The organism is Pradoshia sp. Z3_51 (genome assembly GCF_058215915.1).
The window spans coordinates 230,685-288,355 of sequence record NZ_JBZAJC010000004.1; the positions used below are offsets into that span (position 1 = coordinate 230,685).

50 protein-coding genes and 1 riboswitch (2 of these 51 cut by a window edge) are annotated in these 57,671 nt (G+C 34.3%); of the genes, 39 read left to right on the plus strand and 11 right to left on the minus strand.

The features are described from left to right. On the minus strand, nucleotides 1-38 hold the beginning of the coding sequence (locus AC4BHA_RS10480; protein ID WP_066105763.1) for a helix-turn-helix domain-containing protein. 880 nt of this gene lie to the left of the window's left edge; only the first 38 of its 918 coding nucleotides appear in the window; its start codon is at nucleotides 36-38; the stop codon falls past the left edge of the window. Nucleotides 39-236: 198 nt separating this feature from the next. Here AC4BHA_RS10480 and AC4BHA_RS10485 point away from each other — a divergent pair, with 198 nt between their 5' ends. Beyond that, a complete protein-coding gene (locus AC4BHA_RS10485) occupies nucleotides 237-719 on the plus strand; it encodes a hypothetical protein (RefSeq protein ID WP_490558524.1) in 483 nt (160 codons plus the stop codon). A 366-nt stretch (nucleotides 720-1,085) separates the two neighbouring features. On the opposite strand, the gene AC4BHA_RS10490 is transcribed toward AC4BHA_RS10485, so the two are convergent. The 6 genes from AC4BHA_RS10490 to AC4BHA_RS10515 all read right to left on the minus strand — a co-directional run bounded on the left by AC4BHA_RS10490 (nucleotide 1,086) and on the right by AC4BHA_RS10515 (nucleotide 9,012). Continuing rightward, entirely contained in the window at nucleotides 1,086-1,757 is a 672-nt protein-coding gene (locus AC4BHA_RS10490; RefSeq protein WP_490558525.1) for a TcaA second domain-containing protein, read from the minus strand. A gap of 968 nt (nucleotides 1,758-2,725) precedes the next feature. Next, nucleotides 2,726-3,298 (minus strand): DUF6944 family repetitive protein, encoded by a 573-nt coding sequence (locus tag AC4BHA_RS10495; RefSeq protein ID WP_490558526.1) that lies wholly within the window; start codon nucleotides 3,296-3,298, stop codon nucleotides 2,726-2,728. A gap of 117 nt (nucleotides 3,299-3,415) precedes the next feature. Then, nucleotides 3,416-5,053, minus strand: coding sequence for an N-acetylmuramoyl-L-alanine amidase family protein (locus AC4BHA_RS10500; RefSeq protein ID WP_490558527.1), 1,638 nt, complete (start codon nucleotides 5,051-5,053; stop codon nucleotides 3,416-3,418). Nucleotides 5,054-5,377: 324 nt separating this feature from the next. Further along, a complete protein-coding gene (locus AC4BHA_RS10505) occupies nucleotides 5,378-7,441 on the minus strand; it encodes an N-acetylmuramoyl-L-alanine amidase family protein (protein WP_490558528.1) in 2,064 nt (687 codons plus the stop codon). 458 nt (nucleotides 7,442-7,899) lie between these two features. Then, on the minus strand, nucleotides 7,900-8,226 hold the full coding sequence (locus AC4BHA_RS10510; protein WP_490558529.1) for a hypothetical protein: 327 nt from the start codon (nucleotides 8,224-8,226) through the stop codon (nucleotides 7,900-7,902). A gap of 36 nt (nucleotides 8,227-8,262) precedes the next feature. Further along, nucleotides 8,263-9,012, minus strand: coding sequence for an SGNH/GDSL hydrolase family protein (locus AC4BHA_RS10515; protein ID WP_490558530.1), 750 nt, complete (start codon nucleotides 9,010-9,012; stop codon nucleotides 8,263-8,265). A gap of 149 nt (nucleotides 9,013-9,161) precedes the next feature. Here AC4BHA_RS10515 and AC4BHA_RS10520 point away from each other — a divergent pair, with 149 nt between their 5' ends. From AC4BHA_RS10520 to AC4BHA_RS10600, 17 genes are all read left to right on the plus strand, one after another. Beyond that, the gene (locus tag AC4BHA_RS10520) at nucleotides 9,162-9,905 is read left to right on the plus strand and encodes a YveK family protein (protein ID WP_490558531.1); all 744 of its coding nucleotides are present in this window, start codon (nucleotides 9,162-9,164) and stop codon (nucleotides 9,903-9,905) included. Further along, the gene (locus AC4BHA_RS10525; protein WP_490552762.1) at nucleotides 9,895-10,593 is read left to right on the plus strand and encodes a CpsD/CapB family tyrosine-protein kinase; all 699 of its coding nucleotides are present in this window, start codon (nucleotides 9,895-9,897) and stop codon (nucleotides 10,591-10,593) included. Before AC4BHA_RS10520 ends, AC4BHA_RS10525 begins: the two co-directional genes overlap by 11 nt. A gap of 84 nt (nucleotides 10,594-10,677) precedes the next feature. Continuing rightward, the gene (locus AC4BHA_RS10530) at nucleotides 10,678-11,442 is read left to right on the plus strand and encodes a tyrosine-protein phosphatase (RefSeq protein WP_490558532.1); all 765 of its coding nucleotides are present in this window, start codon (nucleotides 10,678-10,680) and stop codon (nucleotides 11,440-11,442) included. Nucleotides 11,443-11,805: 363 nt separating this feature from the next. After that, the gene (galU, locus tag AC4BHA_RS10535) at nucleotides 11,806-12,681 is read left to right on the plus strand and encodes a UTP--glucose-1-phosphate uridylyltransferase GalU (protein ID WP_490558533.1); all 876 of its coding nucleotides are present in this window, start codon (nucleotides 11,806-11,808) and stop codon (nucleotides 12,679-12,681) included. A 56-nt stretch (nucleotides 12,682-12,737) separates the two neighbouring features. Next, on the plus strand, nucleotides 12,738-14,567 hold the full coding sequence (locus tag AC4BHA_RS10540) for a polysaccharide biosynthesis protein (RefSeq protein WP_490558534.1): 1,830 nt from the start codon (nucleotides 12,738-12,740) through the stop codon (nucleotides 14,565-14,567). A gap of 199 nt (nucleotides 14,568-14,766) precedes the next feature. After that, the gene (locus AC4BHA_RS10545) at nucleotides 14,767-15,993 is read left to right on the plus strand and encodes a DegT/DnrJ/EryC1/StrS family aminotransferase (RefSeq protein ID WP_490558535.1); all 1,227 of its coding nucleotides are present in this window, start codon (nucleotides 14,767-14,769) and stop codon (nucleotides 15,991-15,993) included. A gap of 25 nt (nucleotides 15,994-16,018) precedes the next feature. Next, nucleotides 16,019-16,537: a GNAT family N-acetyltransferase gene (locus AC4BHA_RS10550; protein ID WP_490558536.1), complete on the plus strand. Its 519-nt coding sequence runs from the start codon at nucleotides 16,019-16,021 to the stop codon at nucleotides 16,535-16,537. 36 nt (nucleotides 16,538-16,573) lie between these two features. After that, a complete protein-coding gene (locus AC4BHA_RS10555; RefSeq protein WP_490558537.1) occupies nucleotides 16,574-17,764 on the plus strand; it encodes an ATP-grasp domain-containing protein in 1,191 nt (396 codons plus the stop codon). 35 nt (nucleotides 17,765-17,799) lie between these two features. Then, entirely contained in the window at nucleotides 17,800-18,408 is a 609-nt protein-coding gene (locus AC4BHA_RS10560) for a sugar transferase (protein ID WP_490558538.1), read from the plus strand. A 19-nt stretch (nucleotides 18,409-18,427) separates the two neighbouring features. Continuing rightward, on the plus strand, nucleotides 18,428-19,555 hold the full coding sequence (locus AC4BHA_RS10565) for a glycosyltransferase family 4 protein (RefSeq protein ID WP_490558539.1): 1,128 nt from the start codon (nucleotides 18,428-18,430) through the stop codon (nucleotides 19,553-19,555). A 41-nt stretch (nucleotides 19,556-19,596) separates the two neighbouring features. Continuing rightward, nucleotides 19,597-20,664, plus strand: a complete 1,068-nt coding sequence (locus AC4BHA_RS10570; protein ID WP_490558540.1) for a glycosyltransferase — start codon at nucleotides 19,597-19,599, stop codon at nucleotides 20,662-20,664. Between the two features lie 110 nt (nucleotides 20,665-20,774). After that, nucleotides 20,775-21,242 carry a serine O-acetyltransferase gene (locus tag AC4BHA_RS10575; protein WP_490558541.1) on the plus strand — a complete coding sequence of 156 codons (468 nt, stop codon included), beginning with the start codon at nucleotides 20,775-20,777 and terminating at the stop codon, nucleotides 21,240-21,242. A 28-nt stretch (nucleotides 21,243-21,270) separates the two neighbouring features. Continuing rightward, the gene (locus AC4BHA_RS10580) at nucleotides 21,271-22,449 is read left to right on the plus strand and encodes a glycosyltransferase (protein WP_490558542.1); all 1,179 of its coding nucleotides are present in this window, start codon (nucleotides 21,271-21,273) and stop codon (nucleotides 22,447-22,449) included. Between the two features lie 36 nt (nucleotides 22,450-22,485). Next, on the plus strand, nucleotides 22,486-23,970 hold the full coding sequence (locus AC4BHA_RS10585; RefSeq protein WP_490558543.1) for a lipopolysaccharide biosynthesis protein: 1,485 nt from the start codon (nucleotides 22,486-22,488) through the stop codon (nucleotides 23,968-23,970). A gap of 134 nt (nucleotides 23,971-24,104) precedes the next feature. Then, on the plus strand, nucleotides 24,105-25,415 hold the full coding sequence (locus AC4BHA_RS10590; RefSeq protein ID WP_490558544.1) for a hypothetical protein: 1,311 nt from the start codon (nucleotides 24,105-24,107) through the stop codon (nucleotides 25,413-25,415). Between the two features lie 169 nt (nucleotides 25,416-25,584). Beyond that, nucleotides 25,585-26,961, plus strand: a complete 1,377-nt coding sequence (locus AC4BHA_RS10595) for a UDP-glucose dehydrogenase family protein (RefSeq protein WP_490558545.1) — start codon at nucleotides 25,585-25,587, stop codon at nucleotides 26,959-26,961. Continuing rightward, entirely contained in the window at nucleotides 26,936-27,976 is a 1,041-nt protein-coding gene (locus AC4BHA_RS10600; protein ID WP_490558546.1) for a GDP-mannose 4,6-dehydratase, read from the plus strand. Before AC4BHA_RS10595 ends, AC4BHA_RS10600 begins: the two co-directional genes overlap by 26 nt. Before the next feature lie 345 nt (nucleotides 27,977-28,321). On the opposite strand, the gene AC4BHA_RS10605 is transcribed toward AC4BHA_RS10600, so the two are convergent. Continuing rightward, a complete protein-coding gene (locus AC4BHA_RS10605) occupies nucleotides 28,322-29,098 on the minus strand; it encodes an SGNH/GDSL hydrolase family protein (RefSeq protein WP_490558547.1) in 777 nt (258 codons plus the stop codon). Nucleotides 29,099-29,287: 189 nt separating this feature from the next. On the opposite strand from AC4BHA_RS10605, the gene AC4BHA_RS10610 reads away from it, so the two are divergent. From AC4BHA_RS10610 to galE, 16 genes are all read left to right on the plus strand, one after another. Beyond that, on the plus strand, nucleotides 29,288-30,031 hold the full coding sequence (locus AC4BHA_RS10610) for a YveK family protein (RefSeq protein ID WP_490558548.1): 744 nt from the start codon (nucleotides 29,288-29,290) through the stop codon (nucleotides 30,029-30,031). Next, nucleotides 30,021-30,719 carry a CpsD/CapB family tyrosine-protein kinase gene (locus AC4BHA_RS10615; RefSeq protein ID WP_490558549.1) on the plus strand — a complete coding sequence of 233 codons (699 nt, stop codon included), beginning with the start codon at nucleotides 30,021-30,023 and terminating at the stop codon, nucleotides 30,717-30,719. Before AC4BHA_RS10610 ends, AC4BHA_RS10615 begins: the two co-directional genes overlap by 11 nt. An 86-nt stretch (nucleotides 30,720-30,805) precedes the next feature. Beyond that, nucleotides 30,806-31,570 (plus strand): tyrosine-protein phosphatase, encoded by a 765-nt coding sequence (locus AC4BHA_RS10620; RefSeq protein WP_490558550.1) that lies wholly within the window; start codon nucleotides 30,806-30,808, stop codon nucleotides 31,568-31,570. A 321-nt stretch (nucleotides 31,571-31,891) separates the two neighbouring features. Further along, on the plus strand, nucleotides 31,892-32,779 hold the full coding sequence (gene galU / locus AC4BHA_RS10625) for a UTP--glucose-1-phosphate uridylyltransferase GalU (protein WP_490558551.1): 888 nt from the start codon (nucleotides 31,892-31,894) through the stop codon (nucleotides 32,777-32,779). Then, nucleotides 32,780-33,448 (plus strand): sugar transferase, encoded by a 669-nt coding sequence (locus AC4BHA_RS10630; RefSeq protein ID WP_490558552.1) that lies wholly within the window; start codon nucleotides 32,780-32,782, stop codon nucleotides 33,446-33,448. Next, on the plus strand, nucleotides 33,448-34,389 hold the full coding sequence (gene fcl, locus AC4BHA_RS10635; protein WP_490558553.1) for a GDP-L-fucose synthase: 942 nt from the start codon (nucleotides 33,448-33,450) through the stop codon (nucleotides 34,387-34,389). The genes AC4BHA_RS10630 and fcl overlap by 1 nt, the downstream gene beginning before the upstream one ends. An 18-nt stretch (nucleotides 34,390-34,407) precedes the next feature. Continuing rightward, on the plus strand, nucleotides 34,408-35,487 hold the full coding sequence (gene gmd / locus AC4BHA_RS10640) for a GDP-mannose 4,6-dehydratase (protein WP_490558554.1): 1,080 nt from the start codon (nucleotides 34,408-34,410) through the stop codon (nucleotides 35,485-35,487). Between the two features lie 125 nt (nucleotides 35,488-35,612). After that, complete coding sequence (locus AC4BHA_RS10645; protein WP_490558555.1) at nucleotides 35,613-36,797, plus strand: glycosyltransferase; 1,185 nt, start codon at nucleotides 35,613-35,615, stop codon at nucleotides 36,795-36,797. A gap of 84 nt (nucleotides 36,798-36,881) precedes the next feature. After that, complete coding sequence (locus AC4BHA_RS10650; protein ID WP_490558556.1) at nucleotides 36,882-38,174, plus strand: lipopolysaccharide biosynthesis protein; 1,293 nt, start codon at nucleotides 36,882-36,884, stop codon at nucleotides 38,172-38,174. Nucleotides 38,175-38,251: 77 nt separating this feature from the next. Continuing rightward, nucleotides 38,252-39,199, plus strand: coding sequence for a glycosyltransferase family 92 protein (locus AC4BHA_RS10655; protein WP_490558557.1), 948 nt, complete (start codon nucleotides 38,252-38,254; stop codon nucleotides 39,197-39,199). 82 nt (nucleotides 39,200-39,281) lie between these two features. Then, nucleotides 39,282-40,466, plus strand: coding sequence for an O-antigen ligase family protein (locus AC4BHA_RS10660; protein ID WP_490558558.1), 1,185 nt, complete (start codon nucleotides 39,282-39,284; stop codon nucleotides 40,464-40,466). Nucleotides 40,467-40,649: 183 nt separating this feature from the next. Beyond that, nucleotides 40,650-41,912 (plus strand): WcaI family glycosyltransferase, encoded by a 1,263-nt coding sequence (locus AC4BHA_RS10665; protein ID WP_490558559.1) that lies wholly within the window; start codon nucleotides 40,650-40,652, stop codon nucleotides 41,910-41,912. 64 nt (nucleotides 41,913-41,976) lie between these two features. Then, nucleotides 41,977-43,365, plus strand: coding sequence for a sugar phosphate nucleotidyltransferase (locus tag AC4BHA_RS10670; RefSeq protein WP_490558560.1), 1,389 nt, complete (start codon nucleotides 41,977-41,979; stop codon nucleotides 43,363-43,365). Nucleotides 43,366-43,415: 50 nt separating this feature from the next. Next, on the plus strand, nucleotides 43,416-44,492 hold the full coding sequence (locus tag AC4BHA_RS10675) for a glycosyltransferase family protein (RefSeq protein ID WP_490558561.1): 1,077 nt from the start codon (nucleotides 43,416-43,418) through the stop codon (nucleotides 44,490-44,492). A 122-nt stretch (nucleotides 44,493-44,614) separates the two neighbouring features. After that, on the plus strand, nucleotides 44,615-45,934 hold the full coding sequence (locus AC4BHA_RS10680; RefSeq protein WP_490558562.1) for a UDP-glucose dehydrogenase family protein: 1,320 nt from the start codon (nucleotides 44,615-44,617) through the stop codon (nucleotides 45,932-45,934). A gap of 512 nt (nucleotides 45,935-46,446) precedes the next feature. Beyond that, nucleotides 46,447-47,436 carry a UDP-glucose 4-epimerase GalE gene (gene galE, locus AC4BHA_RS10685; protein WP_490558563.1) on the plus strand — a complete coding sequence of 330 codons (990 nt, stop codon included), beginning with the start codon at nucleotides 46,447-46,449 and terminating at the stop codon, nucleotides 47,434-47,436. Nucleotides 47,437-47,899: 463 nt separating this feature from the next. On the opposite strand, the gene AC4BHA_RS10690 is transcribed toward galE, so the two are convergent. Then, complete coding sequence (locus AC4BHA_RS10690) at nucleotides 47,900-48,031, minus strand: hypothetical protein (protein ID WP_490558564.1); 132 nt, start codon at nucleotides 48,029-48,031, stop codon at nucleotides 47,900-47,902. Between the two features lie 16 nt (nucleotides 48,032-48,047). After that, nucleotides 48,048-48,139, minus strand: a riboswitch (cyclic di-GMP riboswitch). Between the two features lie 410 nt (nucleotides 48,140-48,549). Here AC4BHA_RS10690 and galU (AC4BHA_RS10695) point away from each other — a divergent pair. Beyond that, nucleotides 48,550-49,428, plus strand: a complete 879-nt coding sequence (galU, locus tag AC4BHA_RS10695; RefSeq protein WP_490558565.1) for a UTP--glucose-1-phosphate uridylyltransferase GalU — start codon at nucleotides 48,550-48,552, stop codon at nucleotides 49,426-49,428. 382 nt (nucleotides 49,429-49,810) lie between these two features. Here the strand turns inward: galU (AC4BHA_RS10695) and AC4BHA_RS10700 are convergent, their stop codons facing one another. Further along, on the minus strand, nucleotides 49,811-50,131 hold the full coding sequence (locus AC4BHA_RS10700; protein ID WP_490558566.1) for a hypothetical protein: 321 nt from the start codon (nucleotides 50,129-50,131) through the stop codon (nucleotides 49,811-49,813). Nucleotides 50,132-50,583: 452 nt separating this feature from the next. On the opposite strand from AC4BHA_RS10700, the gene AC4BHA_RS10705 reads away from it, so the two are divergent. The 4 genes from AC4BHA_RS10705 to AC4BHA_RS10720 all read left to right on the plus strand — a co-directional run bounded on the left by AC4BHA_RS10705 (nucleotide 50,584) and on the right by AC4BHA_RS10720 (nucleotide 57,447). Further along, the gene (locus tag AC4BHA_RS10705; RefSeq protein WP_490558567.1) at nucleotides 50,584-50,748 is read left to right on the plus strand and encodes a YwzD family small protein; all 165 of its coding nucleotides are present in this window, start codon (nucleotides 50,584-50,586) and stop codon (nucleotides 50,746-50,748) included. A 530-nt stretch (nucleotides 50,749-51,278) separates the two neighbouring features. After that, nucleotides 51,279-52,178: a UTP--glucose-1-phosphate uridylyltransferase GalU gene (galU, locus tag AC4BHA_RS10710; RefSeq protein WP_490558568.1), complete on the plus strand. Its 900-nt coding sequence runs from the start codon at nucleotides 51,279-51,281 to the stop codon at nucleotides 52,176-52,178. Between the two features lie 66 nt (nucleotides 52,179-52,244). Continuing rightward, complete coding sequence (locus AC4BHA_RS10715; protein WP_490558569.1) at nucleotides 52,245-55,892, plus strand: CDP-glycerol glycerophosphotransferase family protein; 3,648 nt, start codon at nucleotides 52,245-52,247, stop codon at nucleotides 55,890-55,892. Between the two features lie 115 nt (nucleotides 55,893-56,007). Beyond that, nucleotides 56,008-57,447: a DUF6270 domain-containing protein gene (locus AC4BHA_RS10720; RefSeq protein WP_490558570.1), complete on the plus strand. Its 1,440-nt coding sequence runs from the start codon at nucleotides 56,008-56,010 to the stop codon at nucleotides 57,445-57,447. 53 nt (nucleotides 57,448-57,500) lie between these two features. Here AC4BHA_RS10720 and tagU read toward each other — a convergent pair whose 3' ends face one another. Continuing rightward, on the minus strand, nucleotides 57,501-57,671 hold the end of the coding sequence (gene tagU, locus AC4BHA_RS10725) for a polyisoprenyl-teichoic acid--peptidoglycan teichoic acid transferase TagU (RefSeq protein ID WP_490558571.1). The gene runs 765 nt beyond the window's last position; only the last 171 of its 936 coding nucleotides appear in the window; its start codon lies off the right edge, out of view; its stop codon occupies nucleotides 57,501-57,503.

Below are 57,671 nucleotides of genomic sequence, written 5' to 3' on the forward strand. Positions count from 1 at the left end.
AAATCTCTTATTCGCTGACCAATTGCGGAGAAATCCATTCATGGTATCCCCTTTCCGATAGTATTCCTATAGTTATATTTATATGTAAAAAAGTATGTATGTGCTTGTTATATTGAATAAATTGGATCTAAAGTCCCTGTATCGAATAAACCTTTAAAAGTAAATATATGGTTAAATGTAAGTATAAACATAAACCAATTATACTTATAAACTTATGAATGAAAAGGGGAATATGTATGAAAAAGAAAATTATGTTAATCGGTGCTAGTGTGTTAGGTATCAGTGCTTTGACAGCGACAATTACTATTTCTAAAACGGATCTTGCAGAGCTCCCAACGATGTACAATGTAAAACCAACACAAGTAGCGGAGCTTCCGACTATGTACAATGTAAAACCAACGCAAGTAGCGGAGCTTCCGACTATGTACAATGTAAAACCAACACAAGTAGCGGAGCTTCCGACTATGTATAATGTGAAACCAACGCGAGTAGCGGAGTTACCGACTATGTATAATGTGAAGCCCACACAAGTGGCAGAGTTACCGACTATGTATAATGTGAAGCCCACACAAGTGGCAGAGTTACCGACTATGTATAATGTGAAACCAACACAAGTGGCAGAATTGCCGACTATGTATAATGTGAAGCCCACACAAGTAGCTGAACTACCAACCATGTATAATGTAAAACTGAGTAACGGAGTGAATACAATTGGCTAACCATATTGATGAATTTTTATATGTGAGACAGAAGGAAAAAGATGATAAGACGTCGGATGAGTTGCCAACAGTATATTAAGAAACTGTTTACATCAGAATAATTTTTCTGTACTGAGGAAATGATTTTCTCAGTACTTTTATATGGAAAAACGAATCATAAAAATGGGCTTTCTTCTACAATATTATCGAATGTTCGTTTTCTGTGCTTGATTCAAACTTCCTATTTGTAAAAGTATACTGAGAAGTTTTAACAATATAATAAGAGAATAGACCTAAGTTTCTTTTTTGTTGCTTATGATATTTCAGTATATATTTGTAAAGAATGAAATAAAAAAAGACAAAGACCGATCTTTGTCTTTCTTATCATTATTCATTTGTATCCAAGCCGACTTCCTCATCATTTAAATTCATGTTGATTTTCTCATCACTATTCCACAAAACAACCTGCTTCTTTTCGTTGATATCCGTATCATTTGTTTTCAATTTTGCCTCGACTTTGTATTCTCCCGGTAGAAGGGGGCCGACTTTCTTTTCATAAATGGCTTCGTTGGCCTTAACGACTTGTTCACCATTCACCATTAAGGTGGCATGCTTAGAATTTGTAGTGATCGTCAGATAAACTGGATCGATTTCAATTGAATAGTTGTCCGGCAGCCAGGAATTCGTATTCTTTTTCAGTGTTAAAAATCCTTCAATCCTGGGCTGTTCCTTACCTGATTTGGATGAATCATCATCATAATATCGGGATTGTTCATGGAGAACTGTCAGAAGGCTTTGGGTGTAATCAGGATTTTTTTGAAGGTAATCCATCAAGATCTTTGTATTTTCTTCGTCAATAACCAGGTCTTCATTTGATGAGGTTAGAATCCGGGAGAGCTGATGTACATTTTGATAGGCGAGAGCGGTCTCAACTTTTTTGACAAGAGTATCCTTATCAAGAAACGGTCCCTTTATAAAATAAAAGCTAACGAATAAAAGGACAGTAAGTATAATCATTAGGGATATTTTAAATAGTGGGGATATTTTTAGATTCGCCATTTTCCTCACACCACCTTTAGGATTGGGTCATAAGTAACGGTTGCTTACTTCTACTATATCGGCATATCGAAGATAATTTCAAATAATACATATTGAATTTTTTATGACAAAAGACAGTAACCATCTATATGTATAGTATACTTTCAACCCAGAGGAGTTAGAAGACCAAATTAATCAATCGATTAATGAATAGGCCCAAATAAAATAATCACCCGTCAAGATACGGATGATTGGTTACTTGAAAGCAACAATGGAGGAAAAGTGAGAAAGAAAATAAAGCGAAGGATTGTATATTTATCTTTTTAGAAGTGAACAGAGGAAAAGACCTTTAACCTACGTTCCTGCCCTACAAATATACTTGAGGTAAGGAACCATCCGATTGGCGATGATTAAAATGTCCGACGCTGACTGACTGCATTTAGGATAAAGATCTTTTCTTGTTTAGAAAGCATTCTCCAACTGCCTGCTCGGATTCTCATAGTTTCGCGCCTCCTTTTTTTATACATAATTTGGAATAGTTGTACTCTATTTATACCGTAAAAAACACGAAGTGAAACAAAACAAATACCAACAAATAGTCATTTTAAATGAAATGGTTAGCCAGCAACTGTGGAAAAGTGATAGGGAAACCTGTATAACGGCTATCTGAATAGCAGAAGGTGTCGGTAAAAAATTTAAAAAAGAACGTTTATTAGGGGATTAGACTTATTGTCATCATGGGAATCTTCTCAAGTGATACGATAGCAGCTATTTCTTTCCGACATATTCTATAAAACAACTTTACCATCAGTCTCCAGAGCAGCCTATTGCCTGCAAATAGTGCTATTAATCAACTGAACTTACAGTTTAAGTAGGGATAAAGACATCACACAGAAGTGGTCCTAATAGATTGCTCTAACTGCTTATCCAACAGTATTTCTCCCTGTTGCAAACCTGTATGTAAATGTCCTCCACCAAAGGAGGGCATCCTATTCGTTGATACCTGGTTCGTTTTCATGATTTTCCTCGAGTTGTTGACCGATGGCGGATAGAATAGCACCAATCGCTTGAATCCAACTCCCTGTTGCAATATAGCTTTGTCCCTTATCCTGGTCATTAACTTGAATTTTAACGCCGAATGCTTGAATGACACTGCCAATGGTTTGGAGAATATTACCGATAAGCATTTCTGTTGCTCCTAAAGTGGTATTATCGCCAAATTCATCAGCCGCACTGATTCCGCTGCCAAGCGCTTGTAACAAATTACCCTGGATCGAAATATTCGTTTTTGTAGAATCGGGAAAATCAATGGCTATCGCTGTAAAGGACTCCAAGGAACCAATACTGGATAAGACACTTCCTGTATACTCAAGCGAGAGCTGATTATCTTGTCCGTCCGCTGCTAAGCCGGCACCGACTGCTTCCAGTGCATTCCCGACTAAATTAAGTTCTCTTTGTATTTTGTTTGATAATCCAGTGTTTGGAGTAGAGCCGATAGCTACAACAATGGCTCCGATAGCCGTCAGCCAAGCTCCAACTATTTCTTTCAATTGATTTGACACCCTATCACATCCATTTATGGATAATCGTTATAGTGTATTCCGAGGGTTTAGTGATGGATTGGATTTTAGTGAAAATTAAAAGCCTCCGAGGAATGATCGGAGGCTTCAGGCTGGATGTTATTTATTTTTGAAATATGTATTTAAGCCATTTAAAATACCCTGTGCTGCTTTTTTGTGATAGCTGGTTTGGGAAATGGTTTTTTCCTCGGCTGCATTTGAAAGGAATCCGAGTTCGAGCAGAGCGGCGGGCTGTTTATTATCTCGTATGACTCGATAATTACCATATTTAACTTTACGATTTTTCAAGCCAGTAGCTTTAATTAATTCACCATGTATGGCATTTGCCAAGGTGCTATTATGATGATAAAAAGTTTCTATTCCAGATGCTGATGGTACATTAGGTGCATTATTGTAATGAATGCTTACAAACGCATCTGCTTTTTTAGAGTTACTGAGTGCTACTCTGTCTTCTAATGAAATAACGGTATCATTACTGCGTGTCATAATGACCGTTGCACCGGCATTCTTAAGTAGGGTAGCCAGTTGGTTGGCCGTCCTTAGATTAATATCCTTTTCCATTGTTTTTAATTTTACACCAATAGCTCCCTTATCTGAGCCGCCATGACCAGGATCAATAACGATAATTTTTTCCTTCACACTCTTATATACCAGTGATTGGCTTGGAATCCATCCAATCTGACCGGATATCAGCTTGACCTGTGTAAAGTTGCCCTTTGCAGTAAGTTTTATTACACCAGTGTTTTTAGCAACTGAGGCTAAAATAGTAGATTTAGAGTCAGCCTCCTTATACAGGGAGGTGTTGGCGGTAGTGTAAAGGTACTCTGTTGCAGTGGATTCGGCCTTTTTAGTTGATATATATTGCATAGCAACCCAACCAATTTTACCGTTGGAGGTTTTGATTTTCCCCCAAGATCCACTTTTCTGTTGCAGAGTAACAGCAGTATTTTTCTTCACAGTGGTGATAACCTTGGAAGAAGTACTCGCTGAAGCGCGAACATTTAAACTGGTCGCTGTGACATAGTAGGTACCGAGATTAGACGTCGAAGTCACCGGTTTTTTAGTAGAAATATAGGATAAAGCAACCCAACCAACTTTACCGTTGGAGGTTTTAATTTTCCCCCAAGATCCACTTTTCTGCTGAAGAGTAACCGCAGCATTTTTTTTCACAGTCATAATGACTTTGGAAGAAGTACTCGCACTAGCGCGAACATTTAGACTAGTAGCTGTGACATAATATGTACCCAGATTTGCTGTGGCAGTCGTTGGCTTTGTCTTTGTCAGGCTTGAAGCAGGTACCCAACCGGTCACCTTTTTGTTTGAATAATAGACTTTAAGCCAGTTGCCCTTTTGCCCTTTTACTGAAATAGCTGTGCCTTTTTTTATAGTCGCCAGAGATTTGGCAGAGGAAGAAGCTGTTTGTTTAATGGACAGATTGTCTGTCCCTGCATAGCCAGTCCAGCTCACATAGGTAAGATAGGAACTTGAAACCCAACCTGTTTTTTTATCATATGTAATCTTGCTCCAGTTATTTTGTTCTGATTGAACAGTTACCACTTTGCCCTTTTTAATTTTCCCTACAATAGAAGATTTGGTCGAAGGTTTAGAGCGGACATTTAGTGTGCTGGCGTTGACTTTAGATGAGTAGCTGGCAGCATCTGCTTTCTCCGGTACCATAGTAATGAATAATGATAGCATAATCAGTACACTGACAGCTTTAATAGAGTGTTTCCTCAAAATATCACCTCTTACATAAACTATTCTATTTTTTAATCGGACAAATCTATCAAAATCTAATGTGTTTCTTTAAGAATATGAAATAGATTTTTTCCTTTTAGAGCGCAAAGGCCCATATATTAAAATATAATAGAAGGCTAGAAGGGGTAAATAAGAAAAAGGTGTTAATTATGTAAGGAATTTATAAGTGAAAAGCACCCAAAAATCAAACTGCATCTAAATATGTTAGAAGTGTCTAACAACTGGGGTACAGTTCAAAATAGGGTGCTTTTTATCTATAGTCTTCGGCTTCCTTTGAATAGGAGGCTGCAAAATAAAATGTTATTATTTTTGTTTGAAATATACATTCAATCCATTATAAATTGCCTGTGCTGCTTTTTTGTGATAGCTGGTTTGGGAAATAGTTTTTTCTTCGGCTACATTTGTCAGAAATCCAAGTTCTAACAAGGTAGCTGGTTGTTTATTACTCTTGATGACTTGAAAATTACCTTGTTTAACTTTTCGATCTTTCAACCCTGTTGCTTTAATCAATTCAGCGTGTATAGCACTTGCCAGACTATTATTTTGATAGTAATAAGTCTCTACTCCAGATGCGGATGGAGAATCTGGAGCTGCATTGTAATGAATACTCACGAACGCATCTGCTTTTTTCGAGTTACTGAGTGCTGCCCTATTGGCTAACGAAATAAAGGTATCATTGCTGCGTGTCATGATGACAGTTGCCCCTGCATTTCTTAATAAGGTACCCAATTGATTGGCCGTACTTAGATTAATATTCTTTTCCTTTGTTTTTAACTTTACACCAATGGCCCCCGGATCTGCCCCCCCATGACCTGGATCAATAACGATGACCTTTCCTCGCACACTTTTGGATACAATCAGTGTTTTGCTGGAAATCCAACCAATCTGGCCGGATGCCAGTTTAACCTGTGTAAAGCTATCTTTTGTATTCAGTTTCATCACACTAGAGTTTTTGGGTACTGAAGCCAATACGGTAGATTTTGAGTCAGCATTCATGTACAGAGAAGTGTTGGCGTTGGTGACCAGGTATTCTGTTTTAGTGGATACAGGCTGTGGTGGTTTTGTATTGACCGGTTTTTTAGTTGAAATATATTTTAAAGAAATCCAGCCGATTTTTCCATTAGAGGTTTTCACTTTCCCCCAGGATCCATTTTTTTGCTGCAGGGTAACCGAAGCATTTTTCTTCACAGTCGTGATGATCTTGGAAGAAGTATTCGCCTTCTCACGTACATTCAAACTGCTAGCCGTAACATAATAGGTTCCAAGATTCACAGCCGGCTTTTTAATAGAAAGATAAGAGAGACTTACCCAGCCGACTTTGCCGTTAAAGGTTTTCACTTTCCCCCAAGTACCGCTTTTTTGCTGAAGAGTCACCGAAGCGTTTTTCTTCACAGTTGTGATGACCTTTGCTTTTGTACTTGCTTTTGCACGTACATTCAAACTAGTAGCTGTGACATAGTAGGTTCCTAGGTTTACAACCGGCTTTTTAGTAGAAAGATAAGAGAGACTTACCCAGCCGACTTTCCCGTTAGAAGTCTTCACTCTCCCCCAAGTACCACTTTTCTGCTGAAGAGTCACTGAAGCGTTTTTCTTTACTGTCGTGATGACTCTTGCTTTAGTGTTGGCTTTCTCCCGTACATTCAAGCTGCTAGCCGTAACATAATAGGTTCCCAGGTCTACAACTGGCTTTTTAGTAGAAAGATAAGAGAGACTTACCCAACCAACTTTCCCGTTAGAAGTTTTCACTTTCCCCCAAGTACCGCTTTTTTGCTGAAGACTCACCGAAGTGTTTTTCTTCACAGTTGTGATGACCTTTGCTTTTGTGCTCGCTGTTGCACGTACATTCAGGCTGGTAGCTGAGACATAATAGGTTCCCAGGTTTGCTATACCAGTTTCAGGCTTTGACTTCGTCAGATTTGAAATAGATACCCACCCAGTTATCTTTTTACTGGAATAATAGACTTTAACCCAGCTTCCAATTTGCCCTTTTACTGAAACGGCTGTCCCTTTATTAATAGTCGCAAGAGATATAGAAGTAGAAGAGGTAGTTTTTTTAATAGATAGGTTATTTGTTTTTGCATACCCAGTCCAATTGACATATGTAAGATATTTGCTCATTACCCAGCCTGTTTTCTTATCGTATGTAATCTTGCTCCAGTTATTTTGCTCAGATTGAACCGTGACCACTTTTCCTTTTTTGATTTTTCCGATGACAGAGGATTTGGTAGTTGCCTTAGAGCGGACATTTAGGACATCAGCATTGACTTTCGATGAAAAACTGGCGGCATCTGCTTTCTCTGGTAACAGAGTAACGAAAAATGATAGCAAAATCAGCAAACTGGCAGCTTTAATAAAATATTTTCCCAAAAGTTCATTCACCTCTTTTTTATTTATTCTTTTCTTTTCATCGGATGAATCGCTCAAATCTAAAGAGGTTTGTTAAAGTATGTAAAAAAACTAGGATAAAAATCGGATATTCCGATACTTCTAAGTAACTTAACTCCCCTCATAATTACAATAAAGTAGAAGAATAGAAGATAAAATGATTAAAAATTTCCAATATTACAACCAATTTGTTAAAAATCAAAAAGCACCCAAAATAGGGTGCTTTGCAAACTCTCTTATATTTGATTTTTATGATAATCAATAGCTAATTTGTGCTTAGATTAATTAACTAAAAAAGTATGTAAAAGTAGGTTGATTTTAAATTTAATCTACTCTTCTACTCTTTAAAGACATCTTTTAGCTGTTTAAAAATTTATTGAAATTGTTATTTATAGTCAGAACCATATAGATTATAAATGCTTGTACTTTGATTTATTGTCTTATCCCTGTGCTGTATGTACTGATAGACGTTGAACTCTCCCTGTAAATAAAAAGGTGGAGTATCTATTCTTCTCGATAAACCAAGCAATGAGTATAGGAATCAATGTTCCAATCACTGTATATATTAAAGGAGTTTCAATGTGTAAAATATTTACACATATTGGAATGTGAAGAAACATAATATATAGTGATTTTTCACCATAATAAGCTAAACCAATATATTTTTTTGTATTTGGCAATATATAACTAACGCTTAGAATGAACATAAGAAATAATAAAGGAACAAGTGTATCCAGTAAAATAGATTTGTAATAGGAATATTTCATATCAAACCTCTCATTCACTGGAGCTTCTTTAATCTCTTAAATTCCAAATAACTTCAAGACCTCTCTACTCCAAATCTCTATCCCTTTTTCATTCGGAGCACTCTTATCCTTTTTCAGGTAATCCATTAATTCAGCTTCATCTGGCCATGCATGCCAATGGTCAATATAAGTATATTCCTTCTCCGCTGCGAATTCCTTTAGGGCGTCTACTTGTGTTGAATAAATGGGACCATTCGGAATAGGATGAGAAGGCATGAGAACCACATAAAGATTCTCATTGATAGATTTTAATTCTTGGATGATGGTTGAAAGGTTTTCGTGATTATCCTCAACAACGACTTTACCATTATCAGTTAGTGTAAGGGCTTCTAGAATAAGAACATCAGGCTTGGCATCCTGATAGTCATTGATTAAACCTTCTTCTATTAATTGAGTTGATGTGCCGTTGAAATCTATGAATGATACAATCATATTCGACTCAAATGACCTTTGCAACTCTTGACTGATTGTTAACCCTAACCCGATTTTTTGATCTCCCAATGCTTTCGATCCGGCTACCAAAATATTAGCTTTTTCATGCTTGCTGATTGCTTTTTCGAGAGCGCTCTTCAGTTCATCCTCTTTAACATTCTCAAAAGATGAAGAGGTCTTCTCCTCTTTTTTCGGTTCAGCCTGTTCCTTTTCCATGGCAACTGTTTTTTCGATTTGGTTGCTCCAGTAAGTTTGCCCGAAAACTAGAACAAGACCGGTGAATATTGTAAGTGAAAGCAAGGTAATATATCTCATTGTTCTTCCTCCGAGTCGACAAATAATTTCACTTTATATGTATATATTACATTTTATTAGAAAGAATTAAATAAAATTTCCAAAAAAAATAGATGAAATTTTCCAAATTTGTTGTATAATACTTAATATTATGTTAAACGGAGGATGAAATGGAAGAAACTATTAGCCTGAAAGATTTGTTTGAAACCTTAAAAAAACGTGCATGGTTCATTATCATGATCACCGTTTTGGCAGTTTTAATAAGCGGAGTAACCAGCTTTTTTATTTTGACTCCAATCTACCAATCTTCTACACAGCTGCTTGTTAATCAAGCGAAAAGTGAAGAAACAATATATAACAGCAACCAGGTTCAAACAAATCTGCAACTCATCGAAACGTACAATGTCATTATGAAGAGCCCGGCCATATTGGATAAGGTGATTGAAGAATTAGATTTGAACCTATCAGCTAGCCAGCTCACCAATAAAATAACAGTAGCTAGTGAACAGGAATCTCAGGTAGTGAAGGTATCAGTTACAGATGAGGATCCGCAAATGGCTGTAAAAATAGCTAATACCACAGCTGAGATTTTCAAAGAAGAGATCGTCGATATTATGAATGTAGACAATGTAAGCATCCTTTCGAAAGCAACGGTTTCAGAGAATGCTTCCCCGATTAAACCGCAGCCACTTCTTAATATCGCTATTGCCATGGTTGTTGGATTAATGATTGGTGTGGGAATTTCCTTCTTAATGGAGTATTTAGATAATACGATTAAAACGGAGCAGGATATCGAAAGAATTCTGGATTTACCGGTGATTGGTGTCATTGGCATAATTGAAGAAAGTAATGTGCAAATGGAAACAGGAGCAAGAACGAAACGAGCAGGAAGAGGTGAGCAACATGGCGCGTAAGAAGGGCAGACAGTTTGGAAACAGTAATCAGCGGAAGCTTGTAACCTATTTGGAACCAAAATCGCCGATTTCAGAGCAGTTCCGTACATTAAGAACTAATATCCAATATTCTTTCATAGACGAAGAAATGCAAACGATTATGATTACATCTTCTGGCCCCACTGAAGGAAAATCAACAACAGCTGCTAATATCGCCGTAGTGTTTGCCCAACAGGGGAAAAGGACATTATTCATAGATGCCGACCTGCGTAAACCTTCTTCGCATTATACGTTCTCGTTTACGAACAATGTGGGATTAACAAGTGTATTGACCAGACAAATAGAGTTAGGTAAAGCAATCCAGATTGTAGAGCCTTTGGGTCTACATGTGTTAACAAGCGGACCGCTTCCGCCAAATCCTGCTGAGTTATTATCATCAAAATCGATGAATGAATTGATTAATCAGGCGAAGGAAGACTTTGACATCATCATCGTTGATACCCCGCCGATCACAGCCGTTACAGATGCACAAATTATTGCGAATATTTGCCAGGGAGTAGTACTCGTAGTGAGCAGCGGACGGACGCAGGTGGAAGATGCTGTCAAAACGAAAGAACTTTTATTAAATACCGGTACTAAAATCCTAGGCGCTGTTCTTAACAACAGAAAAATGAAGGATAATACGTACTATTACTATGGTAAAAAATAGGTAAGTTGCTAGACTTTTACAATAAATATGAGTAAGATAGATTCATTATTAGAATAAATAAACAAGAAGGGGTTGCTTTACATAATGATTGACATACATAGTCACATCTTACCAGGTGTAGATGATGGTGCACAGAGTTTAAAAGATTCAATAGACATGGCAAGGCTTGCTGTGAACGAAGGTATCAACACAATCATCGCAACCCCACATCATAAAAATGGTGCATACGAGAATACAAGAACAAACCTATTACCCGAGATTGATCAATTAAATAAACATTTGGAGAAAAGCCAAATTCCTTTAAAGGTTCTACCCGGCCAAGAGGTCAGGGTATACGGCGAATTGCTCGAGGATCTGGAGCAGGGCTTCATCCAAACAGTAAACAATTCCTCTTATCTCTTGATAGAATTTCCTTCAAATCATATACCAAGGTACGCAAATACATTATTTTTTGAACTGCAGCAAAAAGGTATTAATCCAATTCTGGTCCATCCAGAACGGAATATGGCGATTGTTGAAAATCCAAATCTCCTCTATGAATTTGTCCAAAAAGGTGTCAGTACACAGCTTACATGCGGTAGTATCGCAGGTAAGTTTGGCAAGAAAATCAAGAAAGTATCAATGGATTTACTATCCTTTAACTTAATCCATTTCGTAGCATCCGATGCACATAATATTTCAACCAGACAGTTTTGGATGAATGAGGCATTGGATGAAATAGAAAAACAGTTCGGATTGGACCAAATTAATTATTTTGAAGAAAATGCAGAGTTACTCATTAGCGGGCAGGCAATCATGAGAGAAATGCCACAGCCAGTCAGACAGCGTAAGTTTTTAGGACTATTTTAATGATGAACCAAATTAGGTGATGCCTCCTAACCTTTATCAAGGGAGACACTCGGCCATGCTGTGGGAGGTTTAATACGCTTCCTTAGATGCAAGTCATCAGTAGGATGGTGTGAGGGTAGGTTAGATGCCTATATTTTTCAATATTTAAGTGAAAGATTAAAAGTTTGTATGAAAAAAGTGAGAACAACTATAAAAATGTACGAATAAATACCCTTAATATTGATTATGAAACATAGTAATTGTAATTGTCTAATAATTTTTAATTGTTTTTTGATAATTGAGAATTTATACCCACTTATTTTCCCTGAAAATGTAAAAGTTATGATTCATTCTATATAGTGATTATAAAAAGGAGGCTACACCTTGCAAAAAGTAAGAAAAGCAATTATACCAGCTGCTGGCCTTGGCACGAGGTTTTTGCCAGCCACAAAGGCTATGCCGAAAGAAATGCTACCAATCGTCGATAAGCCAACTATTCAATATATCGTTGAAGAAGCGATTCAATCTGGGATTGAGGATATCATTATTGTGACCGGTAAAGGAAAGAGATCCATCGAGGACCATTTCGATCATGCGTATGATTTAGAGAATAACTTGATGGAAAAGGGCAAGTTTGATCTTCTCGAAAAAGTACAAGCTCCTTCCAAGGTCGATATTCATTATATTCGCCAAAAAGAACCAAAAGGACTTGGCCATGCAATCTGGTGTGCGCGCAATTTTATTGGGGATGAACCATTTGCTGTCTTACTTGGTGATGATATCGTCCAGGCAGAAAAGCCTTGCCTACGTCAATTGATGGATGAATATGAAAAAACATTTTCTTCTATTATAGGTGTTCAGCATGTACCAATGGAAGAAACCCATCGGTATGGAATCATTGATCCGATTGAACAAAACGGACACCGCTATCAGGTGAAGAGTTTTGTGGAAAAACCGGAAAAAGGAACAGCTCCATCTGATTTAGCCATTATGGGCCGTTATATATTACGTCCGGAAATCTTTAAATTTCTTGGTGAGCAAAACATAGGGGCGGGTGGTGAGATTCAGCTGACAGATGCGATACAGAAGCTGAATGAAATTCAACGGGTGTTTGCTTATGATTTCGATGGAAAACGATATGATGTCGGAGAGAAACTTGGTTTTATCGAAACCTCAATTGAATTTGCGCTTCAGGATGAATCCTTGCGTAATGATTTATTGCGCTTTATGGAAGAAAAGTTAAATGTATTAAAAAAATAAATAATTGGAGATAGACCGGACATGTGCCGGTCTTTTTTAAGAGGAGAGGTTTGAACGTGACATACCGTAAAAGGTTGACCACATTGATACTAGTAGACTCCATTATCGTGTTAACGGCTATTTATTGCAGTTACCTTGTCCTCCACCCGTATTTGGGTATTTTCAAAATGGAAACCTTATTAATAACCTCTCTGGCATTGTTAATTAGTCATCATGTGTATGCATTTATTTATAAACTTTATAACAAGGCATGGGAATATGCGAGTATTCGAGAATTAATTGCAATTGCAAAGGCTGTAACGTTAACAATAGTAACAACTGCTATCATTCAAACGATTGTTTTCCAAGATATATATATAAGGGCCTTAGGGATAACCTGGATGCTTCATATCCTGTTGATTGGCGGTTCACGTTTTTCTTGGAGAGTATTCAGGGGCCGTTATATGGGCACGAATGATCTTGCAAAGAAACATACGTTAATTATCGGAGCCGGTGCAGCAGGAACGATGGTAGCCAGACAACTGCTTCAAAAGGTAGATACTGATTTAGTACCTGTAGCCTTCATCGACGACGATCCGTATAAACAAAGGCTTCAAATACATGGTTTACCGGTAGTAGGCGAAACGGCAGATATCTCTATAGCTGTTGCCTTACATGAGGTTGAAGTCATCATAATTGCAATTCCTTCCCTATCAAAGGGTGAGATAAAGCGGATTTATGAAGAGTGCTCGAAAACAATGGCGAAGGTTCAGATTATGCCAATGATTGAAGAAATCATGTCAGGCAATGTCTCAGTCACGCAGTTTAGAGATGTAGAGGTAGAGGATTTATTGGGTCGTGAACCAATTCAATTGGATATTGAGAGCATATCTGAATATGTAAAAGGAAAAATAATTTTGGTCACTGGTGCCGGAGGATCAATTGGCTCTGAAATTTGCCGTCAAATATGTAAGTTTACTCCAGGTAAACTCCTTTTACTGGGTCATGGAGAAAATAGTATTTATTTGATTGATATGGAATTAAGGAAACATTATGGTGAATCAATTGAGATTATACCAATAATTGCAGATGTTCAGGATCGAAATAGAATTTTTGAAATAATGGATCTTTACAAGCCAGATGTAATCTACCATGCTGCAGCACATAAGCATGTTCCAATGATGGAGTATAACCCAAGAGAAGCAGTTAAAAATAATGTATTTGGAACGAAGAATGTAGCTGAAGCTGCTGATACATTCGGTATTGGTACGTTTGTGATGATTTCAACTGACAAAGCAGTGAATCCTCCGAATGTAATGGGGGCAACGAAGCGTTTTGCTGAGATGATCATACAGAACTTGGCGAAGGAAAGTAAGACAAGGTTTGTAGCAGTGCGTTTTGGAAACGTGCTAGGTAGCCGTGGTAGTGTTATACCCCTGTTTAAGAAACAGATTCAAGCTGGCGGTCCGATAACTGTTACACATCCTGATATTACAAGATATTTCATGACCATACCGGAAGCTTCGAGGCTTGTCATACAAGCAGGGGCGTTGGCTCGCGGAGGAGAAATATTTGTCCTTGATATGGGAGAACCAGTTAAAATCGTTGACCTAGCTAAAAACCTGATCACTCTTTCAGGATATTCTGTAGATGAGATTGGAATTCAATTTTCTGGCTTAAGGCCTGGTGAAAAAATGTATGAAGAGCTTCTAAATGAAAATGAGGTTCAAAAGGGACAAGTGTTTCCGAAAATCTTTATTGGAAAGGCAAACCCGATGGATAAACGGGAGCTTTATGAGGTGATTGAGACACTTCTTGATCAAGATTCTATAGATATGAAGGAGATGCTTGTGGGGATTGCTAATACGAAGTTTAATGAGAAGCAGTCTTTATTTATAGGTGGTTAGGAGATAGTTGGAAAGAAAGTTAACCTGAATATAGTCTAGCTAGCAGATAGTTAGTAAGAAAGATTAAAAATTACAATATAGTTATGTTTATGATTGAACTTTATTAGGTTATCGTTCATTGGTTATTAGGAATTTAGTTGGTGCTAAACCATTAAAAACCTTCTGTTTTGACATGTATTTTATAAAGGGGGTCATAACAATGATTAATATTAAATTAAGAAATATACAATTTTCTCCTCCCGATGTTAAAGAGGCTGACATTGAAGAAGTTATAAAGGCCATGCAATCTGGATGGATTACAACAGGGCCTAAAACAAAGAAATTTGAAAAGAAAATTGCGGAATATATTGGTACCAATAAAGCTGTCTGTTTGAATTCTGCAACTGCAGCAATGGAACTTACTCTTCGTATATTAGGGATTGGTCCTGGCGATGAGGTAATAACTTCAGCTTATACTTATACAGCGACTGCTTCTGTTATTGACCATGTTGGTGCAAAAATTGTTCTTGTTGATACAGCTCCAGATTCTTTTGAAATGGATTACTCTAAGCTAGCGGATGTAATTACAGATAAAACAAAAGCAATTATACCTGTAGATATTGCAGGTAAGATGTGTGACTATGACTCCATCTATAAAATTGTTGAAAGCAAAAAGCACTTATTTAAACCTAAAAATAATGTCCAGAACACATTTAATAGAGTAATAGTGATGACGGATGCGGCCCATGCTTTTGGGGCAAAGAGAAAAGGATTAAATTGTGGCCAGGTTGCTGACTTTACTTGTTTCTCTTTCCATGCAGTTAAAAATTTAACGACAGCTGAAGGTGGGGCAGTTGTTTGGCGTAAGGATCTTGGTCTAGATGAGGATTGGCTATATAAACAGTACATGTTATATAGTCTACACGGCCAGTCGAAAGATGCGCTTGCAAAAACGCAAAAAGGTGCTTGGGAATATGATATTGTTTATCCTGCCTTTAAATGCAATATGACTGATATTATGGCTGGGTTTGGATTGGTACAACTTAGTAGATATGAAAGGTCATTACAGAGGCGTAAAGAAATAATTGAAATGTATGATAGAGCTCTCTTACCTTTAGGTATTAAGACTCTGAAGCATTACGGTGAGGATTTTAAATCTTCGGGCCATCTCTATTTAACAAGGATTCCTGGGCTTACTGAAGAGAAAAGGAACGAAATTATTATTAGTATGGCAGAGAGAGGTGTAGCTTGTAATGTTCATTATAAGCCATTGCCGATGTTTACAGCTTATAGAAAATTAGACTTTAATATCCGAGATTATCCAAATGCAGCTAATCAGTATGTTAATGAAGTTACACTTCCGCTTCACACTTTATTAAGCGATGAAGATGTCGAGTACGTAATTAGTAGTTACAAGAAGGTCTTAGAGATAGAAGGAATACTTTAATATTAAATCAATTGGAGTGTAAAGTATGGAGTTGTCCTTTGAACGGGTTATTCAGAATGAAGATGAAAAGATAGCTGAGGTATACAGAATAATCAAGTCTAGTGGGGAACAGATGTATAAGGAGCAAGGATTAATTCATTGGAGAAATCCATACCCTATAGAATCTATAAGGAAAAATTGCCAAGATAGAGAGGTTTTCTTAGTTAAAGATTTAACAACTAACCTCTATATAAACACATTTCAATTAGAATTCAACTGGGAACAAGTTGATTCATCAGAATCGAACGGTATTAAAATTGCCGAGCATTTAGTAACCATCAATAAGTTTGCTACTGATCCTACTGAAGCGGGAAAAGGTATAGGAAAAACTAGCATGGATTATATAGAAAAATACTGTCGTAATAAAGGTATGAAAAAAGTGGTTCTAGATGTTTATGAAAAAAGTGAACATGCTATCCGATTTTATAAAAAAAGAGGGTTTGTAATTACGGGAAGTAAGTCTACTAGGAACTTCGTTGTATATCTAATGGAAAAAGCACTGTAAGTACAATATTAATGTAGTAGCTGGGGGTTTGTTATCTTGAAGAAAATTTTAATAATCGGCGCAGGTTTCTTACAAACTTTCATAATAAAAAAGGCGAAAGAGATGGGATACTATACTATTGCAATAGATGGTAATCCAAATTCAGTTGGTTTTAAATATGCAGATGAACACAAGGTTATAAATATAATAGATCAAGAGGCATGTTTAAATTATGCGGTTTATAAGAAGATTGATGGTGTACTGACAGCCGCAACTGATTATGGTGTGCTTTCGTCTTCATATATAGCGGAAGAAATGGGTTTACCCGGACTTAGCTATGAAGTAGCGAAGGTTATTAAAAATAAATATGAGGTTCGAAGAACATTTTTTGAAAATAATGTAGACGATGTATCACAATATTATGAAATTGACAATACTGATTTACTTAATAATATTTATTCCAAGATTAAATTTCCGATGATGGTCAAACCTTGTGATGGTTCAGGAAGTAAGGCGGCAAAAAGGGTCGACTCAATTGATGGATTAAAAGAAGCCTGCATTGATGCAATGAAAACTTCTTTAATTGGAAAAGCATTAATAGAGGACTTTATTGAAGGGAAAGAATATGGCGTGGAAGCTTTTGTTTATAATGGTGAAGTTCATATATTAGGCGTAATGGGCAAGTATATGACTAGTCCGCCAGATTATGCAGAGTTAGGTCACTCCTTTCCAAGTAATTTAGATGTTGAAGAAAAGGTAAAGGAAGTTGTGGATAAGGCAATTAGGACATTAGGTATTAATTTCGGTGCAGTAAATATGGATATTCTGGTAACGAAAGAAAACAATGTCTGTATTGTAGATGTAGGGGCAAGAATGGGTGGCAACTTAATTGGATCCCATATTATACCTATAGGTACTGGTGTTGATTATATGAGACTTTTGATTCGAGCGACACTAGGAGAATCTGTTGAGTTTGAGGCAAAAAGTCCAGGAACTAACATAGTTACCCGAATACTGGCTTTAAATCCAGGTAAGGTTGAGATACTTCCAGATACTGAACTGATTAAGAAGGATTACGGAGTAGAGATATACCATCATTTAAAGGTTGGAAGTGAAATAAAGGAGTATCACAATAATCTTGATAGTTGTGGTTACATTGTCTCTATCTCAGATGAAGTAAAGGAAGCATTAACAAAGGTAGAAAGGGCTAAAAAAATATTTAATGAACAGATAATAAGAGAAAAATGAAGTAAGTTACTTCCAATGGAGGTCATAATTAAATTATGTATGAGAATTTCCTAAAGCGTGTTCTTGATATACTAATTTGTATTATAGGATTGCCGGTATTCTTAGTTTTATATGTTATTTTTGGTTTATTAATAAAAATTGAGGATAAAGGCCCGATTTTTTATAAGGCAGAACGAATCGGGAAGCATAGTAAAACTTTTAAAATGTATAAATTTCGATCAATGAAGATAAATGCTCCTACTCTATTAAATGAAGATGGAAGCACTTATAATTCAAAGGACGATCCCAGAGTAACAAAAATAGGGAAATTTATGAGAGAAACAAGTATTGATGAAACGCCGCAATTACTTAATGTTCTTATTGGTGATATGAGTATTATTGGACCACGAGCTAGCTTAGTAAGTGTCATTGATACATTCAAAAGTGATGAAATTGACAAGATGAAGGTTAGACCTGGTATAACTGGATATACACAGGCTTATTATAGAAATGGCCTTTCTAATAGAGAAAAAAGACTTAAGGATGCATGGTATGCCAACAATGTTAATTTTCGATTAGATATTAAGGTATTTTTTAAAACGATACTAACAGTATTTAAAAAACAAGGACTTTACACTAATAGTGGGGTAAAGGCAAAAAGGTAAAGCTAATGGGAGGCAAGTTTTGAAGAAAATATTGTTTATCAGTAATATTACAAATAGAATAACTAATTTCTCTCTCCCATCTATTGAGGTTAGTCAGAAATTAGGATATGAATTTCATCTAGCAGCAAATTGTTCTGGATTTAATGAAGATCCCTCCAAATATAACATTACTATCCATCATATAGACCTAGTTAGAAACCCCTTCAATATTGGAAATTTTAAAGCTTATAAACAAATGATAGATTTATTAAAAAAGGAAAAGTTTGATGGTATCCATTGTAATACTCCAATAGGTGGTATATTAGGTCGGATTTGCGGCGAAAAAATGAATATCCCCAAGGTTATTTATACAGCTCATGGTTTTCACTTTTTTAAGGGTGCTTCGTTAATCAATAGAATTATATATAAATGGGCTGAGAAATTTCTAGCTAGATACACTGATGCTCTTATCACAATGAATCAAGAGGACTACAACGCTGCTCAAGAATTTAAGTTGCGTAACAATGGAAATGTTTATTACATTCCAGGTGTAGGGATAGACACGAAACTCTATCAAGATAACAACATTAATAGTGCAGAACTGAGAAATTCATTGGGAATAAGCGAAGATGAGATTATATTGATTGCAATGGGAGATCTAATTGGTCGCAAGAATTATGAAGTATCTATAAAGGCAATTGCACAATTAAATAATTCAAAAATTCATTTTCTCATTTGTGGGAAAGGGCCGAAGTTGGCTTCTCTTCAGGAATTAGCGAAACAGCTTGGAGTAGAAAAACAAATTCACTTCTTAGGTTTTAGATCTGATATAAAAGAATTGTTAGCCGTGGCAGATATCTTCCTTTTTACAACGTATCAAGAAGGCTTACCACGTTCGATGATGGAAGCAATGGCAACGGGACTGCCTTGTATAGCGTCAGACATTAGAGGAAATACAGACTTAATAAAGGATGGTGAGGGTGGATATCTCTGTCATCCAGAAGATATAAGTAGATTTTCTGAAAAAATCTCCATTTTGACTTCAAGTTCAGAAAAGCGAAAGATTATGGGCATGAATAATAGAGAAACAATAAAAAAGTACGATGTAGGAAACGTTCGACAAGCAATGGAAGAAATTTATTTAAAGGAAATATGTAATTACAGTTAATAGCTATATGATGTATTAGAGTTAGAAATGGAGTTCTTTAAATGGGGAATAAAATTAGAGTTCTACATGTACTTCAAAGTAGTCACTATTCAGGTGCTGAAAATGTTGCATGTAAAATAATTGAATTGTTTAGAGATGAATTAGATGTTGAAATGGCTTACTGTAGTAAAGATGGATTAATTAGGGAAGTTCTTCATAACAAAAATATATTATTCTATCCGATGAAAAAATTATCAGTTATGGAGTTAAAAAGAGTAGTTAGTATATTTAAGCCAGATATAGTTCATGCCCACGATGCTACTGCGGGTTTTATAAGTTCGGTAACCTATGGAAAGTATTACACCGTAAGCCATCTGCATAGTAACCCACCATGGATAAAAAAATATGGGTTAAATTCATTCTTATATTTAATTTCAAGTATGAAATTTAGGAATATTCTTATGGTTTCTAATTCTGTAAAACGTGAATATGTATTTTCGAAGTATATATCAAAAAAAACACATATTATTGGTAATCCGGTGGATTTAAGGAAAATTAGGGATAGGGTCGATTTCAGTAATCTTTCAGGTAATAAATTTGATTTGGTATATCTCGGAAGGCTAGCAAAACCTAAAGACCCCTTAAGATTTATAAATATAATACATGAAATAAAGAAATACGTTCCTGGTGTTTCTGCTGTGATGATAGGCGATGGGAATATGAGGGGACAATGCGAAGACCTAGTGCAAAAACTTGGTCTTAATGAGAATATCACTTTAATGGGGTTTTTGGAAAACCCATATACTATCTTATCAAAGGCTAAGGTTCTATGTATTACTTCAGAATGGGAAGGTTACGGATTGGTGGCAGTAGAAGCAATGGCTTTAGGTAGGCCTGTTGTGGCTACATCTGTTGGTGGCTTGACAGAATTAGTTAATGATTCTTGCGGTAAGGTATGTAAATCAAATGAGGAGTTTATAAAAGAGTTAAAGAAATTATTAACCGACAAAGATTACTGGATAAGTAAGTCTAAAGGTGCGACAATACAGGGGCAAATGTTAAATAACATTCAATCTTATAAAAATACCATCAAAGATTTATACTTTAGTATATCGAACGCTGGTAAGTAATCTCTTATTGAATTATAAATTAATCTACTTAATTATATAATCTATTTATCCAAAAGAGAGATTCCCATGAAAAAGTTTTGCAACCTAATACAGTTTGAAGGTGGAAATAAATGAGAAAAGCAGAAAAGATTGTACAACGCAGTATAAAGTCTTATAAGAATGGAAATTTACCATTTGCAAAATTTTACTATACTATTTTACGGTCCTTTTTTTCTTGTGACATTTTATATAAGAGTAATATTCACCCAACTGTTGAGCTTGTTCATAATGGTTTAGGGTGTGTTTTTCATCCAGGAGTGGTAATAGAAAAAAATTGTAGAATTTATCAAAATGTAACTCTTGGTGGTAACGGTAAGATAGTAAATGGAGAAGCAGTAAATAAGGGAGGACCACATTTAAAAGAGAATGTTACAATTTTTTCGGGTGCTTGTGTACTAGGTCCTATTACAATTGGAGAAAACTCTATAGTTGGAGCTAATGCAGTTGTAACTAAAGATGTGCCCCCAAATAGTATAGCTGTAGGTGTTCCAGCTATTATAAAACCAAAGCGTTCAACTTATAACTTTGGTAACAGTTAAATAATTTGCAAATAGGAGGTGATACTCTATGAAAAAGAAAAAGAAAATTGTTTTTCTAATAACAGGATTATTCTATGGTGGGATGGAAAGAGTTGTATTTATTGCCCATAATTTACTTAAAGAAAAATATGATATCACGGTAGTGACATTATATGCAGATAACCCAGATTATTCTCCTCCTTTTGAAATAATTAACCTTGATTGTCCACCTAAATCTCATAGAGTTATGAAATATTTAAATATAGTTAAAAGAACTATAGCTGTAAAGAAAATAAAAAATAGGATTAAGCCCGATATTGTAATGTCATTTGGAACTGCTGCGAATTTTACGAATGTAGCTACCAAAGGTAATGAAAAGGTTGTTGTTGGTATTAGGTCATATGATTGGTTAACAGATTACTTTGCGACTTTTTCAATAGATAAATGGACTTATAATAAGGCTAATATGGTTGTCTCTGTAAGTAATGTTATTGCTGAGGAAGCTAAGGATATATTTAGTATTGATGAATCTAAAAGTAAAGTCCTATATAATCCATATGATGTAGAGTTAATTAATCAAAAGGCTAATGAACCAATAAAAGAGGTTGAAATACCGAGTAACAAAAAGATAATAATATCAGTAGGTAGATTAGAAAATCAAAAGGGCTATAACCATCTGATAAAGGCTTTTTCACTGGTTTTAAAACAGCATCCAGATACAGTATTAATTATCGTAGGTAAAGGAAGTAAGGAATATAAAATTAAAACCTTAATAAAAGATCTTGGAATAGATAAGAATGTCCTATTACTTGGTGGTCAAAGTAATCCTTATAAATTTATGAAGAAAGCGGATATGTATGTATTATCATCCATTACAGAAGGATTCCCAAATGCAATGGTTGAAGCAATGTCTATAGGCCTACCAATATTGGCTGTGGATTGTAAATCAGGTCCAAGGGAAATTCTGTCAAATGATTATCAACTACAAACAGCCAATAAATTAGAAACTTGTGAATTTGGAGTAATTTCACCTCCCGTAAGCAAGAGTTTTAACTATGAAGCAAACTTCATTGAAGAGTGTGATAACGAATTAGCCGGTGCAATGAAAATGTTATTAAAAGACAAAGACTTAAGAGATTACTATTATAAAAAATCTAAAGAAAGAGCAAAAGAATTTACTTATTCAAAATTCCAAAATAAACTTGAAAACATTTTTGACAATCTATAATTTCTGTTATTCAGATAAGATTATGTAGGTGAAGTAATGGAGAAAAATATTCTTTTACAGTCTATCGGTAAAGCAACAAAATGGTCAACATTAACAGAACTTATTGCAAAGATGATTGTGCCAATTACAAATATGATTTTAGCTCGAATATTGGCTCCTGAAGCTTTTGGTGTAGTTGCAACAATAACCCTTGTAATAAGCTTCGCAAATCTATTTAGTGATTCGGGATTTCAGAAATATTTAATACAACGGGAATTTGAAACAAAGTTAGAGATGTTACAAAGTATAAACGTTGCCTTTTGGACAAATATCACTTTGTCGCTTACTTTGTGGGGCTTAATAATTGCATTTAGTGAAGTTATAGCAAAAACTGTTGGCAGCCCAGAACTTGGATTTGTTATTGCGATAGCAGGAATTAATTTACCATTGAATTCTTTTTCAAGTATTCAAGTAGCTATTTATAGGCGCAGCTTAGATTATCAGCCTTTGTTTTATATAAGGATTGCAACTGTTTTAATACCATTTTTTATAACTATCCCACTTGCAATATTAGGATTTGGTTACTGGTCTTTGATATTAGGTACTATATTTGGAAACCTAGCCAATGTTATTTTACTAACAATAAAATCAAATTGGAAACCTAAATTATTTTATAGTATAACAATACTAAGAAAAATGTTTTCCTTTAGTATCTGGTCATTAGTAGAGTCAGTCTCAATTTGGGCAACAACCTATTTGGGGATATTTATTGTAGCTAGCGGCTTAAATTCATATTATCTCGGGTTATACCAAACGACCATAGTAACAGTTAGTGGTATATTCGCTATAGTAACTAGTGCTACCACTTCAATAATCTTTTCCTCTCTTTCAAGGTTGCAAAATAATAATAAAGAGTTTACAGAAGTTTTTCTAAAGTTTATACGGTTAATAGCAATGATAATTTTCCCAATGGGGATTGGTATATTTTTATATAGGGACTTGATTACTAATATATTGTTAGGTAAGCAATGGAGTGAAGCTAGTTTTTTTGTAGGACTTTTAGGATTAATGAGTAGCATTACTATAGTTTTCGGGCAATTGTGTAGCGAGGTATATCGTGCGAAAGGAAGGCCGAGGTTATCATTCTTAGTACAAATTTTTTATCTATTGGGCTTATTGCCGACCCTTTTGTTTTCAGTTAAGTATGGATTTCAAACTTTAGTTTTAGGCCATTCGTTAATTAAAATTTATCAAATATTGATTAATTGGGTTATTATGCATATCGTATTCAAAATATCGCCCATCGCAATGGTAAAAAACGTTCTTTCTTCCGTTTATTGTTCAATAGGTATGGGATGTTTTGCTTATCTATTATTGACATTTAGTGATAGTTATATTTGGGAGACCCTCTCTATTTTATTAAGTATTATTTTTTATTTTACTTTACAATTCATTTTTCCTTCAGGTAAAAAGGAACTTATGAGTATTTTAAATAGCTTTAATTTCCCTATAAAAAATAAATTATTAAAAATATTTAGATAGGGACTTTTCCATGCTATTTTTTTCCGTGTTATGTGAATTATCCTTTAATATAATCCGATGTATTCTTTTCTTAGCTTTTGGATATTTAACTAAAAAAGTCGAAGAATACTTAATCTTGGGAGGAAATCCTGGAAATGTTTTATTACTCAGGTTTATCAGTTTCAAAAGATACAAGTATGTTTGTAAAAAGTTTGTTAATTTTATTATTGATTCTAGTTGGTGTAAACATACCAATTGTAAATATCGTGACTATAATTATAGCTTCTTTATTTATTATTACTGGTACTACTATTGAAATAGTTGTTTTACTGTTCTTCTTAATGCCATTTTCTACAATATTTAAGTTTGATCCGAGTAGCTATACACTATTTCATCTCTTAGTATTATTTGCAGTTTTAAGGTTTTTACTTTTCAATTTGAAAATCAGATACAAACAAGTGATAATACTTACATTGTTCTCCGCATATGTATTGTTGGTTGGAAATGTTGAATCTTTAGTGCCATTTATAATTATTGTATTATATCTAACCTTAATGATGTTAATTTTTAATCAAAAAGTATCTATAGACTTAAAAAAGGTTTTATATTATTTTTCATTAGGCATAATATTCTCCTCATTAGCAGGTTTGTTTAATGAATTTATACCAGGATTATCTTCTTTTATGAATCATTCGAATATTAGATTAGAAACAGGAGAATATTTTAATCGATTTAGTGGAGTGCAGGATAATCCAAACTTCTATACAATGGACATTAGTATTGCGTTAGCAGGTTGGTTCAGTCTGTTAATTGGTCAACGGGACTTAAAAAAGACTGACTTTATCTTTATATTCGGACTCGCCATATTTGGAATAATGTCATTAAGTAAATCATTTCTATTAATGCTTTTCTTATTGTTTATATTATTTGTGGTTGCTAATTCCAGGAAAAACTTGTTAAATGTACCTAAATCATTAATGTTAATCGCAATATTTATCACGGGAATCTTATTATTAGTTGATAAAGAGTATTTGAATATGTTTATAAATAGATTATTAATTAATAATGGTAATGCGGATATATCCGATGTTACAACAGGGAGATTTGATATTTGGATACTATATTTAGAGTTTATTTTTAGTGATATAAAAGTATTTATGTTTGGAGCCGGGTTTGGTGCAGAATTATACCATTCACATGCATCACATAACTTCTATTTAGAAACAATATACTATTTGGGATTAGTAGGTTCTGTATTATATATCCTTTGTATATTAAGTACATTTCGTAAAACAAATCCTAGAATTAAGCGAAACTTATTTAATTATATTCCTTTACTAATATTATTATTTAGGGGGATGGCGATAAATCTGATACTTAGAGGGGAGTTGATTTTTTACCTGATTATAATCGCTCTAGTATTAAATTTAAACTATAATAATTCGAGAGACGCGGATTTATCCTGACTATATATTATAGTATTTTAAGAATTGAATTAGATATAGACTTCTAAATTAACTTACACTATCAAGAATAATATTTCAATAGAATCCAGGTTGTAAAATAAATGAGATCTGCATAGTACGTATAACCTATAATAAAATACTCTCATAGAGTGTGAAGGGATGTTCTAGTATGTATAATATAGCGGTAGCAGGAACAGGATACGTCGGTTTAGTAGCTGGAGTATGTTTCGCCGAAGTTGGTCATCAAGTAACATGTGTAGATATAGATGAAGAAAAAGTTAATAAAATGAAACAAGGCATCTCGCCCATTTATGAGGCAGATTTAGAACAGTTGATGCAGAAGAATTATGCTGCTGGTAGATTGGATTATACAACTGATTATGAATCGGCTTATAAAGAGGCAGATGCCATTTTTATTGGAGTCGGAACTCCAGAGCAACCGGATGGATCAGCTAATCTTTCTCATATAGCAACTGTTGCAAGGCAAATTGCTGAAAATGTGGAAAAGGATTGCTTGGTTGTTGTTAAATCTACTGTTCCGGTTGGGACAAATGATAAAGTTGAACAGTTTATTAATGATTTTTTAAAGAATGATGTGAAGATAGAGGTTGCCTCTAATCCTGAGTTCTTAGCGCAAGGATCAGCGGTACGTGATACTTTACATGCAGAACGAATCATTATTGGAACCGAAAGTAAATGGGCAGAAGAAATGCTTATGGAAATCTATAAGCCATTTCATCTGCCCATTGTTTCTGTTAACAGAAGATCAGCCGAGATGATTAAATATGCATCCAATGACTTCTTGGCTCTTAAAATATCCTATATGAATGATATTGCTAACTTGTGTGAATTAGTGGGAGCGGATATACAGGATGTTGCTAAAGGTATGAGCTATGATGAAAGAATCGGAAGTAAGTTTCTTAATGCGGGTATTGGCTATGGAGGGTCTTGTTTCCCTAAAGATACGAAAGCCTTGGAGTATATTGCAAAGCAAAATGGATATGAGTTGAGAACCATTAAGGCTGCCATTGACGTTAATAAAGAGCAAAAGACAATGTTATATAAAAAAGCAAGCAAGCGACTCATCACCTTTAATGGGCTTAAGGTTGCTGTGTTGGGATTAACCTTTAAACCTGGAACTGATGATTTGCGAGAAGCTCCTGCTTTAGACAATATTCCTCTGTTGTTGGAAAATGGAGCTAACGTGTATGCTTATGATCCAGTAGGCGTCTATAATTTCTCTAAATCGTATCCTGAAGGCGCTAATGGCCAAGGTACGATGACATACGTAGGGAATCCAGAGGAGGCACTTGAGGGTGCTAATGTTTGTTTTATCTTTACGGAATGGGGAGAAGTTAAAGCACTGACGCCGCATATGTACAAAAAACTAATGAGAACCTCTTTAGTGTTTGACGGGCGAAATATATATAATGTCAATGAGATGCATGAGGCTGGAGTTGAGTATCATTCCATTGGAAGACAAGCAGCTGTACGAGATACAAAAAGAGAGTGGGGAAATCATGAATTACAAAACACCAGATCTTAATAAAGTTTATCTTGTAACCGGTGCTGCTGGTTTTGTAGGATCTTATCTATCTAAGAAATTATTAGATCAAGGATGTCGCGTGGTTGGTATTGATAATTTAAATGACTACTATGATGTTAATCTGAAAATGGGTAGGCTAAGTTCATTAAAGGATTATTCATCTTTTACATTCTTGAAAATTGACCTTTCAGATAAGACTGCTTTGGAGAATGTATTTAAACAGCATCAGCCTAATATTGTGGTTAATCTGGCAGCACAGGCAGGAGTACGCTATAGTATTACAAATCCGGAAGCTTATATAAATTCTAATTTAATTGGCTTCTATAATATTCTAGAATGTTGCCGTCATTCCTATGATACTGGTAATACGTCAGTAGAGCATTTATTGTACGCATCCAGTAGTTCAGTTTATGGTGCGAATAAGAAGATGCCATTTTCAGTGGAAGATAAAACGGATGACCCGGTTTCATTATATGCTGCAACGAAGAAGAGTAATGAATTAATGGCTCGGGCTTATAGCAACTTATATAAGATCCCGGCAACAGGATTACGCTTTTTTACGGTTTACGGTCCAATGGGTAGACCAGATATGGCTTACTTCGGATTTGCTGACAAGATATTTGCAGGTGAACCTATTAAAGTCTTTAATCAGGGCGATATGATGAGGGACTTCACGTATATTGACGATATAATCGAATCAATGGAGAGAATGCTCAATCATCCACCAGTACAGGATGAAAATGGTGTACCTCATAAAGTTTACAACATAGGTAACTCAAATCCTGAACAATTGATGTATTTCATTGAAACCTTGGAAAAATGCTTAAGTAAAGCAGCAGGCAGAGAAATTGTAGCTGAAAAAGAATATCTTTCGATGCAGCCAGGTGATGTATATGCGACTTATGCAGATACAACTCCACTTGCTAATGCATTTGATTTTAAGCCAAGTACTTCTATTGAGGAGGGCTTGCAACTGTTTGCTGATTGGTATGTGGATTTTTATAAGGTAAAATAGTAGCATGAATAAACCCTCCAATTATTTTGGAGGGTTTATTTTATTTGAATTAATATTAATGAGAAGAGTAAGTAGCTCTTACCTCTAATATTATGTAAGTAAGAGTGTAAAAAGTGTAGTGAAGTGAAACACAATTAATTCCCCTGAATAAAACAATGGAAAGTAAACAGGCGGAGAAATTGACTAAGATTTCTCCGCCTGTTTTAGTATTGATAAATCTCCTTTTCTTCGTAATTACCACAAAAACTTCTATCCAGGAACTCCTAATATAGGTTTCTTTCCAACCCTTCAATCACGTCATATTCCATAAGTAGAACGGGGGTTAATTCCATCTCCCGCTCGATTTTAAATTCCAAACAACTCATAAACCTCTTCGCTCCAAATCTGTATTCCTTGTTCATTCGGAGCACTCTTATCCTCTTTCAGATACTCCATCAATTCGTCTTCATTCTTATAATCAGGCCATTCCGTCCAGTGATCGATACATGTGATGTTATTTTCTGCTGCATATTCCTTTAAGGCATCTACTTGTTGTGGGTAGATAATCGCATTTGGAATAGGGTGAGTTGGCATTAGAATGACAAAAAGATCTTCATTGATAGACTTCAATTCTTGAATAATAGTTGCAATGTTTTCGTGATTTTCATCCACTTCCACGACTCCGTTATCAGCCAATGTGAAAGCTTCAAGAATCAGAACATCAGGGTTGGCATCTTGATAATCGCTGATTTGACCTGCCTCTATTAATTCGGTGGATGTACCGTTAAATTCTATATGAGATACCGCAATCCCATCTTCAAACTCTTCTTCTAATTCCTGACTAATTGTTTCCCCAAGGCCGTTATCTTGATCGCCCAATGCTTTGGAACCTGCAATCAAAACATTAGCTTTTTCATGTTTACTGATTCCTTTTTCAAGCGCGCTCTTTAGTTCTTGGTTTTTTACATTTTTATATAAAGAAGTAGAGCTCTTTTTTGTGTTCATTTCTTTTTTTTGTTCAGTTGTCTTTTTTTCACTCTCCATCGCTACAGTTTTTTCTATTTGGTTGCTCCAGCTAGTTTGTCCGAAAACTAAAACAACGATAGTGAATAAGGTAAGTAAAATCGTTGTTATATATTTCATTTTTCATCCTCCATGTAAATAAATATATTATAACAATATGATTATATTATATTGATTTTATAAATTTATATAAAAAATTAGCAATCTTTCTAACATTGATTAAGTTTTTGTGTGTTTCCTAGAAAAAGTAAGGGCTTTTAAAAAGGTATTGTAGTATAATATCATTATTATTTTTAATCGGAGGATGAAATGGAAGAAACTATCAGCTTGAAGGATTTGTTTGCAACCTTAAAAAAACGCGCATGGTTCATCGCTATGATTACTGTTTTGGCCATTTTGATAAGCGGAGTAACAAGCTTTTTTATTTTGACTCCAATCTATCAATCTTCTACACAGCTACTTGTCAATCAGGCGAAGAGCGAAGAAACATTATATAACCAAAACATGGTTCAAACGAATCTGCAATTTATCGAAACATACAATGTCATTATGAAGAGCCCAGCCATATTGGATAAGGTAATTGAGGAACTAGATTTGGACCTATCGGTGGATGAGTTAACCAATAAAATCACAGTGGCAAGTGAACAGAACTCTCAGGTAGTAAACGTATCAGTTACAGATGAGAATCCACACATGGCTGCCAAAATAGCCAATACGACAGCAAAAGTTTTTAAAGAAGAAATCGTTGAAATCATGAATGTGGATAATGTCAGTATCCTTGCGAAAGCAACAGTTTCAGATAATGATTCACCGATAAAACCACAGCCGTTACTTAACATTGCCATTGCGATGGTAGTAGGTTTGATGGTTGGTGTCGGATTAGCATTCTTAATGGAGCATTTGGACCATACAATCAAAACCGAGCAGGATATCGAACGGATTCTGGATTTACCGGTTATTGGTGTGATTGGTGTGATTGAAGCGGATAATACGCAAATGGAAGCGAGAGCAAGAATGAAGCGATCAGGAAGAGGTGGGCAGCATGGCGCGTAATAAGGGAAAACAAACTGGAAATCGAAATCAACGAAAACTAATCACCATGTGGGATGCAAAATCACCAATCTCAGAGCAGTATCGTACGCTTCGCACTAACATTCAGTTTTCTTCGGTTGATGAGGAGATCCAAACGATGTTAGTAACGTCTTCTGGGCCGGCAGAAGGGAAATCTACCACTGCAGCTAATATGGCAGTTGTGTTTGCCCAACAGGGGAAACGCACATTATTTATTGATGCGGATTTGCGGAAGCCCTCTTCACACTACACGTTTTCTTTTACAAACACATTTGGATTAACAAGTGTTTTAACGAAACATTCGTGTTTAGAAGAAGCTGTTAATGTTGTTGAACCGCTTGGATTGCATGTGTTAACGAGTGGCCCGATACCTCCAAATCCAGCTGAATTATTATCATCTAAAGCAATGAAAGAGCTGATTAATGAGGCAAAAAATCACTATGATGTGATTATTATTGATACACCGCCTGTAACGGCTGTCACAGATGCCCAGATTATCTCAAGTCTTTGCCAAGGCATTGTGTTGGTAGTCAGCAGTGGAAAAACTCAGATAGAGGATGCAATTAAAACGAAGGAACAACTGACCAAAACGGGTACTAAAATTCTAGGCGTTGTTCTTAATAACAAACAAATGAAGGATAACACCTATTATTACTATGGTAATCATTAAAGTATTTCTATAGATACTATCTTCGGGTGAGAGTGAAGCATATCCAGTTTACGACATTATTACATTAACTAAGGGGTTGCACAAGAATGATTGATATACACAGTCATATATTACCGAATCTTGATGATGGGGCTAAAAGTTTAGAAGAATCGCTAAATATGGCCAAACTAGCCGTTAGTAATGGCATAGAGACCATTGTTGCAACCCCTCATCATAAAAATGGAAAATATGAAAATGAAAAAGAAAGTATTCTATCGTCGGTTAAACAATTAAACGAAGAATTAGAAAAGAATCAAATTCCTCTAACAGTTTTACCAGGGCAAGAGGTAAGAGTTTATGGGGAACTGCTTGAAGATATGGAACAAGGATTGATACAAACTGTGAACGATTCTTCCTATCTATTAATAGAATTTCCCTCAAACTATGTTCCCAGATATGCTAACACTTTATTTTTCGATTTACTCCAACGTGGAATAAATCCAATATTGGTTCATCCTGAACGAAATGTAGCCATCGCTGATAATCCGAACTTACTATACGAGTTTGTACAACAGGGTGTCAGTACGCAAATCACGAGCGGCAGTATTGTTGGTAAATTCGGAAAGAAAATTAAGAAATTATCTATGGACCTCATCGAAGCAAATCTTATTCATTTTGTAGCATCTGATGCACATAATGTTTCGTCCAGACAATTTTGGATGAAGGAAGCATTGGATGAACTGGAAAAACAGTTTGGACTAGACCAAATCTATTATTTTGAAGAAAATGCAGAGTTACTCATCAGTGGCCAGACAATCATGAGAGAAATGCCACAGCCAGTCAGAAAGCGCAAGTTTTTAGGACTATTTTAATGATGAGCATGAAGGTGATGCCTCCTAGCCTTTATCAAAGGAGGCACTCGGCCATGCTGTGGGGAGCCAAGAAGCTTCCTTAGATGCAAAGTCATCAATAGGATGGTGTGAGGATGGGTTAGATGCCTCGTTTTTTTAATTTATGCAAGATTTCGTGATTTATATAAAATAACGGTTTGAATTTAAACTACTGATTAGTTGATAACCTTTCTAAAAATTATTGAACATAATTAAATTAAAAGAATATTTTTCGCATTCCACTTATAGGTATAAAAACCTATAAGTGAAATGCGAACTGAATCTTTAGGAGGAGGAACACCATTGCGTAAAGTAAGAAAAGCAATTATACCAGCTGCAGGACTTGGAACCCGGTTCTTGCCAGCGACAAAAGCAATGCCGAAGGAAATGCTACCGATTGTAGACAAACCAACGATTCAATATATCGTCGAAGAGGCAATTGAATCAGGGATTGAGGATATCATTATTGTGACTGGTAAAGGAAAGAGATCCATCGAGGACCATTTCGATCATGTGTATGATTTAGAGAATAACTTGATGGAAAAGGGTAAGTTTGATCTTCTCGAAAAAGTACAAGCTCCTTCCAAAGTAGATATCCATTATATTCGCCAAAAAGAACCAAAAGGTTTAGGACATGCCGTTTGGTGCGCACGCAATTTTATTGGAAATGAACCATTTGCAGTTCTATTAGGCGATGACATTGTTCAAAATGATAATCCTTGTCTACGTCAACTCGTTAATGAATATGAAAAAACCTTATCTTCTGTTATTGGTGTACAAACAGTAGGTGACAATGAAACGCATCGTTATGGAATCATCGATCCTGCAACGCAAGAAGGAAGAAGATATCAAGTAAGTAACTTTGTTGAGAAACCAGCACCAGGAACGGCGCCATCTAACTTAGCTATTATGGGACGTTACGTGTTAACGCCGGAAATCTTTATGTTCCTTGAAAAACAGCAAACGGGTGCTGGTGGAGAAATTCAATTAACAGATGCTATTCAAAGGTTAAATGAAATTCAAAGAGTTTTTGCGTATGACTTTGAAGGCATACGATATGACGTTGGGGAAAAATTGGGATTCGTGAAGACAACGATTGAGTTCGCCTTAAAAAATGACGAAATAAAAAATGAACTAAAAGACTATTTAAGAGGACTATTAATTGAAGAGTTATCTATTGGAGTGAATTAGATGAAAACTGAATATAACCATGATGTTCTTAATCTCGAGTATAAGAATTCAGGTGCTCTATATCTATTATTAAAAAGGTGCATAGATATCGTAGGAGCAATAGTTGGATTATTATTAACTCTTCCTATCCAAATTATTATTATGATATTCTACCTTTTTGGAGACAATAAAGGCCCTATATTTTTTAAACAAACTAGAATAGGTATGGATGGTAAAAAGTTTTATATATATAAATTCCGATCGATGATAGTCGATGCAGAGAAAAAGTTGAAAGAAGATAAGGAATTATATTCTAAGTATATAAAAAATAACTTTAAATTAGAACAACACGAGGATCCCCGAATAACCTCGTTTGGCCGTTTTATCAGGAAGACAAGTTTGGATGAACTACCACAATTTCTAAATGTTTTAAAAGGTGATATGAGTTTGGTTGGTCCAAGGCCTGTAGTTATTGAGGAACTAAACGAGTATAGGGATAAAAAGGATGACTTTCTTTCGGTAAAACCAGGAATTACTGGCTACTGGCAGGTTTGTGGAAGAAGTGATGTTGGTTACCCGGAACGTGTCGATATCGAATTGTATTATGTTTATAATAAAAGCTTATTATTAGACCTAAAGATATTATGCAAAACAGTCTTTCAAGTTATTGCAAGAAAAGGGGCATATTAATGAATAAAACAGCTAAAATTTACGTTGCTGGACACCGTGGTCTAGTGGGATCAGCTATAGTTAGAAAGTTGGAAAAACTTGGATACAAGAATCTTGTTTATCGAACAAGTAAAGAACTAGATTTACGAGATAAAAATGCAGTTGATACTTTCTTTGCAGAAGAAAAACCTGAATTTGTTTTCCTTGCTGCAGCAAAGGTAGGGGGAATTGTTGCCAATAATGAATATCCTGCTGATTTTATTCGCGATAATTTATTAATCCAAACAAACATTATTGATGCGGCTTATCGAAACAATGTAACCAAGCTTTTATTTTTAGGAAGTACTTGCATTTATCCTAAAATGGCTCCGCAACCATTGAAAGAAGAATATTTATTAACTGGTGAATTGGAACCAACAAACGAACCATATGCTATTGCAAAGATAGCAGGTATTAAAATGTGTGAGTCTTATAATCGACAATATGGTACACAATATATTTCAGTGATGCCAACGAATTTATACGGTGAAAATGATAATTTTGATTTGCATACATCTCATGTCCTTCCAGCGTTGATTCGTAAGTTCCATGAAGCAAAGAAAAACAAAGCACCTTTCGTTGAAGTATGGGGAACAGGCTCTCCTAAACGTGAATTCTTATATTCTGATGACCTAGCTGATGCCTGTGTATTCTTAATGAATACATATTCAGGTAAAGAAATTGTTAATATCGGCGTTGGCGAAGATATAAGCATTAAAGAGTTGGCAGAAAAAGTAAAAGAGATTGTCGGGTATACAGGAAATATTCAATTTGATACAACTAAACCTGATGGTACACCAAGAAAATTAGTTGATGTAACAAGGTTGAACTCTTTTGGATGGAAAGCGTCCACTTCATTAGAAGAAGGGCTAGAAAAAGCTTATCAATGGTTTCTAGAAAATGAAATTACAACAGTGAACTAACATAATTGGAGGATTAAAATGAAGAAAGCGTTAATCACAGGGGTAACAGGGCAAGACGGATCCTATTTAGCAGAGTTTTTATTAGAAAAAGGGTATGAAGTACATGGTATTATTCGAAGAAGCTCTTCTTATAACCAAGAGCGTTTAGAGGAGCTTTTAACTGAAGAGGAAAAAAATGCATTATTAAATAACAAAAACTTTCACCTTCATTATGGAGATGTTACTGATGCTTTAAATGTGACGAGAATTATAGGGGAGATTCAACCAGATGAAATCTACAATCTTGCAGCACAATCGCATGTTCGTGTCTCATTTGATATGCCAGGATATACATTAGATGTAGATGCAAAAGGGACGTTGAATATCCTTGAAGCTGTTCGGATCTTAGGGTTGACAGAAAAAACTCGTGTATATCAAGCTTCAACATCTGAACTTTTTGGTAAGGTACAAGAAGTACCTCAAAAAGAAACAACTCCATTCTATCCACGTTCACCATATGGAGTAGCTAAAATCTATGGTTATTGGATAACGAAGAACTATCGTGAGTCCTATAATATGTTTGCTGTAAATGGAATACTATTTAACCATGAATCAGAGCGTCGTGGAGAAACATTTGTCACTCGCAAAATAACATTAGCAGCTGCGCGTATTGCTCAAGGTAAACAAAAGAAGCTTTCCTTAGGAAACTTAAATTCATTACGTGACTGGGGCTATGCAAAAGATTATGTTGAATGTATGTGGCTAATTCTTCAACATGATACGCCAGAAGACTTTGTTATCGCTACTGGAGAAATGCATACTGTTCGTGAATTTGTTGAATTAGCATTTAGACATGTTGGAATTGAGATTGAATGGTCCGGAGAAGGAGTTAATGAAAAGGGGATTAATAAATCTACTGGTGAAGTAATTGTTGATGTAGATCCTAAGTTCTTTAGGCCTGCAGAAGTTGATCAGTTATTAGGTGATCCTACAAAAGCTAGAACATTATTGAACTGGAATCCAACAAAAACCTCTTTTAAAAAGCTTATCCAACTTATGGTGGAAGCGGATATGGATAAAGTTTCGAAGGAAGCGGTAACTAAGAAAGCTTTTGATTAAATAAGCTTCTTATAATATTTTTTATTTTAATCTACCTCCATATTTACTCTAATGTTAAGTTTGAAACGCGTATGTTATTCAAATGCTTAATTTTATGTGGAAATATGGAGTTTTTTTCGTTTGCTATGAGCGAACATGAAGTTAATTCGACATTAGAAGAGGAAGTATTGAATATGAAAATAGTTTTTTTTCATCATTCTAGTCATCAAGCTGGTGCCCAAAAATCATTATACTATCTATTGGATCAAATTAAAGATACAACAGACGATGATTTAAATATTTGGGTTGTAAGAGATGGACCTGGAGTAGATAATTTAAGAAAATTAGGATTAAATATAAAAATTACAAAGGGAATCGTACCGTTTCATGGATCAACTGTAACTGGAATGAATATTAAACTTTTTTTAAGAAATATACTTGGTTTCCTTCCGTCTGTATTCATGAGTTATATATATATGAAGAAGGAAAAGCCAGACATAGTTCACATGAATAGCAGCTCAATGTTTCCGGCTGCAATGGGAGCGAAATTGGCTGGGGTTAAAACGATAGTTACTCATATTAGAGAACCATTATTACCAAATATTTTTGGTGAAATATTAAAGCACTTTACTAATGCATATTCTGATAAATTCATTGCAATCAGTAAGTATGATTTAGAAACTACAATGAAAAAGGAAAAACTGATTCCTAATAAAGTAATATATAACTTTGTTGATATACCAAATTTGACAAATGATAATCAAAAAAACAGCAGACAGACACTTGAGAATACTAGTAACACACTTAAAATACTTTATCTTGGAAGAATAATTAAACAAAATGGATTATTAGAGTTAATAGAAGAATTCTCTGGAGTTGAAAATCATAGAGTTCAGTTAACAATATCAGGTTTTGATAAGGATAAGAGCAGTTATGAAAAAATGGTACAGAGTAATGCACAAAGAGATAAGCGGATTAAGATCCTAGATTATGTTGATAATGTACAAGATTTAATAAATGAGAATGATCTAATTGTTTGTCCTTTTATTGAACCTCACTTTTCAAGAGCTATAATTGAGGGGGCTGCCTTGAAAAAACCATCTTTAAGTAGGGATATTCCTAGTCCAAACGAAATTGTAATTGATAATTATAATGGTAAATTATATAAAAATAAGAAAGAGTTTTCATTTATAATAGATGACTTAGTACAAAATAAGAAACAAATTAGTAAAATGGGAGAAGCAGCATACCAAACTGCTTTCAGTTTATTTGATAGCAAAAAAAATGCTATTGAAACATTTGAATTCATTAAGTTACCTACTTTAAAGTGATATATTAGGCGAAGTTAATATCAAAATTGTTTACCCCTATTGAAAGTATTTTTTATAAATTGTTTAAAAGGGGGTGGAAAATCCGTGGAAATAAAAGGGGATATCTTCTTTAAAAATATTTCTGTATTAATGTCAGGAACAGCAATAGCACAATTGATAGCCATGTTCGCATCACCCATATTAACCCGATTATATACACCAGATGCTTTTGGGCTATTAGGTAACTTTACCTCTATTATCGCTATCTTAGCAGCTGTTGTAACGTTGCGGTACCAATTAGCGATTGTCCTACCTAAAAAACATAAAGAAGCTGTAAATATTTTAGTTGCATCATCTATTATTGTTTTGGTGATCACAATATTTGTCAGTGCAATTATCCTTCTTTTTGGAGAAATATTATTGAAAAAGATAGGAATGCCGGAACTCCAGTCTTGGTTATGGTGGATTCCAATCACTATCTTTTTTATGGGGATTTATCAAAACCTGGAATATTGGAATATTAGAAAAAACAGTTATTATATGCTTTCAATGTCTCAAATATCGAGGTCAACTACTACAACTGGGATTCAGTTAGGTGGAGGGATTTTCAAATTTGGAGTTGGAGGATTAATAGGTGGTTATGCAATAGGTCAGGTAATATCGTCAGTGATAATGTCTATTCGTACTTGGAATAGTGATAAAAATCTTTTTAAAAAATATATTTCTTTAAACGAAGCTATATATTTAATGAAGAAATACAATGCTTATCCAAAATACAACACACCACAAGCGTTAATAAATAATATTTCATATGCTATGCCTATATTTATATTAACTTTTTACTATGGTCCAACAATTGCTGGGTTATATTCCTTATCTCATAGGATACTGTATATACCTATAAACTTAATTGGTGAATCGGTTAGAAAGGTATATTTTCAAAAGGCCTCTAGAGAATTTAATGATGGTGTAAGCTTATACAAAGGTTTAAAAAAGGTGATAATTAGTATGTTTTTACTAGCAGTAATACCTACGCTAATAATAATTATTTATGGACCACAATTATTTGCGACCGTTTTAGGAGAAAATTGGTATTCCTCAGGCAGTATAGCACAATGGATGATAATTTTTGTATTAGTAGATTTCGTTAGCAAGCCTATAATACCTATATTTGAAATATATGGTTGGCAAAAATACCTTCTTATCTTTGAAATTTGTTTTACCACTGTAAGATTAGGAGCTATGTTGATCGGTGCGATTTTTTATAATTATATAATTTCAATAGCACTATTTAGCTTAAGTTCTTTTATTATGTTTACATTGTTAATAGGCTTTATCTTGTATTTTACTAAAAGAAATAAAAATGTAGCTACAAAAAGAGTATCGGAGAGTCTGTAACGTGTTTAAAAAGTTTAGTGTAAGTAAAGGAATCCATAAAAGTTACTTTGATATTTAAAGCGGGAGGATATTCTTGGATGTATAAATATGTAAAAAACAAATTATATCGTGTTCGATGGTTTATTCGTAAGCAGTCATATATATCTGCTCTTTCATACACATTGGCAAACCTAAAGTATGCAATTTTATACTTTTTTAAACCATTAAATGAATCACCATCTAACGGTGTAACTGGAAAATTAGCTTTATGCTTACGCTTTAGGGATGAAGCACCTTATTTAGATGAGTGGTTAAATTATTATATTACTGCTGGAGTAGATCACTTTTTTCTTTATAATAATTTTAGTGCGGACAACTATAAAGATATTATAGAACCATATATTAAAACTGGGCACGTTACTCTAATAGAATGGCCATATACTCCTGCATCACCAGCTGCAGAAAATGATTGTATTAAAAAAACTCAAGGTAAATTTGACTGGGTTGGTTTTTTAGATGCTGATGAATTTGTAGTAATTAAAGATGGACGTTCTATTCCAGATTTCCTAGATGAGTTTGAAGGTGTTCCGGCTGTAGCGCTACATTGGTATTACTTTGGATCAAATGGGCATAAAAGTCGTCCAAAAGAAACTGTTATTAATTCGTATACGCGACGCGCACTTAAACCCAACCGTCACTTTAAGGTATTTGTACGACCTGAAATGGTAACTTGTAACAGAAATTCACATAATTTTTACTATCGTAATGCTAAACTTGCAATTCGTGAAGATGGACGTAAAGTCCATGGTAGTATGGCCACACCACCAACAGCAAATAAAGCATGGATTAACCATTACTACTGTAAGAGTTTGGAGGATTATCTTGAAAAGGCAAAACGAAAGTCCTCTCTTGACAAGAGTGGAATTAGAGAAAATTCTAGACAAGAAGCCAAGGCATTAAAGGTTATGGAAGAATCCAATGAAGTTTTCGATGATAGTGCAATTAATTACTATAATACTCGTTCTGCAAAGTTAATGAAGAATTGAGGATAAGTAAATTTCAGTATATGGTTGTTATCTCTGTGTATAATAATATTGGTTTAAAAAAGAAAAATAGGAGACCAAAAAAATGAAATCTTCTATGTTTATTAAAGTGTCTTTATTTTTGTTTTATCTTAGTTTCTTTGTATCATTTTATGATGATAATAATATGAATATTATTAGATTTATTGGTATGCTATTTATTTCAATAGTATCAATGTGTCTTTATTTGACTAGAGATAAAAGTATAGGAAATGGTTTTTACTACAGTGAAAACTTAAAAAAGGTTTTATCACTCAATTTTTTAGTTATATTTAGCCTTTCAATATCATTATTCTTCTCAGGCTATAAACTAGATTCTCTAATAAAATTCTTTTCTTTAGTTTTTCTCGTTTTTTTTGTGATTGTTATTTTGCCATTCTTAATCAATAGAATAGGAATTGTTAGAAATAATAAACTTGTTGTTTTAAGTATTTTAATTTCTGTATTACTATCGTATCTCATCAGACCAGATGGTTATCGATTTGAAGGTGGAGATAGAATTGGTAGTGATTTAAGATTACAATTATTCTTTTCTCATCCTAATACATTAGGATTAATATGTTTATTAGGGATAATATTAATGACATATAGAATTTATCGAAATGATAAAAATAATTTGTGGTTTAAATTGTTTTATTTATCTTTAATTTCGATTTATTTACATGTGTTATATTTAACTGATTCAAGAACATCAATATACGCTTTATTAATTTTCTACACAATATTTTTTTATAAAGCTATAGTTAAAAATAAACTATGGAAAATTATAATTAGATGTTTAACATGTATAGTAATATTTTTTCTGGCGTTTTATATGTATCAAAATTTCAGTTATCAAGACCTCAATAGTTTATTAAGTTATAGATTAGATTTGTGGAGTATGTCTCTTAATGAACTTATTAATAACGGAAGTATCTTAACAGGTCAAGGTTCTTATACAAATTCTAATACAGCTACGATAGGAGCCGTATTGTTAGATAACAGCTATATTTACATGCTATATCAAAATGGTCTTGTTGTTTTAATATTTTTCTTAACTCTTATTTTTATTTTATATAGATTGCTGATACGAAACATTTCGAACGAGAAAGATAAAGTATTTATGGTTTCGCTTTTTTGGGTATTTTTAGTGATTGGTCTGTTTGAAAATATCCTTTTTAACCTCAGTTCTTTTTATTGCATTATTGTATTTTCGTATATATATAATTTTATAATTTATGAAGATAGTTAACAATAAATGCAAACTATTTAAAATAAGATGGAATTATATATTAGTTTTCTATTCAGAAACTGAAATTATGATTTTCAGGATAGGAACCAATATGATTTAACTTTTACAATATAGGTAAATTTATTTGTTACTATTCTCCTTATTTCAGATAATTTATAAACTTAGTTAAGTAGGAGTAAGATTATGAAAATTTTAATTTTTGGACTTAATTATTATCCTGAACCAACTGGAACTGGAAAATATACTGGTGAAATGGCTGCATGGCTTGCTAAAAATGGACATGAAGTTGATGTAATTGCATCTTTTCCACACTATCCTAGTTGGGAGATTGACGATTCGTATATTAATAAAAGTTATCACAAAGAGACTATAGAAAATGTAACAGTATATCGAACGCCATTGTTCGTTCCTTCTTCAGATAAGATCAATTCTAAGAATAGGATAAAAATGGAACTAACGTATACGTTTAATTCCTTAAGGTATTGGATACCAATTTTATTTAGGCGAGATAAGTACGATATAGTAGTTGCCGTATCTCCACCTATGCAAGTTGGACTTTTGCCCTTTATTTATAATGTGTTTAGAAAGGTACCATGGGTATTTCATATTCAAGATTTACAAGTTGATGCTGCTGTAAGATTAAATATGTTAAAACCGGGTATTTTTACAAACATTCTTTTTAAAGTAGAAAGTTTTTTATTAAAATCTGCAACTAATGTCTCTACAATTACTGAGGCTATGTTAAATCGTCTAATTGATAAAAAAATAAATATAGAAAAAACGTGGCTGTTTCCGAATTGGTCAGATATAGGCTTTATTACCCCGCTTGATAAAAAACATAATAAATATAGAAAACAGTTAGGTATAAATGAAAATCAAGTACTATTCATGTACGCTGGTAATATTGGAGAAAAACAGGGCTTAGATTTAATATTAAATGTTGCAGAAAAGCTTATAGACAACCAAGAAATTAAGTTTGCAATTGTAGGGGAAGGATCAGCTAAAGCTAAATTATTAAAGTATGCAGATGAAAGAAAATTGAAAAATGTGGTTTTTTTACCAGTACAACCCTTGGAAAGTCTTCCTGAATTACTTGCAGCAGGAGATGTACATTTTGTAATTCAAAGGCCTGAAGCTGCTGATTTAGTTATGCCATCTAAATTAACAAATATACTTGCAGCAGGTCGTCCTGTTATTGCAACAGCTGAGGAAGGAACTGCTTTGTATGAAGTAATTAAAAATCACAAGTTAGGCATAATTGGAAAGCCTGAGGATCATAATGATTTGTTAGAAAATATATTGGAAATATACAAAAAACAAGAAATGATTGAAGATATGGGTAGAAGGGCAAGGGATTATGCTGAGAAATACTTGGACAAAGAAAACATTCTTAGAGAATTTGAAAACAAAATTTTATGTTTATTAAAGAAAAATAATATTAAATAAAGAGACTGGCGTCTAGCTATATAATAAATTGTTGAATAGTCTTTGTGGATAATGGGGGGATTATATGAGACTTGTATTATTATCTGGAGGATCAGGGAAGCGATTATGGCCACTATCGAATGACACTAGATCAAAACAATTTTTGAAAGTATTAAAAAATAATGAGAGTGAAAAACAATCAATGGTTCAGAGAGTATGGAGACAGTTAAAAACTGCTGGTCTTGCGAATACATCTGTTATTGCTACATCTAAAATGCAAAGAGATATGATTCATAGTCAGTTAGGAATGGATGTACCGCTCATTATTGAACCTGAAAGACGAGATACGTTCCCAGCCATAGCATTAGCAGCCTCATATTTATATTCGATTCAAGAGGTTTCAGAAGAGGAGACAGTTGTGGTATTACCAGTTGACCCCTATGTTGAAGATGATTTCTTCGAAACAGTAAAAGATCTAGAAAATGTTTTAATAGATTCGGAGGCAGATTTAGCATTAGTTGGTGTTAAACCAACCTATCCTTCATCAAAGTATGGATACATTGTTCCGAAAGGAATTGTAGATGGTGATAACTATATTACAGTCAATCATTTTACTGAAAAACCTAATGAGGAAAAGGCTCAATCATTAATAGATATGAATGCATTATGGAACTGTGGAATATTTGCTTTCAAATTAAGGTATCTAATTGATATTTTAGTCCAAAAAGGATTGCCAACCCAATTTGAACAATTGGAATTAGAATATGGAACTCTTCCTAAAATTAGTTTTGACTATGAAGTGGTAGAAAAGGCAAATCATATTGTTGCATTGCCTTATGATGGTTATTGGAAAGATCTTGGTACTTGGAATACTCTTACAGAGGAGATGGCAACATCTCAAATAGGTAAGGGAGTTTTAAGTGAGGATTCTATGAATTCTCACTTAATTAATGAGCTTGATATTCCGGTAACAGTTCTTGGGACAAGGGACATTGTCGTTGCAGCAAGTCCAGATGGTATTCTAGTTGCTGATAAAGCATCAAGTCCTAAGATTAAAGAAATAATTGGCGATTTTAATCATCCGCCAATGTATGAGGAAAGAATATGGGGTTGGTCACGAGTACTTGATTACGCTAGATATACTGACGGCAATGAGATGGTAACAAAAAGGATCTGTATTTATGAAGGTAAAAACTCAAGTTATCATTTCCACAATTTACGGGATGAAGTGTGGACAATCGTTCGCGGTGAGGGAGAATTAGCATTAGATAATCATATCACTCGTGTTAAGGCGGGAGATATCATCCACCTTCCAGCAGGAAAAAAACATGGGATTAAAGCTCTTTCTGAATTAGAATTTGTTGAAGTACAAACAGGTGCTGAGATAAGTGATGAAGATTTTACTCGGCTTTACTTTGAGTGGGATGAGGTTATTGCACACTTTACTAAATCAAAGGCAAAAGTAATTTTATAAGAATATTTTAGAGGAAGAATGTAGGTTCTTTTTTTTATGGAGTGAATGAATTGAAAGTCATTGCCTACTATATTTCAGATTATGGGTATGGTCATGCTTCGAGGAGTATAGCAGTTATTAGGGAACTACTGAAAAACCCTAAGGTAAAAATTATTGTCTGCCATTCATTTGCACTATCTTTTATGAAGCGTTCAATTCATAGTAAACGGGTCACTTATAGAACCATTCAAACAGATATAGGGTACTATTTGAAGGAAAACTCCATATATCCTGATAAAAGTTTACTACTTAAAGAATATAAAAATTATCTCTTTGATTGGGAGGCTAAAGTAACGGAAGAGATTGACTTCTTAAAAACCAATATCGTTAGATTGGTGATATCAGATATATCTCCACTGGGTATTGAGGCAGCAAATAAATCAGGTGTTCCTTCAATTGGCTTATCTAATTTCACATGGTATACAGCTTATAAGGGATTAATCGAGGAAATAGAGCTAAATCCTTTTAAAGAGATTTATGAAAAAATGAATCATTATTTTGCACTAGCAGGTAGTCAAGAGCCATGGAATAGTAAAGTTCAGGACTATGGATTTTTCTCAAGGGCTATAGATGAAAAAGAGGTTAACCGAATTCAACAGTTAATTAACCCAACAGGTAACAATATTATAGTATTTTTAGGACTTGGTATGAAGATCGACCTCGATATACTTGAAAGTCTACCTATTTGGGATAGTCCAAATGTATCTTTTATTGTGTCTACTAATATTAATGTAATTCGGGAAAATGTCTATCAAGTACCAATTGACTATATTGAGACACAAAACTATATAGCAGTATCCGATCTGGTTATATCAAAGGCAGGTTGGGGAATGATAGGGGAGGCGCTGTGCTCAAATACCCCATTATTGCTTGTTAACAGACAATCAATGAGAGAAGATCGAAATACAATTCAGTATTTAAAGGAACGTAATTTATGTAAGACAATTGAATGGGATGATTTTAAATCCTTCGAAATTGATTCTGAATTTATAAAGGAACTATATGAATCAACAAATATAAGAGATTACAAGTTTAGTGATGAGGCTAGTAGAGTGGCAAAGGGAATACTCGATTTAATGAAATCGTAGAGATATATACATTTATTAGGGGTACAACACTGCTGTAAATTACTATACTAGTATAGTATAGTATAAGTAGTCTATTAGATAACAAGTTTAAAATAATCCATAAATATGAGGTGAGGAGCAATATGAAAATTTCAGTAGCTGGAACAGGATATGTTGGTTTAGTAACAGGTGTTTGTCTTGCGGAACATGGTCACTCTGTTACTTGTGTAGATATTGATGAAAATAAAGTAGCTATCATGGAAGCAGGAGTTTCCCCAATTTATGAGCCTGGTTTAGAGGAATTAATGAAGAAAAACACAGAACGGTTAACATATACAACTGATTATCATGCTGCTTATAAAGATGCTGACGTGATTTTTATCGGTGTGGGTACTCCTGAAAAAGTGGATGGATCCGCTAATTTAACCTATGTTTATGAAGTGGCTGAGCAGATTGCTCGGAGTATAGAAAAAGACTGTGTAGTTGTTGTGAAATCTACTGTACCTATTGGGACGAACGATAAAGTTGAGGAAATGATTAAACGAAATTTAGCTCATGACGTCAATGTTTATATTGCTTCTAACCCAGAGTTTTTAGCTCAAGGAACAGCAGTTCGTGATACTCTGCAAGCTTCTAGAGTAGTAATTGGCGCTGAAGAAGATTATGCAGCAGAGGTCTTGAAAGAGGTTTATAAAGATTTTAATGCTCCTATTGTTGTGACGAACCGTAAGAGCGCAGAGATGATTAAATATGCTTCCAATGATTTTCTAGCACTAAAAATCTCGTTTATTAATGAGATTGCGAACTTATGTGAAACCATTGGGGCAGATATTGAAGATGTTGCGCTTGGTATGGGCCTCGATGGTCGTATAGGAAATCGTTTCTTAAACGCGGGAATTGGTTATGGGGGTTCTTGTTTCCCTAAAGATACAAAGGCATTACATTGGTTAGCAAACTTCCATGATACTGAGTTGAAAACAGTTAAGGCTGCAATTGATGTCAATGAGAATCAAAAACTTAAACTGTTTAAGAAATCACGTAAGTATTATGATAGTCTACTAGGGTTAAATGTTGCGGTATTAGGGTTGACGTTTAAGCCTGGAACAGATGATCTAAGAGAAGCACCTTCATTAGTAAGTATCCCATTGATGCTTGAGGATGGAGCAAATGTAAAAGCATGGGATCCAGTGGGTGTTAATAACTATAAGAAGATATATCCTAATGAAATTACGTACTGCAACTCAATAGAAGAAACTCTTAAAGATGCAGACATTTGTTTTATCTTTACTGAATGGGATGAAGTTAAAGATTTTGAATTAGCGAAGTATAGCCAGTTAATGAAGAACCCAATTATCCTTGATGGTCGTAACTGCTATAACTTAGCATCTGCCAAAAAAGCGAATATTGTTTATGAATCCATTGGTAGAAAAACAGTTAATAGCTTAGAAATTGCGCTTGTTTAATTTTAAAGAGGGACTTATTTCTTATATGAAATAAGTCCCTCTTTTTGCTATGCAAATCATCCAGTACCCAGTAATTAAATGGAGCAGAAGTTTGGTGCAACATATATAGCAATTCATAAATCCACCTGAGTACATGGATTTAAGATTTCAGAGAAGGTGGAACAGAACAAATTGCAAGATTAATGGAGACGTTTTAGGAATGAACCGTTTTCTGGAATTGCTGGTATGGAAGTTATTGCGGTAGAGGATTATTTAACCTTTATTTGAGTTAGGGATGGACAAGAAGAGAAAATTGAATTGCCTCGTTCTAATGTGTTGAAGTATCATTTAACTGATGGAACTTGGATTGCTTTACGTCCATCTGGAACAGACCAAAAGCGAAATTATATTTTTGTGTGAAGGGTCAAACGTTGGTGGATAGTAGAGAAAGCTGGATACTGTCCAGAATAGCTTGATGAGCAAAGTGCAAGCTTTATTATGGTAATATCAATAGATAAGAAGAAGGTGTTAAGATGGCGATACTCATTACAGGGGGAGCAGGCTATATCGGCTCTCATACAGTGAAATACTTTTTAGACCAGAACGAAGAAGTGGTTGTTGTTGATAATTTACAAAGTGGGCATAGAGAGGCAGTAGACGTTAATCATTTTTATGAGATTGATCTTAGAGATAAAGAAGCTTTAGATCGTGTCTTTAAGACTCATAATATCGAGGCTGTTATTCATTTTGCTGCTAACTCCTTAGTTGGAGAAAGCATGAGTAAACCCCATGAATACTATCATAACAATGTATATGGCATGATGTGTTTATTGGATGTCATGAAAAATAATAACGTCAATAAAGTAGTATTTTCCTCTACAGCAGCTACTTATGGCGAACCTAAAAATATTCCTATCGTTGAAGATAATGAAACAAATCCTACCAACACTTATGGTGAAACCAAACTTGCGATGGAAAAAATGATGAAGTGGTTTGACCAAGGATATGACATAAAATATGTTTCTTTAAGGTATTTTAATGCTGCTGGGGCTCATCAGAGCGGACATATTGGTGAGATGCATGACCCGGAAACACATCTTATTCCATTGGTTTTACAGGTTCCGCTTGGTCAACGTCATAAGGTATATATGTTTGGTGATGATTATCCTACAGAGGATGGAACGTGCATCCGTGATTACATTCATGTAATGGATTTAGCATCAGCACATTATCTAGCATTAGAATACTTAAGAAAAGGAAATCCTAGTGATATCTTTAACCTAGGTAATGGGAATGGATACTCTGTCAAAGAGGTTATTGATGTAGCAAGACATATCACAAACCATCCTATTCCAGCAGAAGTAAAAGAAAGAAGAGCTGGAGATCCTGCTGTCTTAATTGCTTCGTCACAGAAGGCAAAAGATATATTGGGTTGGAAACCGCAGTATGATTCTTTAGAAAAAATTATTTCGGATGCATGGAATTGGCATAAGCATAATCCTAAAGGTTATACGTCGAAATAATAGCTGGGTGTTGCACTGATTCGAAAGACTAGGATAGGAGTTAAACCCAGTATTCTCTAAATGTATCAAGACGTACAATAGTTTACGGAGACTTATATAGAAGTAGATTATTTTATTTTCTAATAAATAAAGAGTGTTTCAAAAAGAGGAGAAAATGTTGACGATTTCTCCTCTTTTCTACTATAAAATACCTCAAAAATACTCCCCAACACTAGTACTACTAAAAATAAATTCACTATATCTTCTAAGAAGGAACCTCGAATTTTAAACTAGGATAATGAAGAAGATATAAATAGTTTTCAAATATCATCTTTTATTCAAAAAATTTTATGTAAGTATTTTGACCATTCATTCTAAGGTATGTGTATGAAAAATTGCTACGTTGACAGCACCCTCTTTATAGCATCAAAAGATAAGAAAAAAGAATATAAAAAAGAATGAAACCCATAGTTCCACTCTTTTTTTACATATTGTATAGCAATACTTGTAATCCTAAAATGATTCCGATAGCTATTACAATTAAGCCTGCATAGGTTGCAGTCTTTTTAAGTTTTCTTTTTCTGTACATTTCCTCAGGAGTTTGATAGTAATTCAATTTCGTGCCTCCTCGTTTCGACAACTGGCTGACTTAGCTAGCATGAGGCGAGCCTTAGTCCCTTTAGTTTTGCGTCACTAGTTTTCGCTAGCTTTGCTTTTTCGACGTTTAATATAATGGTACAAAATGTATTAAATATAATATAGGGACCAAAGTCGCATTTTGTCAAAAAGTAGGAAAAAATATTTATCTTTAAGTATTATAACAATTTAAAAGATACCAATATGTTAAAGTAACTGTCAATGCTGTTATGTATATGGATAATTTTATATTATTATATAATCCGCTTTTCTATTTACTTATAACAGTTGAATCTAACTAGTCTTGCTGTAAGACATTATCCTTCTGATCCCCCAGTAAAAAGCCGGAATCGTTACTATGAAATACTGTTTACATCTTGCTTTCCCAGAAAAACTAAATTTGAGCGGGCTGTTTATTTACTTTTAGAGGAATAGAATGTAAGTTGAGGAATTAGTTATATATAGTAGATGATTATACTGATGATAAAGGGGATTCGTATGAAAAAAATCACGAAAGCAATTATACCTGCAGCAGGTCTTGGAACAAGATTTTTACCGGCAACAAAGGCCATGCCGAAAGAAATGCTTCCGATTGTGAATAAACCTACCATTCAATACATAGTCGAAGAAGCCGTTGCATCCGGAATTGAAGATATTATCATTGTGACAGGTAAAGGAAAAAGAGCCATTGAGGATCATTTTGATCATGCTGTTGAACTAGAACATAATCTGAGGGAAAAGCGCAAATTTGATTTGTTGGAGGAGGTTCAAAGACCTTCTGAGCTTGCGAATATTCATTATATCCGCCAAAAGGAACCAAAAGGTCTCGGCCACGCCATCTTTTGTGCGCGTAATTTTATCGGGGATGAGCCATTCGCTGTGTTGCTTGGTGATGATATCGTCGTTCATGATAAGCCGTGCTTACAGCAATTGATTGAACAGTATGAGGTACTTGATTCATCAGTTATTGGCATTAAAGCTGTACCTGAAGATGAAACCGACCGGTATGGGATTATCGATCCTATTCATATGGATGGGCGTTGCCATCTCGTAGGCAGCTTTGTGGAAAAGCCGGCGAGAGGAACAGCACCTTCTAATCTGGCTATTATTGGGCGATATATTTTTAAGCCAGAGATATTTGATTTTCTCGGTGAAATGGAAGTAGGAGCGGGCGGTGAAATTCAATTGACCGATGCCATTCAAAAGCTCAATCAGATCCAGCGTGTCTATGCCTATGAATTTGAAGGAGAACGATATGATGTAGGTGAGAAGCTAGGGTTTATCAAGACTACGATTGATTTTGCTTTGAAAAATGAAGAGCTAAGAGAGGATGTTCTAAAATATATTGCTCGGCTGATCGAAACGGAGAGAAGATGAGTTGGTTTTATGGAGTAGAATCGTAAGAGCGTACTCCAATTCTACTCCATCTATATGAATGAATCATCCATTGGATTGTTCACCTGAAATATAAAATTTCTCGATTTCATTAAGCTTTAAATGTAAGTCATAAATTTTTTTTTGTTTAAATCCTTTTTCATATCGGGATTAGTACAGGAATCTGCTTTATTAATAAGGTGTTTTATTCTATATTCATACCAAAGATGTTTTAGGAGTATCATTTTAGCATCTCTTTTTGTTCAGTATATAAAATATATATTCCCCTACTAATTCTAAAATAATCCTTTTGTCCTGAATATAGGTAAAAGGATGGGGCCTTTTTTACAGAAAAAAAGACTGAACACTCTAAAGTCTAGTCAGTTCAGTCTCCTTTTTGTTCCATTAGTGGAGTAAGGTCCTGTAGTACCCCTTTTAATTCAGTGCTTTGATGCTTCGAATCATCGTATACTTTTTTGATCATCTTTTGGGCTTCTTTTAGCTTTTTTTGCTGCTGGTCATTAATTGATTTTCGTTCATTTTCGAGTTGTGTTTCTTCTAGGATCTGGTTTGCCTGATCCTCCGTGTATTGCTTGTACGCTTCTGCACGGGTCTCCTCAATTTCCGTATGATAATAGCTATTTCCATAGGCTAAAAATCCAATACACAGTAGAGCTGTTACACCTGTAATCCATATTCGCTTCATAGCTCACCTCTCTTGTTTTTCCAAATGTTAACATGATAATTGCAATCTGAATAGGCTATTTTATGAAGTTTTTCATCGTGTTAATAGGCCTGTTCGATATAGCTGTTACCTGAATGAAGGGAGTATTATTTTAATAGCTATTAATTTATAGATTCTCGGATTTATGAACACTCCAATTCTCTCGTACTTAGAGATATAGATTTATTCTGCATAAATTTTATTAGGATATTCATTTAGTCAGATTTCCTTATTAATAGGCTTTCAGAATAGAAAATTATCAAAATTTTACCAAGCCTATTTTCCTAATTTGGTGGTATAAGTTAAGGTAGAATTATTATGTCGATTTTGAAAGAGAATTGTCACATACGTCAATGTTATTTAATCAAATAGTAATTTACATTATATAGGTAATTTAGTATGATTAGGAATAGTATATGAGGAGAAAAGTGATAATGGAAAAAGAACTGAAACAGATAGATACCCATGATAACCAACAAGCGAAAGCATTTATGGATGTAATTAAATCAGCTTATGAAAGAGGCACGACAGATTCTTCTTTAACTACTCAAGAATTTGTCGAAGAAATTAAAGTGAAATTGATGAGCATTTATACTTAAATTTCCTCATCAAATAGGTCAATATAAATAGTTGAAACTTAATAGTCCGATATAATTTTAAAGGAGCCAATCATATGAGGTGGTCCTCAAAAGGTAGGATTTAAAATTCTAACTTTTGGGGGAAGCACACCATGTTGGCTCTTTTTTTTCGTGGATTATGTAATAGAGCTTCAAAAGGGCATCAAAGGTTATAAGCTCCTTATAAAACTGTGCGTCAATGATCTTTTTTTAAACCGCCTTATAGAAAAGCGTACTACGTATAGCTATGTCAGAGATAGAGGATTAATGCCCTACCCTATTATTTAAGGAGACTTCTTGTTATTAAATCATTTATACGATTATAGGAAAAAATGTTATACTTTTAATTAGTAAAAAAATGCAATTTTGTTTAAAGGAGGATGTACATTGGTATATAACTTAAGAGGAAGTTTATAATTTATATTAACAGAATATTTATACAAATATATCGAATTCCTTGATTCACAACAATTTATACTAACATCATTAGCTTGTAAGGGGGGAGAGCCTCATTGAAAAGAGTAAGGAAGGCAATTATACCAGCAGCGGGGTTAGGAACTAGATTTTTACCGGCTACCAAATCAGTACCTAAGGAAATGCTGCCCATTATAGATAAGCCAACTATTCAATACATAGTCGAGGAAGCTGTTGCTTCAGGATTGGAAGATATCATTATCATTACTGGAAAAGGAAAAAGAGCGATAGAAGATCATTTTGATATCGCGCCAGAGTTGGAACAAAATTTAAAGGCAAAAGGAAAGTTAGATATTTTAGAACAAGTGCAATACTCTTCAAACTTAGCAAATATCCATTATGTTAGACAAAAAGAGCCAAAGGGTTTAGGTCATGCCGTTTGGTGTGCCAGAAATTTTATAGGGGATGAGCCATTTGCTGTCTTGCTGGGGGATGATATCGTTCAAAGTGAGACACCATGCGTGCAGCAATTAATTAATCAATATAATGAAACAGGCCATTCTATTATAGGGGTTCAGCAAATTCCATTTGAAGATACACATCGTTATGGAATAATTGCTCCTAAAAATAAGGAAGGCAGACGCTATGAAGTCTCTGACTTTATAGAAAAGCCAGCATCGGGCAATGCGCCGTCGAACTTAGCTATTATGGGACGCTATATTTTAACTCCAGAAATATTTAACCTGCTTGAGAATCAAGAAACAGGTGCCGGGGGAGAAATACAGCTAACAGATGCAATCCAAAGATTGAATGAATTACAGAATGTATATGCGTATGATTTTATGGGGCAAAGACATGACGTTGGCGAAAAGCTTGGGTTTGTAAAGACAACGATAGATTTCGCTTTACAAAATACGGATTTACGAGAAGATGTTCTGGCTATTATGGAACAGATTGTTGATAGAGAAATAGGTAAAAGAAAACTCAAATCGAATTAATTTGTTTATGGTTGATTTTAGAAAAATGTATTCATATTAACTCGATAGTAAAGGGTGTAGCTCTTGGTGAATAAGAAGATTATAAAAAGGAAACTTAAATTTATTAAAGAGCCTATAAAAAAAATAGTCTCTAATACCAAAATTAGAAGAGCAAGCCGTTATGCTGAATATTATAAGAAATTGCCTATAGAAAAAAATACAATCTTATATGAAAGTCGCGATGGTAACAGTATAACTGATAGCCCATATGCGATGTTTTTGTATATGTTGAAAAACCCAGATTTCAAAGATTATGTTCATATATGGTCGGTTGAGGATTTCGAAGTTTTATCTTCAATCATTTCAAGATATGAGACACATCATAATGTTAAATTTGTTAAACGTAACTCTAAAGAATATCTGAAGTATTTAGCATCTAGTGAGTATTTAATCAATAACTCAACATTTCAATCCTTTTACACTCCAAAGCCTGATCAAATTTATATAAACACATGGCACGGTACTCCACTTAAAGTGATGGGTTTTGATATACCAGGTAATCCATCGCACTCACAGAATGTGGTGAGGAATTTCCTGAGTACTTCTTATATTCTTAGTCCTAATGCTCATACTACAAAAATGTTTACACATAGCTACAAGTTAGAGGGTTTATATGAAGGGACGATAATTGAAGAGGGATATCCAAGGATTGACTTAACTCTTAATACGAATGCTCATCAGTACAGAAGTTATTTACGAAATCTAGGTTTAGAAATTGAGGAAGATAAAGAAATTATTTTATACGCACCTACATGGAAAGGCAATACGATTTCTAAAGCAAAAAACGATACACGGCAAATTATTGCAGATATGGAATATCTACATGATCAGATTGGAAATCAGTACAATGTTATGATTAAAGTCCATCCTTATTTGTATAAGGTGGCATGTCAATGTACCGAGCTTAAAAATCATTTAATACCTGATTATGTTGATCCTAATGAGTTACTGGCTGTTGTTGATATTCTCATTACTGATTATTCCAGTATCTTTTTCGATTATTTAGTAACTGATAAACCTATTCTCTTCTATACATGGGATGCAGATGTATATTCGGAAGAAAGAGGACAATATTTAAGTAACGAGAGTCTTCCAGGACCCATTGTTTATACATCAGATGAATTGGTCGATGCAATCCGTGATATTGAGCAGGTTAAGAAAACATTTACTAGTAAGTATCAAAATATGAAAGAAGAATTTACTCGCTATGAAGATGGGTTTGTGACAGAACGAGTTGTTGATTACATCTTTGGCAAAGCTCCAAGAAAATTGAATATACTTTCAAATTCAACTGGTCAAAAAGAAAAAATCCTCATCTATTCTGGAGGCATGAAAAATAACGGAATTACCTCTTCTTTTATTAATTTAATGAACAACCTTGATTATGATCGATTTGACGTCACTTGTTTTACAGGGACACCACATGATAAAGAAGTTCTCAACAATATTGATAAGGTAAATAAAAATGTCAGATTCTTATTTAAGCCGGGTTATCCAATTTATACATTGAAAGAAATCTATCAAAACAATTTAGTCCATAATCGAGGAGAACGAGGATACTTGGGTAAAAAGCTCTATCCGGAAGAGGCATACAAAAGAGAACAGAGACGTCTATTTGGGCTTACTCATTTTGATTATGCGATTGACTTTAGTGGATACAGTTTCTTTTGGGCTAAATATCTTTTAGCTACAGATGCTAAAATGAAGATTTGCTATATGCATAATGATTTACTATCTGATAGTGAAAGGAAAGTAGGCTCAAAGAGACCTCACAGAACGAATCTACGGGGGCTATTTTCCGTTTATCATCGCTTCGATAAACTAGTTAGTGTGTCTAAAGGAACAATGGAATTAAATCGTCAAAATTTATCTGAGTATGCTGATTATGGGAAGTTTGATTATATCATGAACTCAATAAATCCCGAAAAGATTCTTCAAAAAGATGATAGCAACGTGCATGTGATGGATGATCAGAAAGAAGATATTTTGCGTTCTGAAGGATTTACTTCAAGAGCACGAATGATTTCTATTGAGGGACAATACCTACTTAATTCACTGCCTGGAAGTTTAAACTTTAGGAAATTACCTTTAGAAGAAGAATATCTGGGTAAAGAAATACTGATTAGCAGGTTGGCTCAAAATAGTGAACAAATATTATATAAATGCAGCTTGAATCATAGAATAATTGGCTGGGTCCCTGAAACGGCCGTAGAATTGTTGCCTGATAGCATCATAGAAGAACAAATCGTAGATAAGATAGCTAAAATTACAAAACCGAAAAGAAACCATTTATGGGCGCAGCCATATAATATACAAGGCTCCTATCGAATATCAACAAGTGTACCTTTTAAAAATAAAGTGGTAAAGGTTGATAAGGAAGTAAGGACCCAGCGATCTACCTATAGCAGGTTAACCATTAATGATACTTTTATAGGCTGGATAGATTCATCTGCATTAAAGGTCTATAACACCCTAACTATCACTGAATCCATGGATGAAACTGAAGTCATAAATACGACTAAAAAAAGAGAGAGATTTATTTCTAAGCAATACAATAAATATAACGATTTTATTAGACACCTCGATAATAGAACCTTAAAAGAAAAAGACGTTAAGGGGCATTTTTATCGGAAAATTAGTAAGCCTGAAGAATTAGTAATCTATAACAAAGCATATCCCAATTTTGATGCTCAAAAAGTTGCAGATGCCAAAGATTATACAGACGAGGTTGTACGGATTATTCGAGTGAGCCGTACTAAAGCGGGTGTCTACTACCTATTTAAAAGGGAAGACCAAACAATCGGTTGGTTAAATGTTAAGGCATTTGAAAAATATAATAAACCCCTCCTTATTAAGGAAATTGAGGTTTATAAGCGTGCAGTAATTTATTTGAACGATAACACCTCAGTAGTGAAGGATTTGTATAGCCGGACACGTATAGATTTATCAACCCAATTCAACGATAGTCTGGATGGTGCTGTTGTTGAAGTAGATAAAGAAGTCATTACCAGTGAGGGAAGCTATTCTCATATTAGAAAAGATGAGATCCCAATAGGTTGGATTAACAATGACTCGCTAATCATTCAAGAGGTACATGGATTAGTAGTGGAGAATAAATATATTTCATATCCTAAAAAGGAAAATATCAACTTTGTGAATATGGGGAGATTATCTCCTGAAAAAGCTCAAGACAGTTTAATTCATGCTTTCGCCAAGTTCCATGAGAAACATATAAATAGTAAGCTCTATATAATGGGCCAAGGACCTTTAGAAAAAGACTTAAAGGATTTAATCACTCAACTGGATCTAGCTGAATCTGTTTTTCTCTTAGGACAACTGGATAATCCCTTCGGTTTCCTTAGTAAGTGTGATTGCTTCATCTTATCCTCACATTATGAAGGACAGCCCATGGTTTTATTAGAAGCTATGACCTTAGGACTGAATATAATAGCAACTGATATTGTAGCAAATCGTACCGTCCTAGAGAATGGAAGATACGGTATGCTTGTTGAAAAAAGCGTTGATGGCTTAGTATCAGGTATGGAAGCTATATCAGTCAATAAGAATAAAAAAATAGGTGAAAAATTCGATTATGAACAATATAATCACCTAGCAATGGAGTCGTTTTACAATTGTCTTGTTAAGCAACAGAAAAGATTAGAAGCGGTTAGGTAATAATCAACCTTAGTGTCTACCATATCTATAGATTTAAAAATAGAGGGGACAAGTGAATACATCCCCTCTATTTAAAGGTTACCAACATAAAATTATTCATCAAAATGAGGTATTTATGAGTAAAATAAAAATTGCTGTAATAGGTAGCTGTGTTAGTAGAGATGGGTTTAACTCGAAAATTGTAAGGGATTACAAAAGGTATTACAAATGCGTATTAGCTCAAAATCACATGTCTATGATTTCGCTTTTAGCTAATCCAATTCCATACAAACCAAATGGACGGATTGAAGGAGATATCACCGATTTTAATAAACAAATTTTAATGACAGAATTGACTAAAAGTGTATGGGACTCGTTAGAAATCCAAAAGCCAGATTATTTAATTCTGGATTTTTATGCAGATGTTTATTTTGGAATACGTGAAGTTGGTAATAGTTATATTACGAATAAAACATGGTTATTTAAAAAAACCCCATTTTATTCAACTCTAGATTTAGGTAACACAATAAATTTAGATCATGACTATGAACGATACATGCGATTGTGGAAGGAATCTGTAAATCATTTCATGGATATGATGAAATTGAAGTTTCCTGATATAAAAATCATTGTCAATAAAGTTCATTTTACCGATTTTTATATTTCAAAAGAAAATAAAGAAATCAAACGGATTAGTGAAACAGGTGTTTATAAAAAAATCAATGTAAACCAAGTAAATCGGCAATTAGATGAATTTTACACGTATTTTGAAGAAAATTTTGATGTGGAATATTTGCATTATGATAAAGAGTATTACTCGGATGAAAATCATATCTGGAATTTCTTTTATGTTCATTATACCCAGGACTTCTACGATGATTTTACAACAAAGCTGCTAAATATTATTTCGAACGATCAATCTAAAACAAAGAATCATATTCCTCGTTTTTCTTTGCCTTTTTATTCGAAGATAAATCCTAATTTAATTCGAAATTCAACATTTAATGCAGATAACGCATTTTGGACATATTGGCATAACGACTTTAAAATAATCCAGCCTGATCATATTGATAAAAAATCAAATATATTAACCATAAATAGAGCAGGTGCTGAGGAGGATACAAATAGACAAGTATGGTCTAATCCTGTAGAAATTAACACGGATGGAAAACAGGAGTATACAGTGTCCTTTGATCTAAAGATAGAGGATATACAAAAGTTAGATGAGACTCAAACTATATTCTCTTTAAGAACTTTTAATAAGATTGATCAGCAGCTCCAGAAAGATAGTATATGGTATAAGTATATAAAGCTAGCTGATGTCCGAACTATGAAAAATGCTAGTTGGTTGAGAGTTTCCTACACATTTAAACCTGAAGCTGGAAAGTTCCTAAAAGTGGGCCCCTACTTAAAAAGAAATGGACATGTATCCTGGAGAAATATAAAACTTGAAAAGGGAATAAAGTCGACAGCTTGGGTACCATCATACAAAGAAGAGCCCACACCAACTTCTGCGGATTATAAAAAACGGAGTATGGCTATATTCGATAAGGTGGGTAACATATTCTCTAGATAAGGGTTTAAGATAAAGCAAAGGAAGCCTAGAAGGATAGGCTTCCTTATTGTATATCAATTATTTATCTGGAGATGTTTCTTTAAGGTATTTTGAAGTTCTGTTTTAGCTTCGTCAGAAACTTGATAGTAATAGATCTTGTTAATAGTTGTTCCTTTACCTTCAACTTGGACTTGCTCTAATGATTTTGCAGCTTCCTTATAGTTGCTCTGAATACTGACTAATTG

Coding starts and splice junctions, on each gene's coding strand:
- AC4BHA_RS10485 (WP_490558524.1), top strand. CDS start 237: ATGAAAAAGAAAATTATGTTAATCGGTGCTAGTGTGTTAGGTATCAGT.
- AC4BHA_RS10490 (WP_490558525.1), bottom strand. CDS start 1,757: ATGGCGAATCTAAAAATATCCCCACTATTTAAAATATCCCTAATGATT.
- AC4BHA_RS10510 (WP_490558529.1), bottom strand. CDS start 8,226: ATGAAATATTCCTATTACAAATCTATTTTACTGGATACACTTGTTCCT.
- AC4BHA_RS10515 (WP_490558530.1), bottom strand. CDS start 9,012: ATGAGATATATTACCTTGCTTTCACTTACAATATTCACCGGTCTTGTT.
- AC4BHA_RS10520 (WP_490558531.1), top strand. CDS start 9,162: ATGGAAGAAACTATTAGCCTGAAAGATTTGTTTGAAACCTTAAAAAAA.
- AC4BHA_RS10525 (WP_490552762.1), top strand. CDS start 9,895: ATGGCGCGTAAGAAGGGCAGACAGTTTGGAAACAGTAATCAGCGGAAG.
- AC4BHA_RS10530 (WP_490558532.1), top strand. CDS start 10,678: ATGATTGACATACATAGTCACATCTTACCAGGTGTAGATGATGGTGCA.
- AC4BHA_RS10545 (WP_490558535.1), top strand. CDS start 14,767: ATGATTAATATTAAATTAAGAAATATACAATTTTCTCCTCCCGATGTT.
- AC4BHA_RS10550 (WP_490558536.1), top strand. CDS start 16,019: ATGGAGTTGTCCTTTGAACGGGTTATTCAGAATGAAGATGAAAAGATA.
- AC4BHA_RS10560 (WP_490558538.1), top strand. CDS start 17,800: ATGTATGAGAATTTCCTAAAGCGTGTTCTTGATATACTAATTTGTATT.
- AC4BHA_RS10570 (WP_490558540.1), top strand. CDS start 19,597: ATGGGGAATAAAATTAGAGTTCTACATGTACTTCAAAGTAGTCACTAT.
- AC4BHA_RS10575 (WP_490558541.1), top strand. CDS start 20,775: ATGAGAAAAGCAGAAAAGATTGTACAACGCAGTATAAAGTCTTATAAG.
- AC4BHA_RS10580 (WP_490558542.1), top strand. CDS start 21,271: ATGAAAAAGAAAAAGAAAATTGTTTTTCTAATAACAGGATTATTCTAT.
- AC4BHA_RS10585 (WP_490558543.1), top strand. CDS start 22,486: ATGGAGAAAAATATTCTTTTACAGTCTATCGGTAAAGCAACAAAATGG.
- AC4BHA_RS10590 (WP_490558544.1), top strand. CDS start 24,105: ATGTTTTATTACTCAGGTTTATCAGTTTCAAAAGATACAAGTATGTTT.
- AC4BHA_RS10595 (WP_490558545.1), top strand. CDS start 25,585: ATGTATAATATAGCGGTAGCAGGAACAGGATACGTCGGTTTAGTAGCT.
- AC4BHA_RS10600 (WP_490558546.1), top strand. CDS start 26,936: ATGAATTACAAAACACCAGATCTTAATAAAGTTTATCTTGTAACCGGT.
- AC4BHA_RS10605 (WP_490558547.1), bottom strand. CDS start 29,098: ATGAAATATATAACAACGATTTTACTTACCTTATTCACTATCGTTGTT.
- AC4BHA_RS10610 (WP_490558548.1), top strand. CDS start 29,288: ATGGAAGAAACTATCAGCTTGAAGGATTTGTTTGCAACCTTAAAAAAA.
- AC4BHA_RS10615 (WP_490558549.1), top strand. CDS start 30,021: ATGGCGCGTAATAAGGGAAAACAAACTGGAAATCGAAATCAACGAAAA.
- AC4BHA_RS10620 (WP_490558550.1), top strand. CDS start 30,806: ATGATTGATATACACAGTCATATATTACCGAATCTTGATGATGGGGCT.
- AC4BHA_RS10630 (WP_490558552.1), top strand. CDS start 32,780: ATGAAAACTGAATATAACCATGATGTTCTTAATCTCGAGTATAAGAAT.
- fcl (WP_490558553.1), top strand. CDS start 33,448: ATGAATAAAACAGCTAAAATTTACGTTGCTGGACACCGTGGTCTAGTG.
- gmd (WP_490558554.1), top strand. CDS start 34,408: ATGAAGAAAGCGTTAATCACAGGGGTAACAGGGCAAGACGGATCCTAT.
- AC4BHA_RS10645 (WP_490558555.1), top strand. CDS start 35,613: ATGAGCGAACATGAAGTTAATTCGACATTAGAAGAGGAAGTATTGAAT.
- AC4BHA_RS10655 (WP_490558557.1), top strand. CDS start 38,252: ATGTATAAATATGTAAAAAACAAATTATATCGTGTTCGATGGTTTATT.
- AC4BHA_RS10660 (WP_490558558.1), top strand. CDS start 39,282: ATGAAATCTTCTATGTTTATTAAAGTGTCTTTATTTTTGTTTTATCTT.
- AC4BHA_RS10665 (WP_490558559.1), top strand. CDS start 40,650: ATGAAAATTTTAATTTTTGGACTTAATTATTATCCTGAACCAACTGGA.
- AC4BHA_RS10670 (WP_490558560.1), top strand. CDS start 41,977: ATGAGACTTGTATTATTATCTGGAGGATCAGGGAAGCGATTATGGCCA.
- AC4BHA_RS10680 (WP_490558562.1), top strand. CDS start 44,615: ATGAAAATTTCAGTAGCTGGAACAGGATATGTTGGTTTAGTAACAGGT.
- galE (WP_490558563.1), top strand. CDS start 46,447: ATGGCGATACTCATTACAGGGGGAGCAGGCTATATCGGCTCTCATACA.
- galU (WP_490558565.1), top strand. CDS start 48,550: ATGAAAAAAATCACGAAAGCAATTATACCTGCAGCAGGTCTTGGAACA.
- AC4BHA_RS10700 (WP_490558566.1), bottom strand. CDS start 50,131: ATGAAGCGAATATGGATTACAGGTGTAACAGCTCTACTGTGTATTGGA.
- AC4BHA_RS10705 (WP_490558567.1), top strand. CDS start 50,584: ATGGAAAAAGAACTGAAACAGATAGATACCCATGATAACCAACAAGCG.
- AC4BHA_RS10720 (WP_490558570.1), top strand. CDS start 56,008: ATGAGTAAAATAAAAATTGCTGTAATAGGTAGCTGTGTTAGTAGAGAT.